Genomic DNA, 57,671 nt, shown 5'->3' on the forward strand with positions numbered 1-57,671 from the left:
TGACAAAATCCATTGACCACGTCAGGTTGGGACCTGCCGGACGCAACAGCGGAAGCCGCTCAGTTGCCAGCCCCTTACGGCGCCGTCTGCGTTTTACGCCCAGGCCATTGAGATGATAAATGCGGTAAACCCGCTTGTGGTTAACGCAAAGGCCTTCACGACGCAGAAGCTGCCAGATACGCCGGTAACCGAAACGTCGGCGTTCCAGTGCCAGTTCGGTGATACGTGCAGACAGATACGCATCAGTAGCCGGGCGGTGCGCATCATAACGGCAGGTCGACAGGGACAAACCCGTCAGCCTGCAGGCACGACGTTGCGACAGACCTGTCGCTTTACACATCACTGTCACGGCTTCCCGCTTCTGGTCTGTCGTCAGTACTTTCGGCCCAGAGCCACCTGTAGTGCCTCTTTATCCAGCATGGCTTCGGCGAGCAGCTTCTTGAGGCGAGTGTTCTCTTCTTCAAGTGACTTAAGCCTTTTTACTTCAGGTACTTCCATGCCACCAAACTTCTTACGCCACGTATAAAACGTGGCGTCGGAGANCGCTCTTCAGAAGAAAACGGCTGACAAAATTAAAACCTGATGATGGCTGCCTTCCAACCCGACGGCTGTCACCTGTCTTTATCTTATCCGTCGAGTCAAAAAGGTTTTTTTTCTTGCTTTATACTAAAAATTATCTTTAGCAAAAAATTTTGCGCTCAGCGATTCACAATGAAATACGGGTAACCTGAACGCGCCACCTAAAAAAAATTTCAACTCATAATAACTCACCCAAAAACATTCACACAAAAAATATCAAGTCACAAATTATTCACATATTAATTTTCGGTTGCCTGTTTATGCCTAACTCTTATAATCCTTTGGCCACGCTTATGCATTCGCGGCATGGAAAAATAGCGGCATTTTTCCCTTGCTATTGAGGAAAAATGATTGAAGGGAAACAGATGCAAAATTGTTGAGGCTTTTCTTGTGAACGCTATCGATCAGTTTATTGATTTTATCGCCACGCTTTATACACCCAAACGCGCGCTTGCAACCCTGTTTATGTTGACCGGTTGCATACTGACGCTGGATCTTTTTTTACCTTACTTCACTCGTTTGCTGGAGCCCGCACTCCATCCGGTAACGCCCGAGTATAAAAGTTATATTGTTGCTACTGTGGTGTGTATCGGTATTTCCTCTGGCATTGTTATATTTAATATTCTTTGCTGGTGCTGGCGTGTTGTCGCAACTTTTTATAGCCAACGACAGGAGCAGTTAAGAAACAGCAGACTGGCCTGTGAAGCAGAGCAGGCTAATAATCTCAAGCTGGTGACAGATTTTAAAACGGCGCATGCGCATCTCAGCGCCGGGAAACTTTCTATTATTCGCAGGCTACTGACCGTTGCGACCGAAAGCTACTTAGTAGCCTGCCCGGACATCACGTTTATGGAACGCGCAGGCTGGATCTTACCTTTAGCCCCCAGCAGTAACGATGAAAGCGTCTATAAAATTAACCCGGTCATTTATACGATTGCTAATAAACTCTGGAATGACGAGGTGGAAAATAATGCTTTACTCTTTATGAGCAACGAACAAAGTATTTATCAATTTATTATCACAGCGTTCAGTGATGCAACATCATCAACGGAAATATCCAGTTCTCACTTTTCTTTATATGAGCGGCATATTAAAACCTGCTTTGATTTACAAACTATCACCACGCATTGCTATAACCTGAAATTTAAGCTGCGCTATAAAGAAAAATTTGAGGAGTTAGTAAACCAAAGACTCTACTCGCAGCGCATGTTTACGCTTGCCGAAAGTACCAGCGCAGAAACGGTGCCTTATTAATAGCCTATTCATGCGTGGTCTGCCGTTTGCATCCCGGCGATACGCCTGACCATTTCACCGATCTGCTCACGAGCGAGCGGCTCGCGGTCGGTAACAAAATGCAGCGTCATTCCTTCAATAAATGCATCAAGCGCGCGCGCCGTTGCAGGCTCGAACCAGGTTTCCAGCGTGGTCTGGCTGCTACGCATCCAGTTTTGCATAATGCTTTTCAGCATCGGCTGGCGACTCATCGCGTACAACTGATACATCAGCTCCATATTTCGCGCCGTCATCACTTGCGCGCTATAAATAAGTTCTGTGACAGCCTCACACGCCTGCGTCGGGCTGTTCACCTCAACAAAAAAACGCTGAAATTGTGCTGACATCTGCTGCGTAAAACGGCTAAACGCTTCGGCAAGAAGCGCATCGATACCTGAAAAATAGTAGGTCATCGAGCCAAGCGGCACCCCCGCACAGCTGGCGATTTTGCGATGCGTTACCGACTGGATGCCATGCTTTGCGATGGTTTCAAGCGTGGCTTCAAGTATTCTTTCCCGCCGTTGCGGGTCATTAGGTCGTCGGGTCATTTTCTTCTCACTGTCAGTTATGTACAAATGTACACTTCCTTGCTAGTGTTGTCTCATCTTTCGTTATTTACCGTAAAACTTATGACCGCGACCTCTTCCCGCACCGCCTTGCGACATCGCCTGTGGGCGCTGTTTACCTTCTTCTTTTTGCCAGGCTTACTGATGGCCTCATGGGCCACGCGTACGCCAGCTATTCGCGACATCCTGTCGGTTTCTATCGCAGAAATGGGCGCGGTACTATTCGGGCTGTCAATTGGTTCAATGAGCGGCATTCTCGCCTCGGGCTGGCTGGTTAAACGCTACGGCGCACGTAAAGTGATCCGCGCCAGCATGTCTTGCTCCGTTGTTGGCATGGTGATTTTAAGTATCGCGCTGTGGGTAGCTTCGCCACTGCTTTTTGCCATCGGCCTGGCCTGTTTCGGCGGCAGTCTTGGCGCGGGTGAAGTGGCGATGAACATTGAAGGCGCAGTGGTTGAACAACAGATGAACAAAACGGTGCTGCCAATGATGCACGGTTTTTACAGCCTTGGAACCCTGGCGGGCGCAGGACTCGGCATGGCGTTAACCGCGCTGGGCATCGCGGCAAATATACATATTTTACTGGTCGCGCTGGCCGTGATTATCCCTATTGTACTGGCGCTTTCTGCCATCCCGGACGGAACTGGTCAGCCCTCTGTTGATGAAAAAGCACAGGGTCAAAAAGGCCTGCCTTTCTGGCGTGACACCAAACTGTTACTGATTGGCGTCGTGGTGCTGGCAATGGCGTTTGCCGAAGGTTCGGCTAACGACTGGCTACCGCTGCTGATGGTCGATGGCCACGGTTTTAGCCCCACGTCCGGCTCGCTAATCTACGCTGGTTTTACGCTTGGGATGACCGTCGGGCGCTTTATTGGCGGCTGGTTTATTGACCGGTTTAGCCGCGTGGCTGTTGTGCGCGCCAGTGCGCTGCTTGGCGCTACCGGCATTGCATTGATAATCTTTGTCGATAGCGCATGGGTCGCCGGTGTTTCGGTCATTCTGTGGGGACTTGGCGCCTCGCTCGGCTTCCCACTGACAATTTCCGCCGCCAGCGACACCGGCCCGGATGCGCCAGCCCGGGTGAGCGTGGTCGCCACCACCGGTTACCTCGCATTCCTGGTCGGCCCGCCACTGCTTGGCTTTCTTGGCGAACACTACGGCCTTCGCAGCGCGATGCTGGTGGTTCTGGGGCTGGTGCTGCTTGCCGCGCTGGTCGCCCGTGCGGTAGCAAAACCTGAGCCGCAGATGCAGGCCGAATCCTGCTAATGACAAAGCGGCATACCCGTTGCGTATGCCGCGCTACCCTTCCAGGGAACTCCCCACACGCTTATCGCGCAGAAATATCACCATCAGCCCCAGCCACAACAAACCGTTAACCAGGTTAAAAACGCTGAACAACCCATTGCCGCCCAGCAGCCAGGCATGCTTGCTGATTTCAATACCCACGGTAAAGATAAACATTTGCAACATGCCCATTGCCGCCGACACGGTACCTTTACTCATCTCGCTGGCAAACAGCGTCAGGCGCACCAGCCCGGCATTTGCCAGGCCAATACCAAAAGCGTAAACGCTCAACCCGGCGGTCATCCACAGCCAGGCATGGGAAGAGACAAGCGTCGCAACCGCCGCCAGCAAGAGTCCGGCAACAATCGGCCAGCCGCCGAGGATAATCAGCGCGCGCACGGTACGGCGGGAGGTCAGCCTTGCCAGCACCAGATTCCCGGCAATCAACGCGCCGAAAATGGGCACCTGCAACAGGCCATACTCATAGCTACTCATCTGCTCGCCGCTAATAATGATAATGGGTGACTGGGCTATCCAGGCGAGCAAAGGCAGGCTGACAAAACCAATCGCCAGCGCACCGGCAACAAAACGCAGGTTTTTCAGAACATCAACATAATCATGCCACAGCCCCTTAAACGAGAGCCGCTCGCCCAGCCGGGTCGCCGTTTCCGGCATTGCGCGAAACAGGCCAAAGAAGGAGACCGCCGCCAGCAGCGCAAACAGCACGAACATCCCCTGCCAGGGCGCGGCATGAACCCAGGCGGCGCCCACCAGCGGGCCAAGTAACGGCGCAATCAGCGCCACGTTCGCCATCAGCGCGGTTATCTTTATGCACACCGCCTCTTCGAAAGACTCCTGAATGGCGGCATAACCCACCGCGCCAATAAAGCACAGGCTGATGCCCTGCAAAAAACGCAGCAGCGTGAATTGCTCAATCGTCTGCGCCAGCAGCGTCGCAAGACAGGTCATCGTAAACCACACCACCCCGGCCAGCATGACCGGGCGACGACCGATACGATCTGAGAGCGGCCCCAGCAGCCACTGTAAGAACATACCGCCCGCCAGATAGGCAGTCATCGATGTGGGTACCCACTCAATGCCCGCATTGAACTGTTCCACCACCGTTAACATGCCGGGCTGGATCATATCGTTGCCGATATAAGTAGAAAATTCGTAAAGCACCAGACAGAGGGGAAATAATAACGCCCGTCGGCCCAGTCGTTGACCTGCAAGGCTGTGGTTTTGCATGCTGACTCTCAACTCAAAAAAAATCGCGCAGAGTGTAATAAAAGGTGCCCGGCGGCGATACACAATTTTCAGTCGCCTAATAAATAAAGCACATTTTCACTCTGTTTAAGTTTTCCTTAAGCTCCCCCGCCTACTCTGTGGCTATCGACGGTTTAAGTCAGAATCGTCTAACTCTAAGACTACTAAGACAAAACCGCTTTACCCCGTAGCGCATCGCTTTTATGGTGAGCGCTTTCGCGGAAATTTGCACCGTTTAATCAAAGGGTAACAAGAGCATGTTAGAGAGCCTGAATTACACTCTGTTTTACTGGATTAACGCGACGCCGGACTCTCCGCGCTGGCTGCTGGCGCTGGCGGAATTCACCGCCCGCGATGTAATAAGTATCGTACCGTTACTGGCTATCGGCCTGTGGCTATGGGGGCCGCGCCACCAGCTCAGTGCACAGCGCCAGCTGGTGATTAAATTATCGCTGGCGATGTTCGTCAGTCTTGCCCTCTCTCTAGCGCTCGGGCATTTTCTGCCGCACGATCGCCCGTTTGCCGGCAGCGTAGGTCACAATTTCCTGCACCATGCGGCGGACAGCTCTTTCCCAAGCGATCACGGTACGGTGATTTTTACCTGCGCCATTGCTTTTCTCGCCTGGCATCGCCTGTGGTCCGGCGCAGTGCTGATGGCCGTCGGCCTGGCGATTGCCTGGTCGCGGGTTTTTCTCGGTGTTCACTGGCCACTGGATATGCTCGGCGCGCTGTTGGTTGGTGTTATCGGTTGCCTGAGCGCACAAATCCTGTGGCAGGCATTTGGCACCACGCTCTATCACGCATTACAACAGTGCTATCGCCTCTGCTTTGCCCTGCCAATCCGCCGCGGCTGGGTGCGTGACTAACTTTTCAGGCACAGGTAAGATGAACGCCATGCTCAATGCATGGCTTTTTTATATTCAGAGGAATTATGGAAACAAGACGCGACGAACGGATAGGCCAGTTGCTGGCCGCGCTGAAGCGAAGTGATAAGCTGCATCTGAAAGAGGCAGCGGCACTCCTCGGCGTCTCCGAAATGACCATTCGTCGCGATCTTAGTAGCAACAGTGCGCCGGTTGTACTGCTGGGCGGCTATATAGTGCTGGAGCCGCGTACCGCCAGCCATTACCTGCTGAGCGATCAAAAAAACCGCCTGGTCGAAGAGAAGCGCCTTGCGGCACAGCGGGCCGCTGGCCTGTTGAAAGCTCACCAGATGGCTTTTTTTGACTGCGGCACCACCACACCGTGGATTATCGAAGCGATTGCGGCCGATCTGCCGTTTACCGGCGTCTGTTACTCTCTCAACACGTTCCTGGCATTGCAGGAGAAACCCCTCTGCCGGGCAATCCTCTGCGGTGGCGAGTTCCACGCCAGCAACGCGATTTTTAAACCGCTGAACTTTAATGAGACGCTGAATAACCTGCGCCCGGATATTGCCTTTTATTCTGCGGCGGGCGTCCATGCAAAGCAGGGTGCGACCTGTTTCAACCTGGAAGAGTTACCGGTGAAACACTGGGCGATGTCCTGCGCCCAGTATCACGTGCTGGTGGTCGATCACAGTAAATTCGGTAAGGTTCGCCCCGCCTGCATGGGGTCGCTTGAGCGCTTCGACGCTATCGCAAGCGACAGCTGCCCGGATGAGGCGGTGACAAGTTTCGCCAAAACGCACGCGCTGACATTGCTGTGCTGACCGTGCCCTTTCGGGCACGGCCTTGTTCAGGAGAACCAGCCGCCAAACCACTGGTGGAACTTCAGCAGCACAAAATCCCACATCCGGCCAAAGAAGCCGGTCTCCTCCACCGCTTCCATCACCACCAGCGGGCGCTGCTCAATGGTTTTGCCCTTGAGCTGAAAGTCGATAGTCCCGACCACCTGCCCTTTTGCCAGCGGCGCTTCCAGCTCCGGCTGCGTTAAGGTATAGCTCGCTTTCAAATCTTTTAACTGACCTTTTGGCAGCGTGATAGCACCCGCATCGCCTGCCCCAAGCTTCACATCACGGGTGGTGCCAAACCATACGCGCTGCGTCACAAACGCCGCATCGGGCTTGATTGGCGAAACGGTTTCGAAGAAACGCAGCCCCCAGGTGAGCAGTTTTTCCGATTCATTAAAGCGAATACGATCGGTTTTCGCACCGAGCACCACGGAGATCAGTCGCATATCCCCCTGCGTGGCGGAGGCCACCAGATTGTAGCCCGCGCCCTCGGTGGTACCGGTTTTCATCCCGTCCACATTCAGGCTGGTGCTCCACAACAGCCGGTTACGATTAGGCTGGCGAATGTTATTGAAGGTAAACGCTTTCTCTTTATGAATCGCGTACTCATCCGGCACATCGTGGATCAGCGCCTTGCCAAGCAGCGCCATGTCGCGCGCAGTGCTGAACTGGCCGGGCGCGTCCAGCCCGTGCACGGTTTTAAAGGTTGTATTCGTCAGTCCCAGCTTCTGTGCGTAACTATTCATCAGACTAACAAATGAATCCTGGCTACCGGCGACATAATCCGCGATGGCAATGCTGGCGTCATTCCCCGACTGAATAATCACGCCTTTGTTGAGATCGGCCACCGAAACCTGGTCGCCCGGTTTCAGGAACATCAACGAGGAGCCGCGCAGCTCAGGATTACCGGTCGCCCAGGCATCTTTGCCAACGGTGACGATATCATCCAGGTGAATCTTTCCGGCTTTCAGCGCCTGGCCGACGACGTAGCTGGTCATCAGCTTCGTCAGGCTGGCGGGATCGAGCTTCTCGTCAGCATTACCTTCTGCCAACACTTTACCGCTGGCGTAATCCATTAAAATCCATGCCCGCGCATCGATGGCAGGCGCGCCCGGCGTTTGCTCGATGGCATACAGCGAAGGAGAGATAAGTAACAGTGCAGCGCCCGCAGCCAGGCCGCGAAGGGATTCAGAGAACATCATAGTGACCACCCGAGTATCCATTCTAAAAACAGTACAACCAAACGGTGAGTAATAGCGCACTCCGCGTGCGAAAAAAACCGTCGGGTTGGTAAAGTTATTAAAGTTTATGCCCCAGCGCCGCGTTACGCGCGCGGCATAACAAAGGAAAACAATTGTCATTGCCAGAACAGTAACTTTGCGCCAGCATAAAATACAACCGGGAACAGTGCAGGAGGTGATGATGATTACGCTTTGGGGACGAAATAACTCAACGAACGTAAAAAAAGTACGCTGGATGCTCGAAGAACTGGAGCTGCCGTACGAGCATATTCTCGCGGGCGGGCAGTATGGCCTGAACCACGATGCAGACTATCTGGCGATGAATCCGAATGGTCTGGTGCCGTTGCTGCGCGACGACGAAACCCACACAATATTGTGGGAATCCAATACGATTTTACGTTACCTTGCCGCGCAATATGGCCAGCGCCGCCTGTGGGTTGATGAACCTGCCGTGCGTGCACAGGGGGAAAAATGGATGGACTGGGCGCTCAGCACGCTAGCTCCCAGACATGGGCCGGTGCTGGTTGGACTGGTGCGTACCGCGCCCGAAAAACGCAATCTCGTCGCCATAGAGGCGCAGAAGCAAGAACTGGATAAGCTGTTTGATATTCTTGACGAAGCTCTGGCGGAAAAACCGTGGCTCTCAGGCGCGGCATTCGGTTGCGCGGATATGGCGGTCGGGCCATTTATTTATAATCTTTATAATATACCAGGCCTCAGCTGGGCACCGCGCGCCAATCTGCAGCGCTGGTACCAAAAACTTTGCGAGCGCCCGGCATTTCGCGAGACGGTGATGATCCCTGTGACCTGATGCGCCGTGTGATTATTGGGCCGGGCTGACTTTCCACAGCTCGCCGTCGGATTCATCCGTCAGCACATAGAGAAATCCGTCCGGCCCGACACGTACGTCCCGAATACGCTGGTTGCGATCGCCAAGTATGCGGCCATCTTCAGACACCTTGTCGCCATCAACGCTCATCACGATGATATCTTTATCTTTTAGCGCGCCGATAAACAGCTTCTGTTTCCACTGGGGGAAGAGGTCGGCGTTATAAAAGGCCATGCCGCTGATTGCCGGGGAATTTTTCCAGTAAAAAATCGGTTGTTCCGTGCCTTCAACGATTTGCCCCTTCGCCTCCGGAATAGCGAGACCGCTGTAGTTAATTCCCCATGTTGCCAGCGGCCAGCCGTAGTTTTTGCCTTTTTGCGGAATGTTAATCTCATCGCCGCCGCGCGGCCCGTGCTCATGCAGCCACAGCGCGTCGCTCCACGGGTTTATCGCCAGCCCTTGCGGGTTACGGATACCGTAAGACCAGATCTCTGGCCTGGCGCCCGCTTTACCAACAAAGGGATTATCCTGCGGCACTTTTCCCTCATCCGTCAGGCGTACCAGTTTGCCCTGTAATTTATCCAGATCCTGTGCCGTGGGCCGTTGGTTGTTCTCGCCAAGCGCAATCCATAAATAGCCTTTGCCGTCAAACACCATGCGGCCACCGAAATGGTTACCGGTGGAGAGTTTCGGCTGTTGGCGAAATACCGTCTGAAAATCCTCAAGATGGCGGAAATCATCGCTTAAGCGCCCGTAACCCACCGCCGTGCCAGCTTTACCGTCCTGGCCCGCTTCGGCGTAGCTCAGCCACACGCGGCGCGACTGGGCAAAATCGGGAGCCAGCACAACATCAAGCAAACCGCCCTGCCCGTGCGCCCAAACGGACGGCATGCCCGTAATAGGATCGGCCAGACCGTTACCCGCCTGCCAGCGGCGCAACTGACCATCGCGCAGCGTAATAAGCATGCCCTGATTATCCGGCAAAAAGGCCAGCGACCAGGGATGATCAAGCTTGGTTTGTAACACCTCGACTTTCACCGGCGCCGGGGCGGCAAGCGCAGTGAAAGAGAGCAACACGAAGGATAGCAACAGGGGAAAGCGGCGCATGACTGGCTCCTTTTTAAGCAGTTCCCGCCTAAATGTTAGCCGGGTCATTGGCACGCGCCGCATTTTTTACAAAAGCTTAAGCTTGGGTGCGGGGTGCGCACGTATTGAGGCTACGAATGCAATAGTTCAGCACATCCAGCGAACGTTCCAGTTTTTCAACATTCACCGCAATATAGGAAGGGCAATCGTAACGCCCGCTCATTAAGCAGAGCGCCGCAGCGGAAAGCGCTTCTTCTGCATGATGAATAGCAATACATGTGTCGTGTTCCGCGAAATCATGGAGTACCTCGCCGTGGCCGCGAATATCCCGGGCGAGTGCGAAAAAACTATCGCGTAGCGCGTCGTTCTCGCTGACCGAAATGCTTCCCTGCGCGCGTCTGCGTTGGATATATGCCGTAAGCGCTATTTTTGCATCCATCAGCTGAGACAACAGGCCATCAGTGAATACAATTTCAGACATATGTTCCCCCCTTTTTAAAGCAAACATCAGGATTATCATATGTTCATTTTTTGAACAAATTCATGCTTTATATCAATAAATACATGCACAAAAGCCGAAAACAAACGCACTCTATTTCCATGAAATATATAATTTTTTTATAAATTTATCGTTTTATTGTATAAAAATCAGACAACAAAATAGATAAAAAGCATACAGCTGCTTTGCTAAAAAAGGAGTTTGCTATGCCAGTCAATATGACCATACACACCACCGACGCTTCCTCTCCTCAAGCGCTATCGCCGACAGAGAAGAGAAACGACTCTCCACTGATAGAACAGATACATTCCGCCAATACGTCATCCATCGCGTTTGCCCGCAACAATACTTCATGGTTGCCGGAGCGCATGCTTGAATGGCTAAAAAACCAGCTGCGTCACACGCCCCGGCAGCGTAGCGCCGAAGATAGCGAAAAAGCGCAGCCTCTGATGCAAAAGTTACCACTGCGACAAGCGATGAACGATCCGGCAAACGCTGGCGATCACTGCGAGGGAGAAAGGCGTAATTGCCTGGCCTGGAAAATGGGCCTGCTGATGCTCGGTATTTCGGCTTCTGCATTTGGGGCATATGCCTGGTTACGCCTTAAAAACGACGGGGAACGCAGTGCCAACAAGACCGATCTTTTGCCGGGCAGTGTCACGCTCCCGGTCGAGGACTATCCGTTATTTCAGGCGTTGATCGCCAGCACCACAATGGCGCAATCCTCAACGGAAAAAAGCGCAGACAATCAGGCCAGCGCGCCAAAGCCGCCTTTTCGGTTAAGAAAAAAAGCGGTTTTGTGCGAGGGAGCGGCAGCGCTGGAGCGATGCGAGAATTTACGCGCACAACATCTCCCGCAGAAGCCGGGAATATTAATGATAAAAAATAATAACCAGACCTGCCGTTGCCCTGTTGCCGGAGTGGCCGTCAAAAGCAATGTCCTGTTTAACGAAATAGAAAAAACGCCCCCAGAACAACAGCTGCCTGCGGGTATAAAAATAAAAGATGCTCCCTCGGAATATTTCCGTGACAAAGCGACACATAATTTATCAACCGAACCGCCAGCCGTAAGACGCGATAAGAAATCCTATATCCATAATACGCAGAATAAAGATGAGGCAGTGACAGAATCCCCAATCGATGATGTTAAAATAGTTAAACTTTTCGACTTCTCGTGTATAGAAGCACGGAATAACATGAGCACTATTGATAAAATAAGAACCGTTGCTAATACCCTTACTAAACCTGTAACCAATTTAGCGAAAGAAATTCAAATTATCTATTCACATAATGTCGCAGGTAAAGGATGCCCGGATTCAGAAACTATTGAAATACTAGAAGACATCACTGGCCCTGTTGATGTTGCAATAAATAACATTATTAGTCTGTTTCCGGGCATGAGGGTGCCGGCTTTACTGCAAAATGTGGTTGGCCCTGCCATGCAAATGTTAGTCGATCAGTATGAAGGCAAACCGGTACAAATATCACGATTTAGTGATTTAAATGATCAAATAACCTCGCTTTTAAGACCCATTATCCCGACACTTTCATCTACCGAACAGGTCTCTTTGTATAATAAACCCACAGTCAAAGAGCCACCGTCAAGTGTACAACCGGCAGGCACTGCGTATGAAGGTATATATAATCACCGCCTTACAGTGCATAACAATATACCTCAGGTCACGCTCGACGGTCATCACTATAAATTACAAACGTTGCCGAACAACACGCCTTTTATTATCGACAACGATCGGCATTTTAATTTCCTTCGCTATGATAATTTAAACCGCCGTTGGGTTTCAGTCGCGGGTGATGAAGCCAATATTTATACAGAAAAGGCGCAGGAACAACTTGATAAATATAGCCTCTTCCTGGCTAACCGTGCTGAAGAGAGCAGTTTTAAAATCGATAAAGAGAGCGAATTCCTGACATTCTCTACGCCCGGCGAACCCGACATCACTGGTGTTTTCGTTGCCGGGAAATTTATCCCGGCAAAATGGGAGCATGTCAATGGTAACCGGGTAGCCGTAACCAATACACCGGGCCAGGCGGAGAAACGCGTGCTCATTTATAACAGTTTTGGCTGGTCATTTGAGCGCCCCTCGGTGAAAAAAGATAAATACCTCAAACTGCTTTTACAGGATCAGAATACTGCCATTCCGTTAGCCATAAAACATACTCGCGCCAATCATATCGCCCCGATAAATAACGCCATCGGTTTTAGCGACAGCGCCTTTTATGGCAAATTAATCAAACACAACAATAAATACTACAGAGTAGTATCAACGCAGAGTGATATAACACACGCTGAACAAAATAAATTAATGGGCTATAACGACGCAGTAATAGAATTTGATAATGGCATGTTTAAATTAAAGTCATCCGACGATATTCCTTTCGTCCTGAGAACTGAAAAAGAAATACCACGACCGAATCTCCCCGTCTCGTTAAGGATGGAGAAAGGCTCACTGGATTACCTGACCCAACATGCCAAAACAACTACGACTGCGCCACTTTATGCAATGCATAATGGTCTTTTCAACGGTGAAAATGGCGAAAAGTTGTTTGTTTTTCAGGGACGGAGTTATCCTGTTAGTAAATATGAAGATAAATTAATCACTATCCCCCGACATGACGCGGGCAATGCACCAAATATTCGATTGTGGCGTGATGGCGATACCTGGATTCGTATTCGTGATGAGAGAAATAAACCCTTTACGGAATATGAAGAGGCTGCATCGTGTCGCAGTGTCAGAGCGCCGGGACCAAGCGGGTCATGCTCACCGGTAATGATTGAAATGGATCTGCATAAGCTGTTGTCAAAATTTATCGATAAAGATATGACTACTAATCATCCCCCGAAGCCCGAAAACTTATCAAAGTCTGATGTGATTGAAATTCCGGTATTATTTTTTGATGTCAAAACCTTGAAAAACTTTCTCCTTTATAATAACAACTATTTTGATGCAGAAGTGATTCAGGCGGATGACAAAAACAACCCAACTGACCTTCCCTGTTTAAGGATTACCGGCAGAGGCAATATATTTAGCAAAAAGAAAGAGATTGCAACCATCGTTATTCATAAAGAACAAGATAAATATTATATAAAAACCCAAAAAACTTTTCTTGCTGAAAAATTGAATATCGATAAAAAAGTCGCAGGCGCTTATTTACAAAACAGACCATATCGTGATGTGTCAGAGATTGACACGATTGAGGATATTGTTAATGAGGTTCAGGAGGCACGGAAAATCGTGGTTACGAAACCCCGGCGGAATTCTGTATCTACAGATCGCAGCCTCGCGGCGTATGCAAAGCAACAGGAGAGCGTAAAAAATATTTTATTTTCTGAACATGTTAATAAAAACACTGATAAATATCATATCAAACTTTTCACTCTGGACGCTGATTCAAATTTGCTCAACCCCTTCGAACAGAAAGCCGTTCAGCAAATTAAAGAAAAACTAAAATATACCAAAGAAAAAATCCTCAATAGCGTAGTTGCAGCGACCTATATTGACGGTCCAGGCTGGCCAGCCATTAGGGATTATTTCAGAGGGATCCTACCAAACAGCAATGCACAAAAACAGCTTGAGGCTGATTTCACAGCATCATTGCAGCTCCGCCTTGAAAGAATGTTCAGAGCGCTTGACGAGAAAAAAATCGTTTTGGTCACTGCCCATGAACAGACAGAGACAACGTTAACTGACCGCATCGATTCTATATTACCGCCTGAGGAAAAACTCGCGGGCGATGCGGGACATATGTCAACCGATGGCGAGGGGCGACTGTTTATTAATATTGACAAACTTGATTTTGACGGCACTTCTGCCAATGCGGCTCTGGCGGACCCTATAACCGTTATTATGCATACCGCATCGCACACAAAAGATATGTCTGCCGACGTGATTCAGCAGGAAAGAAACCGCGGCATTATGCCATCGGTAAATGATTTTATTACTCAGCTTACCACTCAGTTAGAGGAGCAAACCTTGCCGCCACGCCAACTTAATACCTTAATTGAAATCAGCAAAGAGTATATTAATAGCGTTGCGCCCTATCGTCGTAAACCTGCTAGTTTACTGACATCAAAAGGACTGGCCTATCTGTTACAAAACGATCCAGGTTATTGCGCGCATGTGTTGCTTAATTCGAGCGATAGCATAACCGCCCTTGCGCAGGATATGTATTACTGGATAAATATGAGCAATAATAATCTCTCAACGGGCTGGATCGATCCCTGGATAAGACGGTTCGGTATCGCACACGGTGATCTTCGCGATACCGATCTGAAACTTTCAGTCAGTACTTCACAGCTGGAACTGAGTAGCCTGACCTCCTCCCCGCTTAATTATTTAAGCCTTCATGAAGTTCCCGGCAAAAAGAATATATATTATGCACTTCCCGACCTCGATTTATTATTAAAAAATGGGCAACAGTATTATCCTGTTGAATTTGTGGGCACTAGCAACAAAATTATTTTTGTTGGAAAACCCGATGATGTTCGCCAGATTTATTACTACACCCCTGCAACGGGCAATATCAAACCGGTTCAGCCCGTCACCCGTTTTAATAACGCCGTTTATTACAACCGCAACCTTGATGTGTTTGAAACCGTAAATATCGAAACAGGTATTTCCTCCGTTTTAAAATATGATGAAGCAAAAGATGTGCTTGTCGATACAGGGGCACAGCAAGTCGTACCGATGCTTAATAATGTCATGAAGGTGGAGTTTAAAAACTTCGATTTATTTACTACCGGCAAAAATACGCGCGAAGTCTATCTTGCCGCCCATGCTGCACGCCAGCTCACCTTAAAAAGGCAACCCATCCCCGACAACGTAAACCTGAAATTCTATACGCCAAAAGGTAAAGTCCTGCGCGGTCATGTGGATGATGTTCTTGAGTTAGTAAAAAATACGCTGCCAGTAAAAGAGACAAAACCCGGAGGAACTCTCACTGAAACATATGATATCAATTATGATGACGACTCACAGATCAATTATCATCAGCTCACCGAAAGCTCCGCTAAAAACCTGATTCGTATTAAACCTGATGCAACCGTGACATCCACAGAAATAATGAATGCGATGTCGAAATTCTATGCTAATAAAGATATCGATTTGCACCTGTATATTTGCCGCAGCTGCTAATACGCCTGCGGAGCAATAAACCCAAGACAGACGAGCCGTGCGTTATGCGCACGGTCTCCCTGAAACATCACCGGTTGCATGGTATCAATATACAGTTCCGGCCACTGCCGTAAAACCTGGTGAAAAGTGTTGGCAGTACACTTTTGTGAATACTCCCCGATAAGCAGTACCCCTTTGCGTTTTAATTCTTCACGTTGCAAATGAGCGTTGTAAATATTTGGCTGCGTCGCGTTGTCCCAACGAGTAATAATATGCGGGCGAGAAGGCGCATAAAACGTTAACCACTGAGCCAGGTTAGCGCCGCCAACAAAAGCTAATGGCGTACCATAACGCTCGCGCCATGCGTTATCCACTTGCTGGCTAAAAGGGATGATACCGGACCACTTTTCACCGGCATTGGCAATATTTGTCACCATCACTGCGCTGTATCCACCGAGCACCAACAGAGCAAACAGGCCAAGCGAAAAACAGGCGATACGCGGCATTTGCTGTAGTTTTTCCTGCGTACAGCTCACCATTATCGCCGGTGCCAAAATAAAGAATGGCTGTAACCACTCGGTTAGTCTGCCGCCACGATGAAATAAGAACCAGGCGCAAATAATAACCAGCGGCAGCCAATACACGCCGAGTAATATTCGTTGTTGCGTGTCGCCGGGCCAGCCCGGACGGCAACCACTGAGGCGTAATATCCACCAGAGAAAAAATAAAGGATAAAAAATAGTGAGAAGCGCGGTAAAAAGACTCAGATTCAGCCCCGCGTCAATTTGTGAATCCACCCAGCGAAACGCCGCAAAATCATGCTGCCATAGCCAGATAATATTTGGCGTAACCAGTATGAAATAAATCAAAAGCGCGAGATAAAAAACAGGATGGTTATAACAGCGGCGAACGGAAGGCACCAGTAATGTTGATAAAAACACACCGCCCACCAGCGCGAGGGTAGAATATTTCGCCATTGTCGCCAGCCCGGCAGCGACGGCAAACGCCAGCCACCACCTGTGACTACGGCTAATTGCCTGCACGAAAAATAGCATCATCCACGGCCAGAGCATCACCAGCAGATAGTTATCGTTATAGCTGATAATGTCGAAATTAATCAGACCTGACAGGTTAAGCGTCAACAGCGCCAGCCAGGCCAGAGGCTCGCTTGCGCTAAGGCGGCGCGCTAAAAACCAGCAGCCCGCCATACCGACGGCAATCGCGAGAAAATGCGTGGCATACCAGTAAACATTCAGCGAAAGCGCCGGGAACCAGAGCGCTGGCCAGAAAACCATCCCAACCAGCCAGGGATTTTTCGGCGAGCCCCATTCCATATTTTGCCCCCAGTTCAGGGCTTCGATGGCATCATAGGGAACGGTCGGATCGACCAGCACAGTGGTCACCGTCCAGGTAAACGCATAGCCGAGCAGCCAAAGCATAAGCAGGCGATAAGTCATTTCAACTTTCCATATTTGACAAACAGGTAAGCCCGCAAGCTTAGGGCAGCAGAGGTAAATGCCGGGTAAATCGCCCTTTTTTACGGACTTCATCGGGTTACAGAGTCAATATGCTTAACGTCTGTTCTGAGTATAGGAAATAAGTTATCGATGAGCGTGATGTTTACCGGGGGGCGAATTGCTTTTCAGTGCATCCTTTTTTATGGGAGCGAATGCGTTTTGAAATGAAAGAAATCGGTGACGCATTGAAAGAATTCACCTGCATAACAAGCTGGTTTTGCGTTATGCCAACAGCAGCAATAACAGTACAAATTTTCCCTTAACCTCTGTACAATCCCTGCCCTGAACATCCTATAAATGATTATTTTTTGAACTATGAGCAATGTTAACCCGCAGCCGAAAATTGGCTTTGTCTCGCTTGGCTGTCCAAAGAATCTGGTGGATTCTGAACGTATCCTGACGGAGCTACGTACCGAAGGTTACGATGTCGTTCCCCGTTATGACAATGCCGATATGGTTATCGTTAACACCTGCGGCTTTATCGACAGTGCCGTGCAGGAGTCGCTGGAAGCCATTGGCGAAGCGCTGAACGAAAACGGCAAAGTGATCGTCACCGGTTGCCTGGGCGCAAAAGAAGACCAGATCCGTGAAGTCCACCCGAAAGTGCTGGAAATCACCGGGCCGCATAGCTATGAGCAAGTGCTTTCTCATGTTCACCACTATGTGCCAAAACCGAAGCACAACCCTTTTATTAGCTTGGTGCCGGAACAGGGCGTCAAGCTAACACCGCGCCACTACGCCTATTTAAAAATTTCCGAAGGGTGCAACCATCGCTGCACTTTCTGCATTATTCCGTCCATGCGTGGCGATTTGGTTAGCCGCCCGATTGGTGAAGTACTGGCCGAGGCAAAACGGTTGGTCGATGCCGGTGTGAAAGAGCTGCTGGTGATTTCTCAGGACACCTCCGCGTACGGCGTTGACGTGAAACACCGAATGGGTTTTCACAATGGCGAGCCGGTAAAAACCAGCATGGTTGGCCTGTGCGAGCAGCTGGCGAAGCTCGGCGTCTGGACACGTCTGCACTATGTCTACCCCTATCCGCACGTTGATGATGTTATTCCGCTGATGGCGGAAGGGAAAATTCTGCCCTATCTGGATATCCCGCTGCAGCATGCCAGCCCGCGAATTCTTAAGCTGATGAAGCGTCCTGGCGCTGTCGATCGCCAGCTGGCGCGCATCAAGCAGTGGCGTGAAATCTGCCCGGAGCTTACCCTGCGCTCCACCTTTATTGTGGGCTTCCCTGGCGAAACTGAAGAAGATTTCCAGATGCTGCTCGACTTCCTGAAAGAAGCGCGCCTGGATCGCGTAGGCTGCTTTAAATACAGCCCGGTCGAAGGGGCAACGGCCAACGAGCTGGCGGATCAGGTTCCTGAAGAGATCAAAGAAGAGCGCTGGAACCGCTTTATGCAACTGCAACAGCAGATTTCAGCCGAGCGTTTGCAGGAAAAAGTGGGCCGCGAAATCCTTGTCATCATTGATGAAGTCGATGAAGAAGGCGCGATTGGCAGAAGCATGGCGGATGCGCCGGAAATCGATGGCGCGGTCTATCTCAATGGTGAAACCCGCGTAAAACCAGGCGACGTGGTGCGCGTAAAAGTGGAAAACGCCGACGAATACGACCTGTGGGGAACCCGGGTTTAATCGTTTTGCCCTCTCCCTGACCGGAGAGGGTATCTCTTACCCTTTTATCTTCGGATCCAGCGCATCGCGTAGCCCATCGCCCAGCAGGTTAAATGCCAGCACGGTCAGAAATATGGCCATCGAAGGGAAAAGCGCCACGTGCGGCGCAATCACCATGTCTGCCCGCGCTTCGTTAAGCATCGCGCCCCACTCCGGCGTTGGCGGCTGCGCGCCCATACCAAGAAAAGAGAGGCTGGCGGCAGAGATAATCGACGTGCCAATCCGCATGGTGAAATAGACCACAATCGATGAAACCGTGCCTGGCAGAATATGGTGAAACAGAATCGTCGCATCGCTGGCACCGAGGCTGCGCGCCGATTCGATAAAGGTTTGCTGCTTCAGCACCAGCGTATTGCCGCGCACCAAGCGGGCAAACGCCGGAACGGAAAACACCGCCACGGCGATAATGACATTCGCCATACCGCTGCCCATCACCGCCACCACCGCAATCGCCAGCAGAATGCCGGGAAAAGCAAACAGCACATCGCAAACACGCATGATGATGCGATCCCACCAGCCTTCATAGTAGCCCGCGAGAAGCCCCAGCACGGTGCCTGTCAGCGCCCCAATAAGCACCGCAAAGACACCCGCCGCCAGAGAAATTTGCGCCCCCACCAGCACCCGGCTAAAAATATCGCGCCCGAGAGAGTCCACGCCAAACCAGTGCATCAGCGACGGGCCTGCATTGAGCTGGTCATAGTCAAAATAGGTTTCCGCGTTGTAGGGCACTATCCACGGGGCAATCACCGCCAGCACAATCAGCAGCACAACAAATAACCCGGCCGCCATTGCCAGCCGCTGACGGCGAAAACGCCGCCAGAACTCATGCCACGGAGTGCGTACATGCCCGGGTTTTACCGTGGGCATCGCGTTCAGAATCGCCTGTCGACGCCAGTTAAACAATCGCATCCTTATTTATACCTGATAGCAGGGTTAAGGGCGGCGTAGAGCACATCCACCACAAGATTGATAAGAATAAACTCCAGTGAAAAGAGCAGCACTTCGGCCTGAATCACCGGGTAGTCGCGCATTTCGACCGAATCCACCAGCAGGCGCCCCAGCCCCGGCCAGTTAAACACTTTCTCCACCACAATTGAGCCGCCCAGTAAAAAGCCGAATTGCAGCCCCATCATGGTCACCACAGGGATCATGGCGTTGCGCAGGCCATGCTTGAGAATAACCCAATGCTCGCTCACCCCTTTGGCGCGCGCCGTGCGCATATAGTCTTCGTTAAGCACGTCAACGAACGCGGCACGGGTAAACCGCGCCATCACGGCCGCCACCGCCGCGCCCAGCGTCAGGGAGGGCAAAATATAGTGCCAGACCGTATCGGCCCCGACGGTGGGCAACCAGCCCAACTCGACGGAGAAGATTTGCATCAGCAGCATACCGAGTGCGAAGGCCGGGAAAGATAACCCGGTCACCGCCAGCGCCATACCCACATGATCCGGCCAACGATTACGCCACACGGCAGCGACAATCCCCGCCCCCAGGCCAAACAGCATCGCCCAACACATGCTGGTCAGCGTTAACCAGAAGGTCGGCATAAAACGGCTGGCTATCTCATCCACCACCGGGCGCCTTGAGGCCATCGAGGTACCGAAATCCCCCTGCAACACGCTGGTGATATAATCCCAGAACTGCACCCATAGCGGCTGATCCAGCCCCAACTGTTTGCGCACCAACTCAATCACCTGCGCGTCTGCTTCCGGACCGGCAATCAGCCGCGCCGGATCGCCGGGTAAAAGGTGCACAAATAAAAACACCAGCACCGCCACAATAAGCAGCGTCGGGATCAGGCCCAGCAGGCGTTTAATAATATAATTCAGCATGTTTTTTCCCTCACACCGCCCTTCTTTCGGGAGGAATGAGCCGGTTATTGCAGGTCAGCGTCGTCAAAACTAAACCCCGTATCGGGCATGATGTAAAAGCCGGTCAGCTTTTTGTTATGCGCAGAAACCAGCTTCTCGACCACCAGCGGCACCCAGGGCGCATCGTGCCAGATAGTATCCTGCGCCTGTTTATACAGCCGCTCCTTCTCCTCAGGATCGGTCGTTCTCAGCGCATCGGCAAAGTCTTTATCGACCTGCTCGTTACGGTAAAACGCGGTGTTGAACTGGGTCGGCGGCCAGTTCCATGATGCAAACAGCGGCGACAGCGCCCAGTCGGCTTCACCTGTTGACGCCGACCAGCCGGTATAAAACATCCGCACACCGCTCTGCTTCTGGCCTTTTGCCTCCACCTCCGCCGCACGTTGCCCGGCATCCATTGCCGTGACCTGCACTTTTACCCCTACCAGGGCCAGCTGCTGCTGCGTAAATTGCAGCACCTTTTGGGCAGTGCTGTGGTTATGGGAAGACCACAATGTGGTACTGAATCCATGCGGATAGCCCGCCTCTTTTAGCAAGTCACGGGCTTTTTGCGGGTCATAAGGCCAGGGTTGATAAGTCTGAGCATAAGCGATAGTGGGCGGCACAACCCCGGTCACGGGCGTAGCAAAACCGGCAAAAGCCACTTTCACCAGCGCCGGGCGATTGATGGCATAGTTTATCGCTTCACGCACTTTTGGGTTATCGAACGGTTTTTGCGTCACGTTCATGCTGATATAACGCTGCATAATAGATGGGCTGGCAACCAGTTCCAGCTTGTTATTCTTTTCCAGCACGCCCGCCTGTTCATAAGGAATGGGGAAGGCAAACTGCGCCTCGCCGGTTTGCAGCATCGCGGCGCGCGTGTTGTTATCCACCACCGGTCGCCAGGTGATGGAGTCCAGTTTTGGCAGCCCTTTTTGCCAGTAACCGGCAAACTTTTTCACTTTGACATAATCGGTCTGATTCCAGTCCTCCAGCTCGTACGGGCCGGTTCCTACCGGATGAAAACCTATTTCTGCGCCGTATTTTTCCAGCGCCGCCGGAGAAATCATCACCGTCGCCGGATGCGCCAGGATATTAATAAATGCCGAGAAGGGCTGTTTGAGGGTAATTTTTACCGTCTCAGGATCGAGGGCTTCGGTTTTTTGAATATTTTTATACAGGTTATAACGCTTAAGGCTATGGGTCGGATCGCTGGCGCGATCGAGGTTTGCTTTTACCGCCTCAGCGTTAAAATCCGTGCCATCCTGAAACTTCACACCCTTACGTAACGCAATGGTATACACCAGGCCATCAGCGGAAACCGTATACCCCTGCGCCAGCACATTCACCAGTTTCATATCTTTATCAAGACCAAACAGGCCCTGATAGAAGGATTTCGCCACTGCCTGCGACAGGGTATCGTTCGCATCATACGGGTCGAGGGTGGTGAAATTTGACCCGACGGCGACCACCACATCTTTCGTCGCAAAGGCCGGGGCGATGGCCAGCGTAAACAGCACACCTGCGATAGCTCGCCACTGAGGGGAAACGCGTTGTACCATATTGCTCTCCTGGAACCCTGCCTAAAAACGGGACTGTGTACTGCCGGGCGTTGAACGGGCAACATAATGCCCCGGCCCGACAAGCTGTAACTGCACGCGCTGCATCGACTCGCCGCGCTTGCGAATATTGCTCGGCATATCATCTGATAACAGCACACGCTGCGCATGCTGATGCGCCGGATCGGCAACCGGCACCGCCGACATTAATTTACGCGTATAGGGATGCTGCGGGTTCTCAAATACCGCATGCCGTGGGCCTATTTCAACGATTTGGCCAAGATACATCACCGCCACCCGGTGACTGATGCGCTCCACCAGCGCCATATCGTGCGATATAAAAATGAACGCGATGCCAAGCTCGCGCTGGAGATCCAGCAGCAAATTAATGATTTGCGCGCGAATGGAGACATCCAGCGAGGAGACCGGCTCATCGGCCACCACCACGCGCGGGTTCAGGGCCAGCGCACGGGCAATGCAGATGCGCTGGCGCTGACCGCCGGAAAATTCGTGCGGATAACGCCACGCATGTTCAGGTTTCAGGCCGACACGCTCCAGCAGCCACTCGACGCGTTGCTGCCCCTCTTCTTCGCCCAATAAGTTATGCACCCGCAGCGGTTCTATTATCGAATCGCCGACCGTCTGTCGCGGATCGAGCGATGCGTAAGGGTCCTGGAAAATAAACTGGATATCCCGGCGCAGTGGCTTGAGTTTGCTGTCAGGCAGCGTATCCATACGCTCGCCATTAAAAATGATGCTACCGCTATGGTTTTCCACCAGCCGCAAAAGCGCACGCCCGGTCGTCGATTTGCCGCAGCCCGACTCGCCGACCAGAGACAAGGTTTCGCCAGGCCATAAATCAAAGCTGACGCCTTCGACCGCATGCACTTCTTTCGTCACCTGGTTAAGCACGCCGCTGCGCAGCGGGAAGCGCGCAACCAGGTCGCGAACCTTGAGAATTGGCTCGCCCGCCACGACCGTGTTTTGCTCGATCTCGGCTTCCAGAACACCAGGATTTTTCGGCGAAATCAGCGGGAAACGGCGCGGCAAGATGCTGCCTTTCATCGCACCCAGCCTGGGCACCGCCGCCAGCAATGCTTTGGTATAAGGATGGCGAGGCGTGCGGAAAATCTGCTCAACGCTGCCGGTTTCGACCGCTTCGCCCTGGTTCATCACCAGCACGCGGTCGGCGACGTCCGCCACCACCCCCATATCGTGGGTGATAAAGATAACCCCCATCGACATCTCTTTTTGCAGCACAGAGATAAGTTGCAGGATTTGCGCCTGGATAGTGACATCCAGCGCAGTCGTCGGTTCGTCCGCAATCAGCACCGCCGGGCGACACGACAGCGCCATCGCAATCATTACCCGCTGGCGCATCCCGCCCGAAAGCTGGTGCGGAAAGCGGGAAAGAATAGTTTGCGACTCAGGAATACGCACCAGATCCAGCATCCGCCGGGCTTCCAGCATCGCCGCATCGCGCCCCAGTTTCTGGTGCAGGCGAATCGACTCGGCAATCTGTTCCCCTACCGGAAACACCGGATTGAGGGAAGTCATCGGCTCCTGGAAAATCATCGCAATATCCGCGCCGCGCACGCTGCGCATCTGCGAGGAAGAAAGCGCAGACAGCTCCACCTGCATCCGGTTACGCCGCGTCAGGCGCATATAGTCACTTTGTACTTCGCCACCGGTCTGTTCGAGCAAACGCAGCAGCGAGAGCGCCGTCACGGATTTACCGGAACCGGACTCGCCGACAATCGCCAGCGTTTCGCCGCGCCTGAGCGAAAAAGAGAGGTTGCGCACCGCCGGGGTCAGCTGTTTTTCATGACGAAAGCCGATATTCAGGTTGTGGACATCCAGAACGACATCCGCTTGCGCCATGCCCGGCTCGTTATTCACGATAGATGCCGACACTTGGCGCGTCGCCCGCATAACCATACGCTCGATACATCCCTTCACAGTTGAAAGGGAGCGTCACATTACCCTCGCGGTCGACCGCAATCAGCCCACCGCTGCCGCCAAGCGCGGGCAGTTTTTCCATCACCACCGCGTCACAGGCTTCCTGCAAGCTTAAGCCGCCGTAATCCATCAGCGCGGCAATATCATAAGCCGCCAGCGTGCGGATAAACACTTCGCCGGTTCCGGTACAGGAGACCGCGACGCTGGCGTTGTTGGCATAGCATCCGGCACCCGGCAGAGGGCTGTCGCCCACACGGCCCGGTAACTTGTTGGTCATACCGCCGGTCGAAGTCGCGGCGGCCAGGTTACCGTTTTTATCCAGCGCGACCGCGCCGACGGTGCCCATTTTTTTGCCTTCATCGAGCGGGGCGCTGCCGTGGTCGAGCACCGTTTCCCCGTTCTCACGCGCCTGCAACAATTGTTCGAAGCGCTCCGGCGTGGAAAAAATATCCGGTGAAACCGCGTCCATCCCTTGAGAAATGGCAAACTTTTCCGCCCCTTCGCCAATCATCAGCACATGCGGACTTTGCTCCATCACCAGCCGCGCGGCGAGCACCGGGTTACGTAACCGGCTAACCCCTGCGACGGCACCGGCTTTTAACGAGTAACCGTCCATCACACAGGCGTCCAGCTCATGGGTTTCATCACGGGTGAAAACCGCGCCGATCCCGGCATTAAATAGCGGGCACTCTTCAAGCAGTCGCACTGCTTCCGTGACCACGTCCAGCGCGCTTTCCCCCGCTTCCAGCATCCGCTGCCCGGTTTCAATAATCGCAGAGAGCACCTGCGCGTAGCGCTGCTCTTGTTCTGGGCTCATCTGTGCGCGGTTAATTGCCCCCGCGCCGCCGTGTATCGCGATTACCGCTTTGACCATTTTTCCCGCCCGGTTGTCTCTTCGTTTATAACGATGCCTGACTATAGAAAGCCGTTACAGCGATGTAAAGAGAAGTGATAACAAGGAGGTAAGCGCAAGGCATGCCGCAACGCCCCCTTTTCTGCCATAATGGGCCATTCAACGCGTTATGCAGGATATCACTATGGAAGCAATTAACGGCCTGATCTCGCTGGAGACGGCACTGTCACAGATGCTGTCACGCATTACCCCGCTGACTGAAAGTGAAAGATTACCGCTTGTGGCATGTTTTGGCCGCGTGGTGGCCGAAGATATTATTTCTCCACTCAATGTACCGGGTTTTGATAATTCGGCGATGGATGGTTACGCAGTGCGCATGGCCGACGTGCAAAGCGGCAACGCGTTGCCGGTCGCTGGTAAAGCCTTTGCCGGGCAGCCTTTCGACGGCGAATGGCCTGCGGGCACCTGCATTCGTATTATGACCGGCGCGTCTGTTCCCGCCGGGTGTGACGCAGTGGTGATGCAGGAGCACACCGAACAGAGTGTTGCGGGTGTGCTGTTTACCCAACCCGTGCATGCGGGTCAAAACATCCGCCGCGCCGGGGAAGATATAGCCAAAGGCGCAAGCGTATTCTCTGCCGGGACAAAGCTGACCGCAGCCGAGCTGCCGGTCATTGCATCCCTCGGCATTCCCGATGTCAGCGTGGTGCGTAAAGTGCGCGTAGCGCTGTTTTCCACCGGCGATGAGCTGCAACTTCCCGGCCAGCCGCTGGCCGACGGGCAAATCTATGATACCAACCGTTTGTCGGTGCATCTGATGCTCAGCCAGCTTGGTTATGAGGTCATTAACTTAGGGATTGTGCCGGACTCCCCGCAGAAACTGCGCGAGACCTTTATGGCTGCCGACAGCCAGGCTGACGTGGTACTCAGTTCCGGCGGTGTGTCGGTCGGCGAGGCGGATTACACCAAAACCATTCTTGATGAGCTGGGCGAAATCGCTTTCTGGAAGCTGGCTATCAAACCGGGCAAACCTTTTGCTTTTGGTAAACTTCGCCAGAGCTGGTTCTGCGGGCTGCCGGGCAACCCCGTCTCCGCCACGCTGACCTTTTACCAGCTTGTGCAACCGCTGCTGGCGAAACTGAGCGGCGACACCACGCCCTGGCAGCCGCTGCGTTTGCGCGCCCGCGCCGCCAGCGGCCTGAAAAAGTCTCCCGGCCGCCTTGATTTCCAGCGCGGTATTTTGCGCAGAGGTGAAGACGGCACGCTGGAAGTGGTCAGCACAGGTCATCAGGGCTCGCACATTTTCAGCTCATTTAGCCAGGGCAACTGCTTTATTGTGCTGGAGCGCGAGCGCGGGAATGTCTTAGCAGGCGAGTGGGTGGACGTAGAGCTGTTTAACCATCTTTTCGGGGGTTAACTATGGCCGAAGAACTCAGCGACGCTGAAATGATGCGTTATAACCGGCAGATTATTTTGCGCGGGTTTGATTTCGACGGGCAGGAGCGGTTAAAAGCGGCCCGCGTGCTGGTGGTAGGCCTGGGCGGTCTCGGTTGCGCGGCTGCGCAATACCTTGTTGCAGCAGGCGTTGGTACGCTGACGCTGCTGGATTTTGACACTGTAGCGCTCTCAAACCTGCAGCGCCAGACGCTGCACGGGGATGCAGACATTGGCGTGGCAAAAGTGCTGTCTGCCCGTGAATCGCTGCAGCGCATTAATCCGCACGCCCACTACATCACCTTGCATGAACAGCTTGATGAACAGGCGCTGTTTGCGCAGATTGCCGCGCACGATCTGGTGCTGGATTGCACGGATAACGTGGCGACCCGTAACCAGCTCAACGCCGGGTGTTTTCGCCATAAAACGCCGCTGGTGTCCGGGGCGGCGATTCGCATGGAGGGGCAAATCAGCGTCTTTACCTGGGGCGAAAATGCACCCTGCTACCGCTGTTTGAGCCGCCTGTTTGGCGAAAATGCGCTCACCTGCGTTGAAGCGGGCGTGATGGCGCCGCTGGTGGGCGTCATCGGTTCGCTGCAGGCGATGGAAGCAATAAAGGTGCTCGCCCACTATGGCACGCCTGCCGCCGGGAAAATCGTGATGTATGATGCGATGACCTGCCAGTTTCGCGAAATGAAACTCCTGCGTAACCCCGCCTGCGAGGTGTGCGGCTAACACTGAGCAGGAAGCGCCTGTTTCCTGCTTCTTTGCATTTCCCCCCGACCTGATGCGCGTCAATATCTCTTTCATTCGAAGGCTGTATAATTTTTATACACCGCAAGGAGGGGGGAATGATTTTCAACATTCAGCGCTACGCCACTCACGATGGCCCCGGGATCCGCACGCTGGTCTTTTTGAAAGGCTGCCCGCTGCGCTGCCGCTGGTGCCAGAACCCGGAGAGCCACGCCCGTTCGCGGCAGCTTCTGTTTGACGCACGTTTGTGCATGGACGCCTGTAATGCCTGCCAGCAAGTGGCACCACACGCCATTGCGCGCACGCCGAATGGTCTGGAGATCCATCGGGAAAAGCTGATGGATAACCAGCTTGATACGCTGGCCGCGAGCTGCGCTTCGCGGGCGGTAAGCCTCTGCGGTGAGACGCGCTCGATTGATGACATCATGGCAGTCGTCCTGCGCGACCGGCCATTTTATCAGCGCAACAGCGGCGGGCTGACCCTTTCCGGCGGCGAGCCTTTTTTCAACCCGGCCCTGACGCTGGCGCTGCTGCAAGCCTGCCATCGCCAAGCCATTCACACGGCAGTCGAAACCTGCCTGCACGTTCCCTGGCGCGCGATTGCCCCTGCTCTGCCGTTTGTCTCTCTGTTTCTTGTCGATTTAAAACACCTTGATGCCGCCCTTTTTCGCCAGTGGACCGGCGGCGAGCTCTGGCAGGTGATGGAGAATGTGCAACGCCTGGCGCAAACCGGGAAGCCGCTCATTCTTCGCGTCCCGCTGATCCCGGGCTTCAACGCGAACGAAGCCACGCTTGAGGCGATAATCACTTTCGCCGCCAAAACACTGCGCGTGCAGGATATTCATTTTTTGCCCTATCACACGCTGGGCGTACATAAGTATTCCCTGCTCGGCATGCCCTGCTCCGCGCCAGAGAAAGCGCTCAACGCGCCGCAACTGCTGGCATTTGCGCTCAAGATTGCCCGCCAGATGGGGCTGCGGGCGATATTGCGAGGCTAGAGAGATGACCCGATTGCAACTGGACACACTCACCGAGCGGATCAGGCAGCATAAACAGGCGCTGGTTGGCATCGTTCGCCCACCGGTCTGTACCGAGCGCGCGCGCCACTTTACGACTATCTATCAACAGCATCAGGACAAACCTCTGCCGGTACGCCGCGCGCTGGCCTATCACCTGGCGCAGCGCACAGTGTGGATAAAGCACGATGAACTGATTGTCGGTAACCAAGCAAGCGCCGTTCGCGCCGCGCCCCTCTTCCCGGAGTATACCGTTAGTTGGCTTGAGAAAGAGCTGGATAGCCTGGCCGGGCGGCCCGGCGCCGGGTTTACGCTAAGCGATGACAACAAGCGCCTGTTACGCCGCCTTCTCCCCTGGTGGCACGGCCAGACGGTGCAGGATCGTTGCGAGGGTATGTTTACCGGCGAGCAGAAAGCGCTGCTTGCAAGCGGCATCATCAAAGTCGAAGGGAATATGACCTCCGGCGATGGTCATCTGGCGGTGAATTTCCCGCTACTGCTGGAAAAAGGCATCGACGGGATACGTGAAAGCGTTTTTGAACGCCGCCGCCAAATTAATCTGACGCGGTGGGAAGATGTGCGCGGCGAACAGTTTTTACGCGCGGTGGTTATCCTCCTGGACGCCGTCAGCCAGCATATCGAGCGCTACGCGGCGCTGGCGCGCACGATGGCGCGGCAAGAGTCCCGGCAACAGCGGCGCCATGAACTCAGGACGATTGCGCGCAACTGCCGGCGCATTGCCCATCGCCCGCCGCAGAGTTTCTGGCAGGCCCTGCAACTTTGCTACTTTATTCAGTTGCTGCTGCAGATTGAATCCAGCGGGCACTCGGTATCACTCGGACGGATGGATCAGTATCTCTATACGTTTTATCACCGCGAGGTAGAGCGGCAAGGCACATTAGCGCGTGAAGAGGCTATCGAATTGCTGCAAAGCTGCTGGCTGAAGCTGCTGGAGATAAACAAAATCCGCTCCGGTACACATTCGCAAGCTTCGGCGGGCAGCCCGCTGTATCAAAACGTCACTATTGGCGGGCAACGCTGGCACAACGGCAAAGCCACGGACGCGGTGAATTCGCTGTCATATGCCATCCTTGAATCGTGCGGACGCCTGCGCTCGACGCAGCCGAATCTTAGCGTGCGTTACCATGCAGGGATGAGCGAGGATTTCCTGGCTGCCTGTGTGCAGGTGATCCGCTGCGGCTTTGGTATGCCTGCGTTTAATAATGATGAAACCGTGATCCCGGCGTTCATCCGTCTTGGGGTCGAACCGGCAGACGCCTGCGATTATGCGGCGATTGGCTGTATTGAAACCGCTGTACCGGGCAAGTGGGGGTACCGCTGTACCGGGATGAGTTTTATCAACGTTGCCCGCGTGTTGCTGGCCGCGCTCGACGGAGGTCGCGATGCCACCAGCGGCGAGGTCTTCCTCGCACAACCTCAGGCGCTGTCAAAAGGCAATTTTCGCCATTTTGACGACGTGATGCAGTGCTGGGAAGAGCAGGTTCGCTACTACACCCGCAAATCCATTGAGATTGAATGTGTGGTGGACAGCGTGCTGGAGGAAAATGTGCCGGATATCCTCTGTTCGGCGCTGGCCAAAGACGACGGGCAAAGATGGGTAAGGTTTCATTCGAAAGTCAGTTGTGCCCCCACCCCATACTCTCTAGAATGTTCTTAGTCGAAGAAATATTCAGGAGTTAAATGTATGACCGTCAAAGTTATCGTCACAGATATGGACGGAACTTTCCTTGATGACGCCAAGCAGTACGACAGAGCACGCTTTATGGCGCAGTTCAGGCAGCTTCAGCAGCGTGGCATCGAGTTTGTCGTCGCCAGCGGTAATCAGTATTACCAGCTGATCTCCTTTTTCCCGGAGCTGAAAGAGGCGATTTCATTTGTAGCGGAAAACGGTGCGCTGGTGTACGAGCACGGTCAGCAGCTGTTTCATGGGGAATTGACCCGCCATGAGGCGCAGGTGGTGATTGGTGAGTTGTTAAAAGACAGCAGCCTTAATTTCGTGGCCTGTGGTCTGGAAAGTGCGTATGTCAGCGCCAATGCGCCCGCGGATTTTGTGGAGCTAATGTCAAAGCACTACTACCGCCTGAAGCCGGTGTCTGATTTTCAGCATATCGACGATACGCTGTTTAAGTTTTCTCTCAACCTGCCGGACAGCGATATTCCATCGCTTATCGATGCGTTGCACGTTTCGCTTGATGGCATCATGAAGCCGGTGACCAGCGGCTTTGGTTTTGTCGATTTAATTATTCCAGGGTTGCATAAAGCCAATGGTATTACTCGTCTGTTAAAGCGCTGGCATATTTCTCCCCAACAGTGCGTGACGATTGGCGACAGCGGCAACGATGCCGAGATGCTGCGTATGACAGAGTATTCCTTTGCGATGGGCAATGCCGGACAGGCTATCAAGGCTATCGCCCGCCATCAAACGGACGATAACAACCATCAGGGTGCGCTGAACGTTATTCAGGTCGTGCTCGATAAAGCGACGCCGTTTGACAAGTAATCGCCCTTCCCCCGGTCTTTACACACAAAAAGGCCGGGCTACTTTTTCGCCCGGCCTTTGTGCAAATAAAGAATACTGCTTTTATCAGCCTTTCACTATAAAATTAACCACCTGATTTACCTAAGTATTTCGCGTTGCAGGAAGGCGGCAAGTCTGCGTATCCCCGGAAGCATACATCAGTATGTGACCGGGGTACAAAGACGCAGCCAACGCACCTGCGGCGTGAAAGACGACGGTAAATTTATTCGATGCCCTGACTGCGCAAATAATCCTCATAATTCCCGGAGAAATCCACCACCCGCTGCGGGGTAATCTCAATCACGCGGGTTGCCAGCGAGCTGACGAACTCACGGTCGTGGGAAACGAAGAGCAGCGTGCCCGGGTACATTTCCAGCGCCATATTCAGCGATTCAATCGATTCCATATCCAGGTGGTTGGTCGGTTCATCCATCACCAGAATGTTCGGTTTTTCCATCATCAGTTTGCCGAACAGCATGCGCCCTTTTTCGCCGCCGGAAAGGACTTTTGCCGGTTTTTTGATATCGTCCTGGCTGAATAACAAACGCCCAAGGATACTGCGCACCGCTTGCTCGTCGTCACCTTCCTGCTTCCACTGGCTCATCCAGTCAAACACCGTCAGGTCGTTATCAAAATCGGCGGCGTGATCCTGCGCATAATAACCGATGCGCGCATTCTCAGACCATTTTACCGTGCCGCTGTCCGGCGTCAGTTCGCCCACCAGCGTTTTCAGCATCGTGGATTTACCCACGCCGTTGGTCCCAAGAATCGCCACCTTCTCACCGACTTCGAGCAGGAAATTGAAGTTTTTAAACAGCGGGCCGTTATCGAAACCTTTGCTTAATTGCTCCACTTCCAGCGCATTACGGAACAGTTTCTTATCCTGCTCGAAGCGGATAAACGGGTTCTGGCGGCTGGACGCTTTCACTTCATCCAGCTTGATTTTATCTATCTGGCGGGCGCGAGAAGTCGCCTGGCGAGACTTGGACGCGTTGGCGCTAAAGCGGCTGACAAAAGATTGCAGCTCGGCAATTTGCGCTTTTTTCTTGGCGTTATCCGCCAGCAAACGCTCGCGCGCCTGGGTCGCCGCCGTCATGTACTCATCATAGTTGCCCGGATAAACGCGCAGCTCGCCGTAGTCGAGATCCGCCATATGCGTGCAGACCATATTCAGGAAGTGACGGTCGTGCGAAATAATGATCATGGTGCTGTCGCGCTCGTTCAGCACCTGCTCCAGCCAGCGAATGGTATCGATATCCAGGTTGTTGGTCGGTTCATCGAGCAGCAAAATATCGGGATTGGAGAACAGCGCCTGCGCCAATAGCACACGCAGCTTCCAGCCTGGCGCCACTTCGCTCATCGGGCCGTAGTGCTGTTCTACCGGAATGCCTACCCCCAGCAGCAGTTCACCGGCACGCGCTTCGGCGGAGTAGCCGTCCATCTCGCCATACTGCACTTCGAGATCGGCCACTTTGTAACCATCTTCTTCGCTCATTTCAGCCAGCGCGTAAATACGATCGCGCTCCTGCTTCACTTCCCATAGCTCTGCATGGCCCATAATAACCGTGTCGAGCACGCTGAACGCTTCAAAAGCAAACTGATCCTGGCGCAGCTTACCGATGCGTTCGTTAGGATCGAGCGAAACATTGCCCAGCGTCGGTTCTAAGTCGCCGCCGAGGATCTTCATAAAGGTGGATTTACCGCTTCCGTTGGCACCTATCAGGCCGTAACGGTTGCCGCCGCCAAATTTGACGGAAATGTTTTCAAAGAGCGGCTTGCTGCCGAACTGCATGGTGACGTTGCTGGTGACTAACACGAAGATATCCTGAAATATGTGACAAACGCCCTAGTATGCCACAATTCCGAATTAGATTCTTGCCCCCTGTCCGGGCGCTAAACTGTATGCAAAGGGGAAAAAAAGACAACATTTCGTAAACATCCGAATTCCCTGGACGTCGGAATGCACATATAATGCACTTCCTGCATTCTTAACCCAACGGCCAGTGTGGCAACATCTCTGCATAACATGAACATGAAATTAAAAACCCTTTTCGCGGCGGCACTTGCTGTCGTGGGATTTTGCAAAAGCGCGTCTGCTGTTACCTATCCACTGCCGACCGATGGCAGCCGTCTGATTGGCCAGAACCAGGTCATCACCATTCCTGAGGGCAATACCCAACCACTGGAGTATTTCGCAGCCGAATACCAGATGGGTTTGTCCAACATGATGGAAGCAAACCCAGGTATTGATGCTTATCTGCCCAAAGGCGGCACGGTGATGAACATTCCGCAGCAGTTGATTCTGCCGGATACGGTTCATGAAGGGATCGTGATTAATAGCGCGGAAATGCGCCTCTACTATTACCCGAAAGGCACCAATACCGTGATAGTTCTTCCTATCGGTATCGGCCAGCTGGGTAAAGATACGCCGATTGCCTGGACCACCAAAGTCGAGCGTAAGAAAGCCGGCCCGACCTGGACGCCGACGGCCAAAATGCACGCAGAATACGCGGCAATGGGTCAACCGTTGCCAGCCGTCGTACCGGCAGGCCCGGATAACCCGATGGGGCTGTATGCGCTCTATATCGGTCGTCTGTATGCTATTCATGGCACCAATGCCAACTTTGGTATCGGCCTGCGCGTCAGCCACGGCTGCGTGCGTTTGCGTAACGACGACATCAAATTCCTGTTTGAAAATGTGCCGGTCGGTACCCGCGTACAGTTTATCGATGAGCCGGTAAAAGCGACCACCGAACCCGATGGCAGCCGTTATATCGAGGTTCATAACCCGCTTTCCACCACCGAAGCGCAGTTCACAGGCGGCGAAATCGTGCCGATTAACCTGACCAAAGCTGTGCAGGCGGTGACATCTCAAGCGGATGTGGATTCCAACATTGTTGATCAGGCGATTCAGAACCGCTCCGGTATGCCGGTACGTCTGAACTAATACTGACAGTGCAGGAAAGAGCGGAGACCTGGTCTCCGCTTTTTTTTGCCTGTAGAAACAGCGGCGCGCCGCGTTTACAGAGGATAAATCAGGACGGTTTAAGCTGCTGGCGGCGGTACTCGCCCTGGCGCTCCAGCATCCAGCCGGGGTACTCTGGCGGCAGCGCGCTTACCGCATCCAGCTGTTGCAGCTCAGCGTCACTCAGGCGAATGCCGGTGGCGGCGATATTGTCGTCCAGCTGCTCCTGGCGTTTCGCGCCAATAATCACGCTACTGACCACCGGTTGATGCAGCAGCCACGCCAGCGCAATTTGTGCGACCGTCACGCCTTTGCTGTCGGCAATCTCGCGCATCACATCCACGCAATCAAACGCCCTCTCTTTATTCACCGGCGGGAAGTCAAACTCCAGGCGGCGCCCGCCCGATGCTGAATGCCCATCGCGGTCATATTTGCCGCTCAGCAAACCGCCCGCCAGCGGGCTCCAGACCATCAGACCGACCTGCTCACTTTGTAGCATCGGCACCAGCTCACGCTCCAGATCGCGCCCGGCGATGGTGTAGTAAGCCTGTAGCGAGGCAAAGCGGGCAAGACCCCGGTGTGCGGAAATCCCCAGCGCTTTGGTGATTTTCCAGGCTGACCAGTTCGAGACGCCGATATAACGAACATGACCATGCTGCACGAGCGTGTCGAGCGCGTAGAGCATCTCTTCTATCGGCGTTGCCGGGTCAAAACCGTGCAATTGATAGAGGTCGATATGGTCAAGCTGCATGCGGCGCAGGCTCTCTTTGACGCTGTTCATAATGTGGTAACGGGAGCTGCCGCGCGAGTTCACGCCAGCCGTCCCTGTTTCGCCAAAGACTTTGGTCGCCACCACCACGTTTTCGCGCGGCACTTTCAGGTTCTTCAGCGCCTGGCCGGTTATCTCCTCGGAACGACCTTCCGAGTAAACATTCGCCGTGTCGATAAAATTGATGCCCGCATCCAGCGCGCCGCCGACCAGTTGCTCGGCCTGCGACTGCTGAAGCTGGCCGATTTTTCCCCACATCCCTTGCTGGCCGCCGAAGGTCATGGTGCCGAGGCAGAGCTCAGAAACAAACAGTCCGGTATTACCCAGTTTTTGATAGCGCATTGTCACGTCTCCTCATGCTAGTTGGTTGACGCAGACAGTTATACGCAATCCGCCCCTGCTGCGAATGTGGGATTCCTGCCTGTTTCTTGCCCGATCCTCTGATTATCCACGCGGCGCTTCACCAAACACTTGATAATCAGGCAGTTGCACATTTTGATACGGTTCCCAGCCGCCGCCGAGCGCTTTATACAGCGCGACCAGGTCGAGACTGCTTTGCACCCGCGCCTGCTCACGCTGCTGGCTGGCCTGCGCCAGTTGCCGCTGGGCATCCAGTACATCAATAAAGCTGGCAATGCCCTGACGATAACTGTTACTGGCAAGCTCAAAAGCGTTTTCCAGCGCCGCCAGCGTTTTGTCCAGCCCCGCCTCCCGCTGCTGATCGCTGCGATAGCTAACCAGCGCATTTTCAACATCTCCCAGCGCGCTGAGCACCGTCTGGCGATAATTCAGCACCGCCGCACCCTGCTGCGCGCGCGCCAGTTTCACGCTGGAAACCAGCCGCCCGCCCTGAAAAATAGGGATCGAAACCTGCGGCCCAAAACTGTAGAAATGGCTGCTCCAGTCCGTCAGCCAGTCGGTTTCGCTGTTACGCAAACCAAACTGCCCGCTCAGGGTAAGGCCTGGGAAAAGCTGCGCCACCGAGACGCCAATTTGCGCTGTCGCCGCATGCAGGCTGGCTTCCGCTTCCCGCACATCCGGGCGACGGCGCGCCAGAGTCGACGGTATTCCGGTCGGGATGACCTCCGGCAGTTTTGGCAGCGCCTGAGGATTACGCAGCTCGCTGTCCAGCGCGCCCGGCGGTTTACCAAGCAGAATGGCCAGCGCATTCATCGCCTGGCGCTCCTGGGCCTGATATTGCGGCAGCTGAGCTTCCAGGGTACCGACCTGCGCGCGGGCGTTTTCCACATCCATCTGCGGAGAAAGGCCGCTTTTCTGGCGGTTTTCGGTCAGCTCCAGCGTCTGTTCGGCGGTATCGATTTGTGTTTTCAGCGTGGCAATAATGCCCTGCGCACCGCGCAGTTGCAGCCAGGCGCGCGCCACTTCCGCTTCCAGCGAAACCAGCGCATCGTTACGCTGTTCGATGGCTTGCTGTTGTTGCGCATTCGCTGCCTCAACCTGGCGGCGCACCTTGCCCCATAAATCCAGCTCCCACTGCGCATCGAAGCTGCCCTGATACAGGTTAACCGGCTGCGTCAGCGCGCCCAGCGCATTGCGAATTTGCGGATCGGCGTCCTGCAACTGCCCATACACATCGTGGGATTTCAGCTCGCCTTCAATGCCTAACTGCTGGCGGGTCGCTTGCAGTGAACCGTTGACCGCTGGCAGAAACGCGCCGCCTGCCTGGTTGATTTGCTCACGCGCTCCGGCGATGCGCAGCACCGTCTGTTGCAGCGACAAATTCCCTGCAATTGCACGCTCAATCAGGCTGTCGAGCTGTGGCGACTGGAACGTCTTCCACCAGCGCGGGTTTACCGCCTGGGATGATGCCTGCGAGGGCACCGATGTGTCGCCCGGATCATTGAAGCGTGCGGGTGTTTGCGGCTTCGGTGCCTGATAATCCGGCCCCACGGCACAGCCTGCAAGCCAGAGCGACAAAAAAGTTACCGACAGACAACGCCTCGTCATATTAATGTGCTCCTGCGCTGCCTTCGCTCTTAATCGGCGAAAGCAATAAACAAAAAGGAATCAATAACACCGCAACCACGCTCAATATCGTAAAGACATCGACATAGGCCAGAAAACGCGACTGCGCGATCATGGTTTTGTACATCTGCCCGGTGGCATTGCTTAACGGATCGCCCGCAAGGGTGGTGAAATTACGGATCGTCTCAGCCGTTGCGCGGATCGCTTGCTGGAACTGCTCATTAAAGGGCGAGGTATGCTCGGCAAGATGCGCGGTGTGCACCTGCGATCGCTCGGTGATCGCCGCCGTGGAAAGCGAAATCCCTATCGATCCGGCCACGTTACGGAACATGGTAAAGAGCGCGGCGGCGTCCGCGTTAAGCTCGCGGGGAATCGAGACAAACGCAATGGTGGTGAGCGGCACAAACAAAAAACCCAGACCGATTGACTGAGCGCTGCGAAACAGCATCAGGGTTTCGAAGTCGATATCCGGTGTCAGTGTGCGCGACCACCAGAACGACGCGGCCAGGCAGGCGAAGCCAAAGGCGATTATCCAGCGAGTCTGCACCACGGGCATCAGTTTTAACACCAGAGGAATGGTCAGCACGATAAGCACTGCGCCTGGCGAAAGCACCAGCCCGGACCAGGTGGCGGTATAGCCCAAATCCTGCTGCGCCAGCTGCGGGATAACCACCGAGCTGCCGTAGAGAATCATCGCCATGCCGGACATCAACAGGCTGGAGATGGCAAAGTTTTTATCTGCCATGCAGCGTAAATCCACCACCGGTTTTTTCGCATAACGCAGCCAGTAAATGGCCCCGACGATACCCACCGCCGCCAGCACGGCAAAGATGCGCGTGAAGTCTGAGTTAAACCAGTCTTCGTTTTCGCCGCGATCGAGCATCACCTGCAGGCAGCCGAGACCTAAGGTAATCAGCGCTATTCCCGGCCAGTCGATAAACAGTTTCTGTTTAGATTTACGCTCCCAGGGTGGATCTTCGAGCAAGTTGTAGATAGCCAGCACGGTGACAATGCCCACCGGGATATTGATAAAAAAGACCCAGCGCCAGGAGTAGTTATCGGTTATCCAGCCGCCCAGCGTCGGCCCGAGGACCGGCGCAACAATGATGGCGATAGACGAGAGACCAAACGCTTTGCCCCTGTCCTCGGGTTTAAAATAATCCAGCAGCACCGATTGCTGCGTCGGTTGCAGGCCGCCGCCGAAAAAGCCCTGCAAAATACGAAACAGGATAATTTGCCAAAGCTCAGTGGCAATGCCGCAGAGAAACGAGCAGACGGTGAACATCACGATACAGATCAGAAAGAACTGTTTGCGGCCAAAGGTACGGCTGAGGAAAGCGGAGATCGGCAGCACGATACCGTTCGCCACCAGGTAGCTGGTCAGCACCCAAGTGGATTCGTCATAGCTGGCGGAGAGCGAACCGGCGATATGCGGCAGCGCCACGTTCACAATGGTGGTATCAAGAATTTCCATAAACACCGCGAGGGTGACGACCCACGCCACCGCCCACGGGTTACTGGCCGGTCGCCAGTTTTCCTGGCTGTGGTCGGTCATTCCAGCGTAACCTTCGGTTCAACGGAAAGGCCGAGCGGCAGCGGTTGGTTCGGGTCAAGCCCCTTATCGATAACGATTTTAACCGGTACGCGCTGCACGATTTTCACAAAGTTGCCGGTAGCGTTTTCCGTCGGGAACGCGGCAAATTTCGACCCGCTGCCCTGCTGGATGCTGTCAATGTGCCCTTCCAGTTCCATATCCGGCCAGGCGTCGACTTTGACGCTGACTTTGTTGCCAGGACGCATACGCTCAAGCTGCGACTCTTTGAAGTTCGCCACCACCCATACATCAGGGGAAACCAGCGAGAACAGCGCGCTGCCCGCCTGCACCAGCGTACCCAACTGCACGTTGCGTTTGGTCACCACGCCGTCAAACGGCGCGCGTACCTCGGTCCATGAAAGGTTAAGCGAGGCGGTTTCCAGCTGTGCTTTCGCCTGTTCCACCTGCTGCTGGCGCGCTTCCACATTGGTTTCTTGCTGGCGAATTTGTAGCTCGACCTGCTCGGCCACTTCAAGCTGCGCCTGAGCACTGGCAAGCTGCGCCTGCGCGCTGCGTAACTGCGCATTGGCGGAATCGATATTTTGCTGCGTGGTGGCACGTGGATCGACACCCCGCTGGCGACGGTACGCAGCCTCCGCGTTCGCCAGATCGGCCTGCGCTTTTAACACCTGCGCACGGGCTTCGTTACGCTGCGCCGGATACTGAACTTTTGACAACGCCAGCTGCGCCTGCGCCTGATGCAGCTGCGCGGTGGCCAGCCCTAACTGCGCCTGCGCCTGATCGCGCTGGGCTTTGGCATCTCTGGGATCAATGATTACCAGCAGGTCGCCTTTTTTCACCCGCTGGTTATCCTTCACCCGTAATTCGGTCACGTAACCCGCCACTTTTGGCGCAATCGTCACCACATCGCCGTCGGTAAACGCGTCGTCGGTGGTCTCTTCATTACGGGTTAAAAACCACCACACCAGCGCCACAACAACCATCACCACCACGACGATGCCGAGGATGATAAGCGGCTTTTTTCCGGGGCGTTTGCGGGAGGTTTCGTTTTGATTTTGGTTCTCGTCTTCCTGCGCTTCGTCAGGTTTTTTAGTATTTTCAGCCATAGTGTCGCCACGATCCCATCATGTCACGGCGCCAGAATGCGCCGATAACTAAAGTTAGGCGGTTGCTATACATTTGCCAGGAAAAACTGACAAATCAGCACTATCTGAAAAAAAGTAACCCGTAACCGACAAGCGCAGCCCACAGCAGCATGGGCAGAGAATAGAGGTGAAAACGCCACCAGATGCGGCGGTTGTTCGCCATCCGCAGCGCAATCAGATTCGCCAGCGAACCAGGCAATAACCCGAAACCGCCGACGTTCACCGCCCAGGCGAGTAAGGTATCCGGCGGCACGTAGTTAATGAGCAAAATGGTGGCGGGCACGTTACTGATAAATTGCGACAAACCAATTGCCGTAAACCACAGGCCGGAGGGCGAAAGCTCGCTGGCGCTGTTGAGCAGGTTGTGCAGCGCCGGAAGCTGAATAAGTAAATGCACATCAATAAACATCGCCATAAAGACCAGCAGCAGGCTCCAGTCAACGCGCGCGATAACCTGACGCGCCAGCAGCAAAAACCCGGCGGCAACCAGTACCAGGCCCCACAGCTCCTGTTTTAACTCAAGCGAGGTGATAAATATCAGGTAAAAAGCAAGGCTGCACCAGACAAGCCTGGGCTGCCAGGCGGTGGTTTTCATGCCGCCGTGATAGGTAAGCGTTTTCGCCGGAAAGCAAAACCAGCAAAGCCCCCACAGCGTCAGCATCATGACCAGCGCCAGCGGTGCCATCTGACCAATAAACTCAGGAAATGACAGCCCGGAGCGCCCCCACAGCAGGATATTTTGCGGGTTGCCAATCGGCGTCAGAAGCGATCCGGCATTGACCGCCAGCGCTTCAAAAATAATCAACCGGTTCACCGGGATCTCACACAGTTTCTTGAGTGTGATGGTCAGCGGCACCGTAATAAACAGCGCCACATCGTTGGTCAGAAAGGTAGAGAGCAGCGCCGACGCCAGCACCATAAACATCGCCAGCCGCCGCTCGGTATGAAAGCGGCGCACCATGCGCCGACCAATCACCTCGAAATAACCGCTCAGCTCCACGCCTTTGGTTAGCAGCATCAACCCGCTGAGGGTAATAATGGTGTGCCAGTCAATGGCCGCTGGCCATTTCGCGGGCGCAAAAGGCGTGAAAAAGCACAGGGAGAAGCCGATCAGCAGTAAAAGTTGCAAAAAGCGGTCGTGCACCAGCGCACGCAAAAAAGGCAGGTTCATTCAGCAGACTGTTCCCGTTGCTGGGTAAAGAGGCGGAAACACTCAAGGGTTTCTTCGCTGACATGGTGTTCCATACCTTCGGCATCGCGCCGGGCGGTGTCCGGGCTGACGCCCAGCACCAGCAGGAAGCTTTCGACTATCTGGTGACGCTCGCGGCTCTCCTGCGCCAGCTTCTCCCCTTCTGGCGTTAAAAACACGCCGCGCCAGGGGATTTGCTCAATCAAACCAACCGATGCCAGCCGTTTGAGCATTTTTGCAACCGTCGGTTGCGACACGCCAAGCCTTGCCGCCATATCCACCTGCCGGGCTTCGCCCACTTCGCGGATAAGATCTGAAATCAGTTCAACATAGTCATCAATCAACTCGCGACGATGCGCTTCACGCACCTGGCGGAAGCCTTCCACGTGCTCTTCAACATTTACTAGCGTCACTTTTTTTATTGTTTGCTTATCTGCGCGACGGTTCATTGGGCTTCCTCTGGCTGTGTGAGGCCTGTGCAGCATCATATAAAAGATGCGCCATTGTAAACCATCCGTGATGCAGTACAAAAATTTACCTTCTTAGCCGTAGCTATAAAATATAGCCTGTGCTATATCTGTATGTAATGTGTTCTCCTTTCACGGACTGAAGGGGCGTAAATCAGAAGGAGATTACGATGAATGAGTTCAAGAGGTGTATGCGCGTGTTTAGTCACTCTCCCTTTAAAGTCCGTTTAATGCTGCTGAATATGTTGTGCGATATCATCAACGGCAAGCCGCAGCAAAATAACGACAAGCCCACCCATTAATGCGGCGTCGCGGTACGCCGCTTCATTTTTTTCCCTCATGCTGCCTGGTCTTATCCAAAATTCGCCGCTTTTTGCTGAAATTGTAATCACTCTCGCAAAACAACTGCTTAGCAAGTGTTGATCTTCATTGCGCCTCGCTCTATCGTTGCGCTGCCCTGCACCATTGCGGCTCGCTGAAGCGGACCACTCCTCTCTCCATACGCACTGTCCGGCAGGTTTTGGCCCTTCACGCCAGGGTTTCCACATGGCGGTTCGTGATAGTGACTGATGAGTTTACTAATTAAAGAAACCCTTGCCGCACGCGGCCAGGCGCTGAGTCCGTGGCTCGGCTTTTATTTTCTGCAAGCGATCCTGATTCATTGCGCGCTGGGCTACCCGTTTAGCCTGCTTTATACGGTGGCCTTTACCTGCCTGCTGAACCTGCTGTGGCGCCATGCCCCGCGCGCGCATAAGCTCCTGAACGGTGCCTGTTCATTGGTGGCAGCGCTCTATTTTCCCTTTGCCCAGGCCTATGGCGCGCCGAACTTTAATACCCTGCTCGCTCTGCACTCCACCAGCATGGAAGAGTCAGCGGAGATCATCACCATCTTCCCCTGGTATCATTACGTTATCGGTGTGTTTATTTTTGCCCTCGGTGTTGTGGCCGTGCGGCGTAAAGCAGTGGAAAAAAGCGCGTGGGGCAAAGGCGATTCTCTGGCGGCACTGTTTTGTGTGGCGCTTTTTTTCGTCACTCCGCTGCAAAATAAATTTCACGGCGGTACGTTTGCGCTTAAAGACAGCGGCTATCCGGTGTTCCGTTTTGTCAAAGATACGCTGGTGAACAATCAGGAAGTGATGGATGAGCAGGCGCGTATGAGCGCGCTGGCGCAAATGAAAGATAGCTGGAACGTGCTGGCGGTAAAGCCCAGGTATCACACTTATGTTGTGGTTATCGGTGAGAGCGTGCGCCGCGATGCGGTCGGGGCATTTGGCGGTCACTGGAATAACACGCCGTTTGCCAGCCAGGTCAACGGTAATTTATTCGTTGATTACATTGCCGCCAGCGGCTCTACACAGAAATCGCTCGGCCTGACCTTAAACCGCGTGGTGGATGGCCAACCGCAGTTTCAGGATAATTTTGTCACGCTGGCAAACCGCGCCGGGTTTCAGACCTGGTGGTTCTCTAACCAGGGGCAGCTTGGCGAGTACGACACGGCGATTGCCAGTATCGCAAAACGTGCTGATGAAGTTCAGTTTCTGAAAAGCGGTGATTTCGAAGCGGATAAAAATACCCGCGATGAGGAGCTTTTAAAAATGACGGCGCAGGTTTTTGCCACCACCCGCACGCAGCCGCAGCTTATTGTGCTGCACTTGATGGGCTCGCACCCGCAAGCCTGCGATCGCACCGGCGGCAAATACAGCGAGTTTGTACAGTCGAAAGAGACCTCCTGCTACCTCTATTCCATCACCCAGACGGATGAATTGCTCGGCAAACTCTATTCCCAGCTTCTCAATACCGGCGACAGTTTCTCAATGGTCTATTTTGCCGATCATGGCCTGGCGTTCAAAGAACGCGGCAAGGAAGTGCAATATCTGGCGCATGATGACCATTTTCAGCAGAACTTCCAGGTGCCGTTTATGGTGATTTCCAGCGATGATAAGAAACACCGGTTGATTAAGGCGCGCCGTTCAGCGAATGATTTCCTGCACTTTTTCTCTCAGTGGACGGGGATCACGGCCAGTCAAATTAAAAATACCTACCGTTTTATTTCTGACAAAAAGGCCGGGCCGGTTTACGTGACCAACTTTAAATTAAAGAAAGTGGACTATAACCACCTGGCGACCGATCTCTTCGATACCCGCAACCGTCGTTAAACGACAGGCAAAAAAAATCCGCCCGGTGGGCGGATTTTTCCATCGCAGAAGCGATTAGAAGCGGTAACCAACACCGGCAATCCAGGTGCCAACGTCAACGTGACGGATGCGGCTCTGCTCATAAGAGAAGTCCAGAGCAACGTTTTCCATCGGGTTGAACTGCAGGCCAGCACCGTAAGAGAAACCGTAGTCGCTGGTATCGGAACGGTTAACAACGTCCTCAGTCTGCTGGAATTTACCGTAACCCACACCCACTACGCCGTAGATGCTAGCCCAGTCGTTAATGCGGAAAGCAGGACCTGCGGTGATACCGTAGTACTGTCCTTTGTTATAGATACCGTCGTTAGAGGTACGGGATTTTTCAGTGTAAGTAAAGGAACCGATAACACCCAGTGGGTTGTTGTCCTGCTCGTAGCGGTACTTCAGGTTGAAACCACTGTTTTTGTTGGAGATGCCCTGAGCATCGCTCTGTGCGTAACCACCAGAAACGGTGGAAGTCGCTGCTACTGCAGTACCTGCGGAAACCGCCAGAACAGCGGCCAGTGCTGAAAGACATGCAATTTTTTTCATAATCCACCTCAAATGTGCTTCAAGTAAATCCTACGTCCTACGAAATAAATATATCAAAAAACGTTACGAAACTCTTTCGATGAAAAGATGTCTAATGGCCCATTTCATGTAACAGAACATTTCCACCACTGAACAACTCTTTCATTAAAAACGTTTTTTGCGGAATAACACACTATTATGATAGTTCATTTTCGGCATCTTCATCCGGAATATTCCTAAAATAACGGTGAATAAACCAACAGTTGTTATTTATTGTAGCCGCTTTCGTTCAACAAACACTAAACCGTCAAAGGCTATTTCAGATAGACTGAGCGCTTTACTTGCCTTGACATAAATTGACAGGAGAGAGGATGCCAGGCGTATCCCATAAGTTACCGGTATGGCTACCGGTGGTCATTTTGCTCGTTGCCATGGTTTCAATTCAGGGGGGCGCATCGCTGGCGAAATCACTTTTCCCGCTGGTCGGCGCACCCGGCGTTACCGCGCTGCGTCTGGCGCTAGGTACGCTTATCCTGGCTGTCATATTTAAACCCTGGCGCCTGCGTTTCACGCGCGTGCAGCGCCTGCCGCTGCTGTTTTACGGCCTGTCGCTTGGCGGCATGAATTATATGTTCTATCTCTCCATTCAGACGATTCCGCTGGGTGTTGCCGTCGCCCTGGAATTTACCGGCCCGCTGGCCGTCGCCCTTTTTTCTTCTCGCCGCCCGGTGGATTTTATCTGGGTCATTCTGACGGTATTGGGGCTGTGGTACCTGCTGCCGCTGGGCGATAACGTCTCACATGTGGATTTAACCGGGGCCGCGCTGGCGCTGGGCGCGGGGGCGTGCTGGGCGATTTACATTCTGACCGGGCAGCGCGCGGGCGCAGAACATGGCCCGGCAACGGTCGCGTTCGGTTCGCTAATCGCCGCGGTGATTTTTGTCCCCATTGGCGCCCTGCAGGCAGGGGAACTGCTCTGGCACTGGTCTATCCTGCCGCTGGGAGTTGCCATTGCCATCCTCTCTACCGCGCTGCCTTACTCGCTGGAAATGGTTGCTCTGACGCGTTTACCCACCCGGACCTTCGGCACGTTAATGAGTATGGAACCGGCGATGGCGGCACTGTCCGGGATGATATTCCTCGGTGAAACCTTGTCATTGCAGCAGGTGCTGGCATTGATGGCGATTATTATTGCCTCTATGGGATCGACTCTGACGCTGAGCCGTGAAAGTAAAATTAAAGAAGTCGATATCGGTTAATAATTATTATTCAGCATGAGTTGTCTCTTATGCTGAATATTAATGCAATGTCCCTGTCATTATTTCTTACCTTTCCCAACACTCCGTATTAAATATCCACATGAACAGTCACAGCAATCTTCTTTATTAAGAATTATCTTTTTATTCATGCCATTACCTTGCGCTGCCAGAAAGGCCTTCCTATATTTCTATGTATGCTATCGAACTGATAGGCACAGCCAAAAGTGCTGACAGAAATTCTGGTGCTATACTTAGTTCCGGTATTTACCTGGGACACAAAACATCAAGAGGATATGAATTATGAGTACCGCAAAACTGGTTAAATCAAAAGCGTCTAATCTGCTTTATACCCGCAACGATGTATCGGATAGCGATAAAAAAGCGACCGTTGAATTGCTGAATCGCCAGGTGGTCCAGTTCACTGACCTGTCGTTGATTACCAAACAGGCTCACTGGAATATGCGCGGTGCGAACTTTATTGCCGTACATGAAATGCTGGATCAGTTCCGTACCTCGCTGATTGATCATCTGGACACCATGGCAGAACGTGCCGTGCAGCTGGGTGGAGTGGCGCTGGGCACAACGCAGGTCGTTAACAGCAAAACGCCGCTTAAAAGCTACCCGCTGGATATTCACAGCGTTCAGGATCACCTGAAAGAGCTGGCGGATCGTTATGCTGTCGTGGCAAATGATGTGCGTAAAGCCATCAGCGAAGCAAAAGATGAAGACACCGCAGATATCTTTACCGCGGCATCCCGCGACCTGGATCAATTCCTGTGGTTTATCGAATCTAACATTGAATAATGTATAAGTATTCGTTCTGACTCCCTCGCCGCTCGCGGGGGAGCTTGCACTTTTATGGTGCGCCCGTCCGCTATCCCCCGCTACATAAGTTACCACTTCGTAACCATCACATCACAAAACTGTTAATAAGAGATTGTTTTCTGCGCGTCTTTTGCGCTAAATAAGAGCAAAACCAGCCAAAACGCGCCTGCGCACCAAAAGCGATCACCAATATGGTGCAAATGGCGGTTTGCGGTTCGCTTATTGTGCAACTGGTCAAAGCTTCGCCTTTACAAAACAATAGGTTGTAAACCTGGCATGATTTTTTCATACTGCGTTCATTCTCGCAGGGGTTCGTTCCCCGGATACAAAAGGAAAAGCTATGAAGTCTGCATTGAAATTTTCCCTGGCTGCACTCACCCTCGCCTTTGCTGTTTCTTCCCAGGCAGCTGACAAAAAGCTGGTTGTCGCAACCGATACTGCATTCGTTCCCTTCGAGTTCAAACAAGGTGATAAATACGTTGGTTTTGACGTAGACCTGTGGGCGGCCATCGCAAAAGAACTCAAACTGGATTACCAACTGAAGCCGATGGACTTCAGCGGCATCATTCCGGCGCTGCAAACGAAAAATATCGATCTGGCGCTGGCGGGTATTACCATTACGGATGAGCGCAAAAAAGCGATTGATTTCTCTGATGGTTACTACAAAAGCGGCCTGCTGGTGATGGTGAAAGCCAACAACAACGACGTAAAAAGCGTGAAAGATCTCGACGGCAAAGTGGTGGCGGTAAAAGGCGGCACCGGGTCAGTTGATTACGCAAAAGCAAACATCAAAACCAAAGATTTGCGCCAGTTCCCGAACATCGACAACGCCTACATGGAGCTGGGAACCAACCGTGCTGACGCCGTGCTGCACGATACGCCGAATATCCTCTACTTTATCAAAACCGCGGGCAACGGCCAGTTCAAAGCCGTGGGTGACTCGCTGGAAGCGCAGCAGTACGGTATCGCGTTCCCGAAAGGCAGCGACGAGCTGCGTGAAAAAGTGAACGGCGCGCTGAAAACGCTGCGCGACAACGGTACTTACGACGAAATCTATAAAAAATGGTTCGGTACTGAACCTAAATAATTATTTATAACGAAGGCTTTATTATCGGGGGCCTGTTCGTCCCTGATTTCACCGCCATCAAACAGGCGTAAGAGCGCCTGAGAGATGGCGGGTTTTGCCACCACGGTCTACAGAAATACAGGAATACATCATGCAGTTTGACTGGAGCGCCATCTGGCCCGCCATTCCGCTTCTGCTGGAAGGGGCGAAAATGACGCTGTGGATCTCGGTCCTCGGCCTGGTTGGGGGTTTAATTATCGGCCTGATCGCCGGTTTCGCCCGCAGCTTCGGCGGTTGGATCAGTAACCACATCGCGCTGGTATTTATCGAAATTATCCGCGGTACGCCCATCGTTGTGCAGGTGATGTTTATCTACTTTGCCCTGCCGATGGCGTTTAATGATTTACGTATCGATCCCTTCACCGCGGCGGTCGTCACCATTATGATTAACTCCGGCGCTTATATTGCCGAAATCACCCGTGGTGCCGTGCTCTCCATCCATAAAGGCTTTCGTGAAGCGGGCCTCGCGCTGGGGCTGTCGCGCAGCGAAACCATCCGCCATGTGATTTTACCGCTGGCGCTGCGCCGGATGCTGCCGCCGCTGGGCAACCAGTGGATCATCAGTATTAAAGATACGTCGTTGTTTATTGTTATCGGCGTCGCCGAACTCACGCGTCAAGGTCAGGAAATTATCGCGGGCAACTTCCGCGCACTGGAAATCTGGAGCGCCGTTGCGGTTATCTATCTGATCATTACCCTGGTACTGAGCTTTATTCTGCGCCGTCTTGAAAGAAGGATGAAAATCCTGTGATTGAATTTAAAAATGTTTCCAAGCACTTTGGCCCAACCCAGGTGCTGCATAATATCGACCTGAATATTCAGCAGGGCGAAGTAGTGGTCATTATCGGGCCATCTGGTTCCGGCAAATCAACGCTGCTGCGCTGCATTAATAAGCTCGAAGAGATAACCAGCGGCGATCTGATTGTTGACGGTCTGAAGGTCAATGACCCGAAGGTTGACGAGCGCCTGATCCGCCAGGAAGCGGGCATGGTGTTTCAGCAGTTCTATCTGTTCCCGCACCTGACGGCGCTGGAAAACGTGATGTTCGGCCCTATCCGCGTACGCGGTGCGAAGAAGCAGGACGCCGAAAAACTGGCAAAAGAACTGCTGGCAAAAGTGGGTCTTGCGGAGCGTGCGCACCACTATCCTTCCGAGCTTTCCGGTGGTCAGCAACAGCGCGTTGCCATTGCCCGCGCGCTGGCGGTGAAGCCGAAAATGATGCTGTTTGATGAGCCAACCTCAGCGCTCGACCCGGAGCTGCGCCACGAAGTGTTAAAAGTGATGCAGGATCTGGCGGAAGAAGGGATGACGATGGTTATCGTCACCCACGAAATCGGCTTTGCCGAGAAAGTGGCATCCCGTCTGATTTTCATTGATAAAGGCCGCATTGCCGAAGATGGCAATCCGCAGCAGTTAATCGAAAATCCGCCCAGCCAGCGCCTGCAAGAGTTCCTGCAACACGTCTCCTGACGCGCATTCGCCCCTCCGCAGAGGGGCAATTCACCCTCAGATTTCTCCCATTTCCCGCCCGACGCTTCCCGGCATCTATACTTATAATTTTCCTCATCTTTCTCGCCGGAGTCATTTATGCCGTGGATACTGCTGCTCATTAGCCTGCTGTGCGCGCCGCTGCAGGCCGCTACGCTGCCCGGCATTACCCCTGCGGCGAGCGATGCAAATGCAGCTTCGCAAACAGAGCCTGGCGTCGAGCAAAAAAAAGCGGCCTATGCCGCGCTGGCGGATGTGCTGGAAAACGATGACTCGCGCAAAGAACTTATCGACCAGCTACGCAAAGTCGCGACCACGCCGCCGCAGGAGCCGGTCCCGGTTATCACCCCGCCGGAAATAAAAGAAGAGCAAACCGTACTGGAAAAAGTGACCGAGGTAAGTGGTTACTATGGCGAGGAGCTGGCGGCGCGCTTCGCTCAGCTCTATCGCAACATCACCGGTTCGCCGCATAAACCGTTTAATCCACAGACCTTTATGAATGCCGCCGGTCACTTTTTATTGCTGGCGGCGCTGGTGTTTGCCTTCTGGTTATTAATACGTTTAGCGATGTTGCCGCTGTATCGCAAAATGGGGGCCTGGGGACGGCGCAAAAATCGTGACCGCAGTAACTGGCTGCAATTACCGGCGATGATTATTAGCGCCTTATTGATTGACCTGATGCTGCTGGCGCTGACCCTGTTTGTCGGCCAGGTACTCAGCAACCGACTTAACGCAGGCAACCACACGATAGCTTTTCAGCAAAGCCTGTTCCTGAGCGCTTTTGCTGTTATTGAGTTTTTCAAAATCATCCTGCGGCTTATCTTTTGCCCGCACGTTGCGGATCTGCGCCCGTTTCGCATTACCGATAAGACCGCCCGTTACTGGCACTTCCGCCTGAGCGCATTGAGCAGCCTGATTGGTTATGGCCTGCTGGTTGCCGTTCCGATTATCTCAAACCAGGTGAATGTGCAGTTCGGCGCGCTGGCAAACGTGGTGATTATGCTGTGCATCACCGTCTGGGCGCTGTTTCTTATCTTTCATAACAAAAAGGCGATTTCGGAAAATCTTAATCATCTGGCGAATAATTCGCTGGCGTTTTTCAGCCTGTTTATCCATGCATTCAGCCTTATCTGGCACTGGCTCGCCAGCGCGTACTTTATTGTGCTGTTTTTCTTTTCGTTGTTCGATCCGGGCAACAGCCTGAAATTTATGATGGGCGCCTCGGTGAAGAGCCTTGCGATATTAAGCATCGCAGCCTTTATTTCTGGCGTGCTGTCCCGCTGGCTCAATAAAACCATCACCCTATCACCGCAGGTGCAGCGTAACTATCCTGAGTTACAAAAACGCCTGAACGGCTGGCTGTCGGCGGCGCTGAAAACCGCACGCATCCTGACGGTGTGCACCACGGTGCTGCTGCTGCTCAATGCATGGGGGCTGTTTGATTTCTGGAACTGGCTGAATAACGGCGCGGGAGAGAAAACCGTCGATATCTTGATCCGTATCGCACTGATCCTGTTCTTCTCAGCGGTCGGCTGGACACTGCTCGCCAGCATTATCGAAAACCGCCTGGCATCGGACATTCACGGTCGCCCGCTGCCCAGCGCGCGTACCCGCACTTTGCTGACACTGTTTCGTAACGCGCTGGCGGTGATTATCAGCACCATTACGGTGATGATTGTGCTCTCGGAAATTGGCGTCAATATCGCGCCGCTGCTGGCGGGGGCCGGTGCGCTGGGTCTGGCGATTTCCTTTGGCTCGCAAACCCTGGTAAAAGATATTATTACCGGCATATTTATTCAGTTTGAGAATGGGATGAACACCGGCGATCTGGTGACCATCGGCCCGCTGACCGGCACCGTCGAGCGCATGTCGATTCGCTCGGTGGGCGTGCGCCAGGACACCGGCGCGTACCATATTATCCCCTGGTCATCCATCACTACGTTTGCCAACTTTGTCCGCGGTATCGGTTCGGTGGTGGCAAACTATGATGTCGATCGTCACGAAGATACGGACAAAGCGAATCAGGCGCTGAAAGACGCGGTGGCGGAGATGATGGAAAATGAAGAGATCCGTGGGCTGGTTATCGGTGAACCGTCATTTGTCGGCATTGTCGGGCTGACCAATACCGCCTTCACGCTGCGCGTGACATTCACCACCCTGCCGCTGAAACAGTGGACGGTACGCTTTGCACTCGACAGCATGGTGAAAAAACATTTCGATCTCGCCAGCGTGCGCGCCCCGGTGCAAACGTATCAGATGATCCCTGCACCGGGCAGCAACAGCGCAGCACCGTCCACGCCACCGGACGGGCCGCAAGAACCTACTTTGTAAAACGTGTTTGCGCCCAGCGTTTACGTTGAGCGTCATCCAGAAAGGTCCAGGCAATAAAGCGGCTCTGTTTTTGCCCCTGGGCCATCTCTTTTTTGAGTACTTTTACCGCACCCACCTGGGTTAACGCACGATACAGCTCCGGCAGATTGTCGCCACGCGATACCAGCGAGGTGAACCACAGCACCTGGCGGGAAAATCGCTGGCTTTCCGCAATCATCTTGCTAATAAACGCAACCTCGCCACCTTCGCACCACAGCTCCTGCTGCTGGCCACCAAAGTTAAGCGCGCCGTTTGCCGCCAGCCCGAGGTTGCGCCGTTTGCGCTCGCTGCTCGCCTGCGCGCTTTGAACGGAGTCGTGAAACGGCGGATTACACAGGGTCGCGTCGTACAGTTCATTTTTATGAATGATGCCGGAGAAAATCGCCGCAGGATCTTTTTGCCGACGCAGGCGCACCGCGCGGCTCAGACCGGGGTTCGCATTAATAATCGCCTGCGCGCTGGCAAACGCCTCGTTGCTAATTTCGCTACCGGTAAAGCGCCAGCCATATTCATACGCGCCAATCAGCGGGTAGATACAGTTCGCCCCCGTCCCGATATCCAGCACGCTGGCATGCTTTGGGACAGTCTCGCTGTTTTCGGCCAGCACATCGGCCAGGTGGTGAATGTAATCAGCACGCCCCGGCACCGGCGGGCAGAGAAAACCTTGCGGAATATCCCAGTGCTGCACGCCGTAAAAGTGCGCCAGCAGCGCTTTATTGAGCGCTTTTACCGCCTGCGGATTAGCAAAATCAATCGTTGCTTCCCCGTTCGGGTTGCTAATAAGAAAATCCTGCAAAAAGGGATTGACGGTCGTTAACGTGTCGAGATCGTAGCGACTCTGGTGGCGGTTACGTGGGTGCAGACCCGGCTTCTGGGCTTTCATGACATTCTCCTGTTGGCAGCGGCGTAAGATACCCGTTGACGACGCTACGGTAAATAAGTGAGGCTAAAGATTCTTTATCGCAATCAGGATGTGTTATGTATTTTTACGAACCGGCAAAAGGTCACGGCCTGCCTCACGACCCGCTCAATGCAATCATTGGCCCACGGCCTATTGGCTGGATAGCATCGCTTGATGGCGAAGGGCGACGCAACCTTGCGCCGTACAGTTTCTTCAACTGCTTTAATTATCGCCCGCCGATTATCGGTTTTGCCAGCAGCGGCTGGAAAGACAGCGTGCAGAATATTAGCGAAACCAAAGAGTTCGTCTGGAATCTGACCACGCGCGATTTAGCCGAACGCATGAATGAAACCTCCGCATCGCTGCCACACGGAGAGGATGAGTTTGCCCGCGCCGGGCTGACACCGGTCGCCGGGCGCATCGTTAGCGCGCCGCGCGTGGCCGAAAGTCCGGTGAATTTTGAGTGCAGGCTTTCTCAGTGTATCCAGCTGGCCGCCGCAGACGGTGCGCTGATTGACAGCTGGCTGGTGCTCGGCGAGGTCGTTGCGGTGCATATTGATGAATCGCTGCTGGAAGGCGGTGTTTACCAGACGGCGAAAGCGCAGCCCGTGCTGCGCGCCGGTGGCCCGTCGGCTTATTACGGTATCAGCGACGCGCAGCGGTTTGATTTAATTCGCCCCGATAACCGTTAAAGCAAATCGTGCCGGATGGCTGCACTATCCGGCCTGAGCGGCTAAAATAGAGGGAGACACAGAGGAGAAATCGTATGGCTTCCGGCTGGGCAAACGACGACGCGCTAAACGAGCAGATTAACAGTACGATTGAAGATGCGGTGGCGCGTGCGCGCAAAGGTCTGCCGCAGGGTGAGAGCCTGGAAACGTGCGAGGAGTGCGGAGAGCCTATCCCGTTAGCGCGCCGCAAAGCGATCCCCGGCGTGCGTTTGTGCATCAACTGCCAGCAGGAGAAAGATTTGCATAACGCCAGTTTCTCCGGCTATAACCGCCGGGGTTCGAAAGACAGCCAGTTGCGTTAATCCCCAGGCCGCCAGACTCTACGGCAAAGCAGGTATTTTTACCCCGGATGTGGCAATACGTGCCGATTTTTTTCTCGCCGCGACTCTTTTCACCCTGACGCGCTTTTTCTCACGCCATTCCTTTTAATTTCAACGCGTTAAAACTCATTCAAATTTTTTAATCAACGCTTTCAATTCTCTTAGATTTTATCTCCCGCCAAACCGCGCGATAGTAACCACATCGACGGAGTATCGCCAACAATATAGAATAACCTGCGAGATAACTGGTATGAAAACCATCAAATATGCTGTTTGTGCTATCGCTTTAACCACCCTCTCCTTTGGTGCCTTTGCGGCACACTCTGTGACACCGTTACAGGCCGAAAGCATGACGAAGATTGGCGTCGTGTCTGCGGATGGCGCAACCACGCTCGATGGCCTGGAGGCACGCCTGGCAAGTAAAGCAGCCCAGGCTGGCGCGAGCGGCTATCGTATCTCTTCCGCTGTTGGCAACAACAAGATGGAAGGCACTGCTGTTATCTACAAATAACGGCTCACAGCACCGTAGTTTTACCCCGGCAATTTAACCCTCTGCCGGGTCGCACCACCCTCATTGACCCGATTTACCCTTGTTTGCCCGTCCAGCCATGTGACGGGCATTTTTTTATCAAAAACTTTGCTCAACTTTAGCCAGACCGGCCTCCAGCGTTTCCGCAACATCAGTCGCCACCAGGCATGCCGCCAGCTGGATCTTCAGCGATTGCGGCACCGCTTCACGACCGCTAAGGCAATGCTCTGTCCAGCGCGCGGTGCTTTCAGCATCTTTTGCCACACCGTTTGCCACCTGTAACACATCCTCCTGACGCTGATACAGGATGCGCTCGCCCTGGCTATCAATCAGGTTTAACTGCGGGCAGCGCTGCGGGTTCGCGTAAACCTCCCCTTCCGTGCCGTGCATCAACAGCGCCCGCCCGCCGATATCGGCAAAAAACAGTGCCACTTTGCTGAGATACTCCGGATGCGAAACGCTCGACAATCGCAGCGCCGCGCCCTCCTCGAAAGGGGTAATCAGCTTCGCCAGCGTGTGCGCGCTGTTACGCACACCCATTCGCCAGCGCAGCGCCAGCTGGTTTTCCAGCGGCGGACACAGGGCGCGCACCGGCATAAACACCGGCTGATGTCCCTCAAGACGCGCCTGCGCCTGGCCTGCGTGCAGCGTGGGTTCAACGCCCAGCAGGGTAAAAATCGTTTCCGTCAAAACCCGCGTGGGATCTTCGCTCACGCCGTGCACCAGCACCGGAAAGCCAAGCTTGTTAAGTAGAATGGCCAGCAGCGGCGTGAGATTCGCCTGCCTGCGCGCGCCGTTATAGCTGGGGATAACTATCGGCATGGGCCTTGCGACCGGCGGCGTCAGGCGCAAGGTATGACTCTGTATCGCGTCGTAAAAGCCTCGCATTTCGGCTTCGCCTTCACCTTTAATACGCAGCGCTATCAAAATGCCGCCTAACTCCAGCTCAGGAACCTCGCCGTTCAGCATGCGGTTATACAGCTCGCGGGCGGTATCAGCGTCCAGGTCGCGGGCGTGGTTCTTGCCCCGGCCTATCTCTTTAATAATGGTGCGGTAATCCATAGCAACTCCTTGCAAGTTCAGGCGCTGTGATTGAGATCTATTTACTATAAGACACTGGCCGCATTGCCGGGTATTCGCCAGATTCACTTTGCGGCTACTTTTTTGTTTTCCCTCTTCCCCGCACCGGTTTTTTCACTTTTTTGCCCGGAACCACCTCCGGCATCGGTGGTTGGGAAATAGGAAAAACCGGCAGCGCATCGAGCAGACGCTTACCGTAGCTTTTCGTCAGCAGCCGCTTGTCATAAATCACCACTTCCCCACGGCAGCTGTGGCTGCGTATCAGACGCCCGACTTGTTGAATAAGGTTGAACGACGCGCTGGGCAGGCTCTGAACTTCAAAGGGGTAGCGGTGCAGGCTTTTTAACCACTCGCCTTCGGTGATCACCACCGGGCTGTCGATGGGAGGAAACGCAATTTTGTGGATGTGCACCTGCGTCAGGTAGTCTCCTTTTAAATCCAGCCCTTCGGCAAAGGATTGCAGACCCACCAGCACGCTGGGCTCACCGTTATCAATACGCTTGCGGTGCAGCTCCACCAGTTTATAGCGCGGCTGATCGCCCTGCACCAGCAGCAAGAGGCGCAAGTCGGTCACATAGGTTAAAAAGAGCTGCATTGCGCGCTGGCTGGCGAACAGCACCAGCATGCCCGGATGCGCTTTGCTGGCGACCTGCTCGCGAAACCAGGCCGCCATCTCAGCGATATGCAGCTCTTCATGCTCCATCAGCGGCTCGTAGCGCATCTGTGGGATAACGATTTTGCCCTGTCCCACATGATTGAACGGTGAGTCAAGGGCCACAAATCGGTCGCCTGCTTTCTCTTTAAGACCGCTCATCTCCTGCAAGCGCTGAAAACTGTTTAGCGAGCGCAAGGTCGCCGATGTCACCACAGTATGCGGCACGCTGCGCCACACCAGTTTCTCCAGCTGATCGCTGACGCGGATCCCCACACAGTGAAACAGCAAATGCAGCTGCCCTTCGCGCGCCTCGCGCGTGACCCATTTGGAGACCGGCGCGCCGGACGCCTGCGCCATCGATGCCAGCCGCCACAGCTTGCTCTGGCTTTCAAACATGCCCAGCGCGCGGTTCATTTGAAGAATAACGCGATGCAGACGCACAATATCGTGGCTGCCGGTCTTGTCACTCAGATCGTTTAAGAACAGTTCTGCCAGGCCGCGCAACATCTCGGTCAGCTTTGCCAGACGCACGCAGATAGCCATGATCTCTTCCGGCAGCTCACCCATCGTAAAGCGATGCTCAGCCTCCTGCCCGGCGGGCAGATAAAGATTCAGCATCGTATTGAGCGAGGAAATCAGTTCAAACAGCTCTTCGCAGTGGGCGTTCAGCCGCTCTGGCGTGGCGAGCGGCGGGAGGGTTTTGGGGCGGAATTGCTCAAGGCAGGTCGCCACCAGTTTGGTGAACAGATCAAGCTGCAAGCGATACCAGGACGCGGTAATTTCTGCGCTCATCTCCAGCGCATCACGCGCTACATCCGGCAAATGGTGGCCTTCATCCAGCACCAGCAGCAGGTTTTTCGGCTCCGGCAGCACCGCCTCGCTCTCCAGCGCCGCCATCACCAGCGCATGGTTTGCCACCACCACTTCCGCTTCCTGAATCTCGCGGCGCGCAACAAAGAACGGGCATTCACGGTAGTAATGACAGTTGCGGTTCAGGCAGCTGGTTTTATCGGTGCTAAGCCTTCGCCACAGCTCGTCGCTGATGGCTTTATCCGTGTGATCGCGCAGGCCATCCCATCTATAGCTATCAAGATCCGCTTTTAATGTTGCGCACTGCTTTTGCTCTTCCTGGCTACCGGGGGTCAGCTCATCATCGAGGAAGGCGAGTAAATCCTGCTGTGATGGCTCTGAGCTTGCCAGCGCCGCCAGATTGCGCGGGCAGACGTAGCGGCCACGACCAAAGGCGGCGGTGAAGCGCAAATCAGGAATGATTTTACGCAATAGCGGCAGGTCTTTACTGAAAATTTGGTCCTGCAGCGCGACGTTTGCCGTGCTGACGACCAGCGTCTTTTGCTCTTCCCGCGCGATAGCAATACCGGGGATCAGGTACGAGAGCGTCTTGCCAACACCGGTGGGCGCTTCAATCGCCAGATGCCGCCCTTCCTCCCCCGCCAGCGTTTTCGCGACTTCGGCAATCATCTGCCGCTGCGGAGCGCGGGGAATAAAGTCCGGGATCTGTTGTTGTAACGCCTTATACCAGGCGCCGATTTGCGCTTTCAGCGCGGCGGTAAGAGCCATGAAGAAACCTGAAATACTGTATAAACAGCCACTATTGTGGCACTTTTTAACGCCCGAGGGGTAATCTTTTTACGCTTCTGGAAACCTGCTCGTAAAAAGTAAAAGCACAGCCGAAGGACATCAGGAAGCCAACACGTAAGCTGCGTTTTTAACACAAGGTGAGTGGAAGTGGTGCTTCGGCCCACAGCAAACCGCACTGCGGGCGAAGGGAGCGCGCCAGAACCGGCACGCGTTAAGGTTTACTGCGAGGCGGCAGGTTTACGCGGACGACGACGACGGGCAGCATTACCCGCCGGTTTGCCTGCGTTATCGCGCGATGGAGGCGCGCCAGCGTCAGTCCGACGGCCACCGCCTTCATTACGACGCGGTGCTTTAGCGCCGTCGCCCTCATTACGGCGCGGTGCGGACTGGCCACGCCCGCCGCCCTGCCCGCGGCCACCGCGCTGCTGGCGACCGTTCTGAATAGGTTCCGCTTTAATCGACGGGTCAGGCTCGTAACCGTCAATAGCAATGCGCGGGATCTCTTTTTTCAGCAGTCGTTCGATATCGCGCAGCAGTTTGTGCTCATCCACGCAGACCAGCGACAACGCCTCGCCCGTCGCGGCAGCACGCCCGGTGCGCCCGATACGGTGAACGTAATCTTCCGGCACGTTCGGCAGCTCGTAGTTAACCACGTGCGGCAGTTCTTCAATATCCAGACCGCGCGCGGCGATATCGGTCGCCACCAGTACGCGAATATCACCGGATTTAAAATCGGCCAGCGCACGGGTACGCGCGCCCTGGCTCTTGTTGCCGTGAATAGCAGCGCTGGTGATGCCATCTTTATTAAGCTGCTCCGCCAGGTGGTTCGCGCCGTGCTTGGTGCGGGTAAAGACCAGCACCTGCTGCCAGTTACCCTGGCCAATCATTTGCGACAACAGTTCCCGCTTGCGCTTTTTATCGACAAAGTGCACATGCTGCGTGACCTGCTCAGAGGCGGTGTTGCGGCGCGCGACTTCGATTTCCAGCGGGTTACGCAGGAGTTTTTCCGCCAGTTGTTTGATCTCATCAGAGAAGGTGGCCGAAAACAGCAGGTTCTGGCGCTTCGCCGGAAGTTTTGCCAGCACGCGGCGAATATCGTGGATAAAGCCCATGTCCAGCATACGATCAGCTTCATCCAGCACGAGAATTTCGACGCTATCGAGCTTGAGCGCATTTTGATGCTCAAGATCCAGCAAACGGCCAGGGGTTGCAATCAGCACATCCACACCGCCGCGCAGCTTCATCATCTGCGGGTTAATGCTGACGCCGCCAAACACCACCAGCGAGCGAATGTTCAGGTATTTGCTGTACTCGCGCACGTTTTCGCCAACCTGCGCGGCCAGCTCACGGGTCGGCGTCAGGATCAGGGCGCGCACCGG

Annotated in this window: 48 protein-coding genes and 1 pseudogene (1 of these 49 running past the window's edge); 24 read left to right on the top strand and 25 right to left on the bottom strand. The window is 53.9% G+C overall.

Annotated elements, in window-relative coordinates; all coding sequences use genetic code 11:
* A pseudogene (locus ACTU3N_RS05955) lies at positions 1-546 on the bottom strand (IS3 family transposase); the annotation flags it as partial.
* A gap of 384 nt (positions 547-930) precedes the next feature.
* On the opposite strand from ACTU3N_RS05955, the gene ACTU3N_RS05960 reads away from it, so the two are divergent.
* On the top strand, positions 931-1,833 hold the full coding sequence (locus ACTU3N_RS05960) for a hypothetical protein (RefSeq protein WP_443085220.1): 903 nt from the start codon (positions 931-933) through the stop codon (positions 1,831-1,833).
* An 8-nt stretch (positions 1,834-1,841) separates the two neighbouring features.
* Here the strand turns inward: ACTU3N_RS05960 and ACTU3N_RS05965 are convergent, their stop codons facing one another.
* Entirely contained in the window at positions 1,842-2,399 is a 558-nt protein-coding gene (locus ACTU3N_RS05965) for a TetR/AcrR family transcriptional regulator (RefSeq protein ID WP_443085221.1), read from the bottom strand.
* 81 nt (positions 2,400-2,480) lie between these two features.
* On the opposite strand from ACTU3N_RS05965, the gene ACTU3N_RS05970 reads away from it, so the two are divergent.
* Positions 2,481-3,683: an MFS transporter gene (locus ACTU3N_RS05970; protein ID WP_443085222.1), complete on the top strand. Its 1,203-nt coding sequence runs from the start codon at positions 2,481-2,483 to the stop codon at positions 3,681-3,683.
* 33 nt (positions 3,684-3,716) lie between these two features.
* Here ACTU3N_RS05970 and ACTU3N_RS05975 read toward each other — a convergent pair whose 3' ends face one another.
* Positions 3,717-4,949 carry an MFS transporter gene (locus tag ACTU3N_RS05975; RefSeq protein ID WP_443085223.1) on the bottom strand — a complete coding sequence of 411 codons (1,233 nt, stop codon included), beginning with the start codon at positions 4,947-4,949 and terminating at the stop codon, positions 3,717-3,719.
* A 275-nt stretch (positions 4,950-5,224) separates the two neighbouring features.
* On the opposite strand from ACTU3N_RS05975, the gene ybjG reads away from it, so the two are divergent.
* Positions 5,225-5,833, top strand: coding sequence for an undecaprenyl-diphosphate phosphatase (gene ybjG / locus ACTU3N_RS05980; RefSeq protein ID WP_443085224.1), 609 nt, complete (start codon positions 5,225-5,227; stop codon positions 5,831-5,833).
* 65 nt (positions 5,834-5,898) lie between these two features.
* Positions 5,899-6,657: a DNA-binding transcriptional repressor DeoR gene (gene deoR, locus ACTU3N_RS05985; RefSeq protein ID WP_443085225.1), complete on the top strand. Its 759-nt coding sequence runs from the start codon at positions 5,899-5,901 to the stop codon at positions 6,655-6,657.
* Between the two features lie 26 nt (positions 6,658-6,683).
* On the opposite strand, the gene dacC is transcribed toward deoR, so the two are convergent.
* Complete coding sequence (gene dacC, locus ACTU3N_RS05990) at positions 6,684-7,880, bottom strand: serine-type D-Ala-D-Ala carboxypeptidase (protein WP_443085226.1); 1,197 nt, start codon at positions 7,878-7,880, stop codon at positions 6,684-6,686.
* Between the two features lie 217 nt (positions 7,881-8,097).
* On the opposite strand from dacC, the gene ACTU3N_RS05995 reads away from it, so the two are divergent.
* Positions 8,098-8,730, top strand: a complete 633-nt coding sequence (locus ACTU3N_RS05995) for a glutathione S-transferase family protein (protein ID WP_443085227.1) — start codon at positions 8,098-8,100, stop codon at positions 8,728-8,730.
* Positions 8,731-8,742: 12 nt separating this feature from the next.
* Here the strand turns inward: ACTU3N_RS05995 and ACTU3N_RS06000 are convergent, their stop codons facing one another.
* Positions 8,743-9,855 carry a PQQ-dependent sugar dehydrogenase gene (locus ACTU3N_RS06000; RefSeq protein ID WP_443085228.1) on the bottom strand — a complete coding sequence of 371 codons (1,113 nt, stop codon included), beginning with the start codon at positions 9,853-9,855 and terminating at the stop codon, positions 8,743-8,745.
* Positions 9,856-9,931: 76 nt separating this feature from the next.
* On the bottom strand, positions 9,932-10,315 hold the full coding sequence (locus tag ACTU3N_RS06005) for a biofilm formation regulator BssR (RefSeq protein ID WP_443085229.1): 384 nt from the start codon (positions 10,313-10,315) through the stop codon (positions 9,932-9,934).
* A gap of 224 nt (positions 10,316-10,539) precedes the next feature.
* On the opposite strand from ACTU3N_RS06005, the gene ACTU3N_RS06010 reads away from it, so the two are divergent.
* Entirely contained in the window at positions 10,540-15,486 is a 4,947-nt protein-coding gene (locus ACTU3N_RS06010; protein ID WP_443085230.1) for a hypothetical protein, read from the top strand.
* Here ACTU3N_RS06010 and ACTU3N_RS06015 read toward each other — a convergent pair.
* On the bottom strand, positions 15,483-16,922 hold the full coding sequence (locus ACTU3N_RS06015; protein ID WP_443085231.1) for a glycosyltransferase family 39 protein: 1,440 nt from the start codon (positions 16,920-16,922) through the stop codon (positions 15,483-15,485). The two genes, ACTU3N_RS06010 and ACTU3N_RS06015, sit on opposite strands and share 4 nt — an antisense overlap.
* A gap of 375 nt (positions 16,923-17,297) precedes the next feature.
* On the opposite strand from ACTU3N_RS06015, the gene rimO reads away from it, so the two are divergent.
* Positions 17,298-18,623 carry a 30S ribosomal protein S12 methylthiotransferase RimO gene (rimO, locus tag ACTU3N_RS06020; protein WP_443085232.1) on the top strand — a complete coding sequence of 442 codons (1,326 nt, stop codon included), beginning with the start codon at positions 17,298-17,300 and terminating at the stop codon, positions 18,621-18,623.
* A 36-nt stretch (positions 18,624-18,659) separates the two neighbouring features.
* Here the strand turns inward: rimO and gsiD are convergent, their stop codons facing one another.
* The 5 genes from gsiD to iaaA are packed head-to-tail and all read right to left on the bottom strand — an operon-like array spanning position 18,660 to position 24,907.
* Positions 18,660-19,571 carry a glutathione ABC transporter permease GsiD gene (gene gsiD / locus ACTU3N_RS06025; protein ID WP_443085233.1) on the bottom strand — a complete coding sequence of 304 codons (912 nt, stop codon included), beginning with the start codon at positions 19,569-19,571 and terminating at the stop codon, positions 18,660-18,662.
* 2 nt (positions 19,572-19,573) lie between these two features.
* On the bottom strand, positions 19,574-20,494 hold the full coding sequence (gene gsiC / locus ACTU3N_RS06030; RefSeq protein WP_443085234.1) for a glutathione ABC transporter permease GsiC: 921 nt from the start codon (positions 20,492-20,494) through the stop codon (positions 19,574-19,576).
* 44 nt (positions 20,495-20,538) lie between these two features.
* The gene (gene gsiB, locus ACTU3N_RS06035) at positions 20,539-22,077 is read right to left on the bottom strand and encodes a glutathione ABC transporter substrate-binding protein GsiB (protein ID WP_443085235.1); all 1,539 of its coding nucleotides are present in this window, start codon (positions 22,075-22,077) and stop codon (positions 20,539-20,541) included.
* Between the two features lie 21 nt (positions 22,078-22,098).
* Positions 22,099-23,988 carry a glutathione ABC transporter ATP-binding protein GsiA gene (gsiA, locus tag ACTU3N_RS06040; RefSeq protein WP_443085236.1) on the bottom strand — a complete coding sequence of 630 codons (1,890 nt, stop codon included), beginning with the start codon at positions 23,986-23,988 and terminating at the stop codon, positions 22,099-22,101.
* The gene (iaaA, locus tag ACTU3N_RS06045; RefSeq protein WP_443085237.1) at positions 23,966-24,907 is read right to left on the bottom strand and encodes a beta-aspartyl-peptidase; all 942 of its coding nucleotides are present in this window, start codon (positions 24,905-24,907) and stop codon (positions 23,966-23,968) included. Before iaaA ends, gsiA begins: the two co-directional genes overlap by 23 nt.
* Before the next feature lie 163 nt (positions 24,908-25,070).
* Here iaaA and moeA point away from each other — a divergent pair, with 163 nt between their 5' ends.
* From moeA to ACTU3N_RS06070, 5 genes are all read left to right on the top strand, one after another.
* On the top strand, positions 25,071-26,303 hold the full coding sequence (moeA, locus tag ACTU3N_RS06050; RefSeq protein WP_443085238.1) for a molybdopterin molybdotransferase MoeA: 1,233 nt from the start codon (positions 25,071-25,073) through the stop codon (positions 26,301-26,303).
* Between the two features lie 2 nt (positions 26,304-26,305).
* Positions 26,306-27,055, top strand: coding sequence for a molybdopterin-synthase adenylyltransferase MoeB (gene moeB / locus ACTU3N_RS06055; RefSeq protein WP_443085239.1), 750 nt, complete (start codon positions 26,306-26,308; stop codon positions 27,053-27,055).
* A gap of 116 nt (positions 27,056-27,171) precedes the next feature.
* Positions 27,172-28,071: a glycyl-radical enzyme activating protein gene (locus ACTU3N_RS06060; RefSeq protein WP_443085240.1), complete on the top strand. Its 900-nt coding sequence runs from the start codon at positions 27,172-27,174 to the stop codon at positions 28,069-28,071.
* A gap of 4 nt (positions 28,072-28,075) precedes the next feature.
* Complete coding sequence (locus ACTU3N_RS06065; protein WP_443085241.1) at positions 28,076-29,767, top strand: formate C-acetyltransferase/glycerol dehydratase family glycyl radical enzyme; 1,692 nt, start codon at positions 28,076-28,078, stop codon at positions 29,765-29,767.
* 27 nt (positions 29,768-29,794) lie between these two features.
* On the top strand, positions 29,795-30,610 hold the full coding sequence (locus ACTU3N_RS06070) for a Cof-type HAD-IIB family hydrolase (protein WP_443085243.1): 816 nt from the start codon (positions 29,795-29,797) through the stop codon (positions 30,608-30,610).
* A 241-nt stretch (positions 30,611-30,851) separates the two neighbouring features.
* Here ACTU3N_RS06070 and ACTU3N_RS06075 read toward each other — a convergent pair whose 3' ends face one another.
* A complete protein-coding gene (locus ACTU3N_RS06075) occupies positions 30,852-32,444 on the bottom strand; it encodes an ABC-F family ATPase (protein WP_443085244.1) in 1,593 nt (530 codons plus the stop codon).
* 216 nt (positions 32,445-32,660) lie between these two features.
* On the opposite strand from ACTU3N_RS06075, the gene ldtB reads away from it, so the two are divergent.
* Positions 32,661-33,575 carry a L,D-transpeptidase gene (ldtB, locus tag ACTU3N_RS06080; protein ID WP_443085245.1) on the top strand — a complete coding sequence of 305 codons (915 nt, stop codon included), beginning with the start codon at positions 32,661-32,663 and terminating at the stop codon, positions 33,573-33,575.
* A gap of 88 nt (positions 33,576-33,663) precedes the next feature.
* Here the strand turns inward: ldtB and ACTU3N_RS06085 are convergent, their stop codons facing one another.
* The 6 genes from ACTU3N_RS06085 to mntR all read right to left on the bottom strand — a co-directional run bounded on the left by ACTU3N_RS06085 (position 33,664) and on the right by mntR (position 40,686).
* Positions 33,664-34,704 (bottom strand): aldo/keto reductase, encoded by a 1,041-nt coding sequence (locus tag ACTU3N_RS06085; RefSeq protein WP_443085246.1) that lies wholly within the window; start codon positions 34,702-34,704, stop codon positions 33,664-33,666.
* Between the two features lie 102 nt (positions 34,705-34,806).
* Positions 34,807-36,330, bottom strand: coding sequence for an efflux transporter outer membrane subunit (locus tag ACTU3N_RS06090; protein WP_443085247.1), 1,524 nt, complete (start codon positions 36,328-36,330; stop codon positions 34,807-34,809).
* A gap of 1 nt (position 36,331) precedes the next feature.
* The gene (locus ACTU3N_RS06095) at positions 36,332-37,903 is read right to left on the bottom strand and encodes a DHA2 family efflux MFS transporter permease subunit (protein ID WP_443085248.1); all 1,572 of its coding nucleotides are present in this window, start codon (positions 37,901-37,903) and stop codon (positions 36,332-36,334) included.
* Complete coding sequence (locus tag ACTU3N_RS06100; RefSeq protein WP_443085249.1) at positions 37,900-39,009, bottom strand: HlyD family secretion protein; 1,110 nt, start codon at positions 39,007-39,009, stop codon at positions 37,900-37,902. The genes ACTU3N_RS06095 and ACTU3N_RS06100 overlap by 4 nt, the downstream gene beginning before the upstream one ends.
* Before the next feature lie 100 nt (positions 39,010-39,109).
* Positions 39,110-40,219: an anion transporter gene (locus ACTU3N_RS06105; RefSeq protein WP_443085250.1), complete on the bottom strand. Its 1,110-nt coding sequence runs from the start codon at positions 40,217-40,219 to the stop codon at positions 39,110-39,112.
* Positions 40,216-40,686 carry a manganese-binding transcriptional regulator MntR gene (gene mntR, locus ACTU3N_RS06110; protein ID WP_443085251.1) on the bottom strand — a complete coding sequence of 157 codons (471 nt, stop codon included), beginning with the start codon at positions 40,684-40,686 and terminating at the stop codon, positions 40,216-40,218. Before mntR ends, ACTU3N_RS06105 begins: the two co-directional genes overlap by 4 nt.
* A 209-nt stretch (positions 40,687-40,895) precedes the next feature.
* On the opposite strand from mntR, the gene mntS reads away from it, so the two are divergent.
* The gene (mntS, locus tag ACTU3N_RS06115) at positions 40,896-41,006 is read left to right on the top strand and encodes a manganase accumulation protein MntS (RefSeq protein ID WP_443085357.1); all 111 of its coding nucleotides are present in this window, start codon (positions 40,896-40,898) and stop codon (positions 41,004-41,006) included.
* 267 nt (positions 41,007-41,273) lie between these two features.
* Complete coding sequence (locus tag ACTU3N_RS06120) at positions 41,274-42,860, top strand: phosphoethanolamine transferase (RefSeq protein ID WP_443085252.1); 1,587 nt, start codon at positions 41,274-41,276, stop codon at positions 42,858-42,860.
* 54 nt (positions 42,861-42,914) lie between these two features.
* Here the strand turns inward: ACTU3N_RS06120 and ompX are convergent, their stop codons facing one another.
* Positions 42,915-43,430, bottom strand: a complete 516-nt coding sequence (gene ompX, locus ACTU3N_RS06125) for an outer membrane protein OmpX (protein WP_443085253.1) — start codon at positions 43,428-43,430, stop codon at positions 42,915-42,917.
* 350 nt (positions 43,431-43,780) lie between these two features.
* Between ompX and rhtA the strand changes: the two genes are divergently transcribed.
* Complete coding sequence (rhtA, locus tag ACTU3N_RS06130) at positions 43,781-44,668, top strand: threonine/homoserine exporter RhtA (protein WP_443085254.1); 888 nt, start codon at positions 43,781-43,783, stop codon at positions 44,666-44,668.
* 300 nt (positions 44,669-44,968) lie between these two features.
* Complete coding sequence (gene dps / locus ACTU3N_RS06135) at positions 44,969-45,472, top strand: DNA starvation/stationary phase protection protein Dps (RefSeq protein WP_443085255.1); 504 nt, start codon at positions 44,969-44,971, stop codon at positions 45,470-45,472.
* Positions 45,473-45,578: 106 nt separating this feature from the next.
* On the opposite strand, the gene ACTU3N_RS06140 is transcribed toward dps, so the two are convergent.
* Positions 45,579-45,782: a hypothetical protein gene (locus ACTU3N_RS06140; RefSeq protein WP_443085256.1), complete on the bottom strand. Its 204-nt coding sequence runs from the start codon at positions 45,780-45,782 to the stop codon at positions 45,579-45,581.
* A 51-nt stretch (positions 45,783-45,833) separates the two neighbouring features.
* Between ACTU3N_RS06140 and glnH the strand changes: the two genes are divergently transcribed.
* From glnH to ybiO, 4 genes are all read left to right on the top strand, one after another.
* On the top strand, positions 45,834-46,580 hold the full coding sequence (glnH, locus tag ACTU3N_RS06145; RefSeq protein WP_443085257.1) for a glutamine ABC transporter substrate-binding protein GlnH: 747 nt from the start codon (positions 45,834-45,836) through the stop codon (positions 46,578-46,580).
* Positions 46,581-46,710: 130 nt separating this feature from the next.
* Entirely contained in the window at positions 46,711-47,370 is a 660-nt protein-coding gene (gene glnP / locus ACTU3N_RS06150; protein ID WP_443085258.1) for a glutamine ABC transporter permease GlnP, read from the top strand.
* Positions 47,367-48,089 (top strand): glutamine ABC transporter ATP-binding protein GlnQ, encoded by a 723-nt coding sequence (gene glnQ / locus ACTU3N_RS06155; RefSeq protein ID WP_443085259.1) that lies wholly within the window; start codon positions 47,367-47,369, stop codon positions 48,087-48,089. Before glnP ends, glnQ begins: the two co-directional genes overlap by 4 nt.
* A 117-nt stretch (positions 48,090-48,206) precedes the next feature.
* Positions 48,207-50,438 carry a mechanosensitive channel protein gene (ybiO, locus tag ACTU3N_RS06160; RefSeq protein ID WP_443085260.1) on the top strand — a complete coding sequence of 744 codons (2,232 nt, stop codon included), beginning with the start codon at positions 48,207-48,209 and terminating at the stop codon, positions 50,436-50,438.
* Here ybiO and rlmF read toward each other — a convergent pair.
* Positions 50,428-51,360, bottom strand: a complete 933-nt coding sequence (rlmF, locus tag ACTU3N_RS06165) for a 23S rRNA (adenine(1618)-N(6))-methyltransferase RlmF (RefSeq protein WP_443085261.1) — start codon at positions 51,358-51,360, stop codon at positions 50,428-50,430. The genes ybiO and rlmF overlap by 11 nt on opposite strands.
* A 95-nt stretch (positions 51,361-51,455) precedes the next feature.
* Here rlmF and ACTU3N_RS06170 point away from each other — a divergent pair, with 95 nt between their 5' ends.
* From ACTU3N_RS06170 to ybiJ, 3 genes are all read left to right on the top strand, one after another.
* A complete protein-coding gene (locus tag ACTU3N_RS06170) occupies positions 51,456-52,070 on the top strand; it encodes a flavin reductase family protein (protein ID WP_443085262.1) in 615 nt (204 codons plus the stop codon).
* A 74-nt stretch (positions 52,071-52,144) separates the two neighbouring features.
* Positions 52,145-52,411, top strand: coding sequence for a DksA/TraR family C4-type zinc finger protein (locus ACTU3N_RS06175; RefSeq protein ID WP_443085263.1), 267 nt, complete (start codon positions 52,145-52,147; stop codon positions 52,409-52,411).
* Between the two features lie 268 nt (positions 52,412-52,679).
* Complete coding sequence (gene ybiJ / locus ACTU3N_RS06180; RefSeq protein ID WP_443085264.1) at positions 52,680-52,940, top strand: DUF1471 family protein YbiJ; 261 nt, start codon at positions 52,680-52,682, stop codon at positions 52,938-52,940.
* Positions 52,941-53,057: 117 nt separating this feature from the next.
* Here the strand turns inward: ybiJ and ybiB are convergent, their stop codons facing one another.
* From ybiB to rhlE, 3 genes are all read right to left on the bottom strand, one after another.
* Complete coding sequence (gene ybiB, locus ACTU3N_RS06185) at positions 53,058-54,020, bottom strand: DNA-binding protein YbiB (RefSeq protein ID WP_443085265.1); 963 nt, start codon at positions 54,018-54,020, stop codon at positions 53,058-53,060.
* Between the two features lie 94 nt (positions 54,021-54,114).
* Positions 54,115-56,271 carry an ATP-dependent DNA helicase DinG gene (gene dinG / locus ACTU3N_RS06190; protein WP_443085266.1) on the bottom strand — a complete coding sequence of 719 codons (2,157 nt, stop codon included), beginning with the start codon at positions 56,269-56,271 and terminating at the stop codon, positions 54,115-54,117.
* 239 nt (positions 56,272-56,510) lie between these two features.
* On the bottom strand, positions 56,511-57,671 hold the 3' portion of the coding sequence (rhlE, locus tag ACTU3N_RS06195; RefSeq protein ID WP_443085267.1) for an ATP-dependent RNA helicase RhlE. The gene runs 222 nt beyond the window's last position; 1,161 of the gene's 1,383 nt are visible here — the last part of the coding sequence; its start codon lies beyond the right edge, outside the window; its stop codon occupies positions 56,511-56,513.

The sequence above is a fragment of the Vagococcus sp. WN89Y genome, assembly GCF_052220145.1.
Taxonomy (GTDB): domain Bacteria; phylum Pseudomonadota; class Gammaproteobacteria; order Enterobacterales; family Enterobacteriaceae; genus Kosakonia.

Coding starts and splice junctions, on each gene's coding strand:
- ACTU3N_RS05965 (WP_443085221.1), bottom strand. CDS start 2,399: ATGACCCGACGACCTAATGACCCGCAACGGCGGGAAAGAATACTTGAA.
- glnH (WP_443085257.1), top strand. CDS start 45,834: ATGAAGTCTGCATTGAAATTTTCCCTGGCTGCACTCACCCTCGCCTTT.
- gsiB (WP_443085235.1), bottom strand. CDS start 22,077: ATGGTACAACGCGTTTCCCCTCAGTGGCGAGCTATCGCAGGTGTGCTG.
- ACTU3N_RS06065 (WP_443085241.1), top strand. CDS start 28,076: ATGACCCGATTGCAACTGGACACACTCACCGAGCGGATCAGGCAGCAT.
- ACTU3N_RS06085 (WP_443085246.1), bottom strand. CDS start 34,704: ATGCGCTATCAAAAACTGGGTAATACCGGACTGTTTGTTTCTGAGCTC.
- dinG (WP_443085266.1), bottom strand. CDS start 56,271: ATGGCTCTTACCGCCGCGCTGAAAGCGCAAATCGGCGCCTGGTATAAG.
- ybiO (WP_443085260.1), top strand. CDS start 48,207: ATGCCGTGGATACTGCTGCTCATTAGCCTGCTGTGCGCGCCGCTGCAG.
- iaaA (WP_443085237.1), bottom strand. CDS start 24,907: ATGGTCAAAGCGGTAATCGCGATACACGGCGGCGCGGGGGCAATTAAC.
- ACTU3N_RS06000 (WP_443085228.1), bottom strand. CDS start 9,855: ATGCGCCGCTTTCCCCTGTTGCTATCCTTCGTGTTGCTCTCTTTCACT.
- ACTU3N_RS06120 (WP_443085252.1), top strand. CDS start 41,274: ATGAGTTTACTAATTAAAGAAACCCTTGCCGCACGCGGCCAGGCGCTG.
- rimO (WP_443085232.1), top strand. CDS start 17,298: ATGAGCAATGTTAACCCGCAGCCGAAAATTGGCTTTGTCTCGCTTGGC.
- glnP (WP_443085258.1), top strand. CDS start 46,711: ATGCAGTTTGACTGGAGCGCCATCTGGCCCGCCATTCCGCTTCTGCTG.
- ACTU3N_RS06010 (WP_443085230.1), top strand. CDS start 10,540: ATGCCAGTCAATATGACCATACACACCACCGACGCTTCCTCTCCTCAA.
- ACTU3N_RS05995 (WP_443085227.1), top strand. CDS start 8,098: ATGATGATTACGCTTTGGGGACGAAATAACTCAACGAACGTAAAAAAA.
- rlmF (WP_443085261.1), bottom strand. CDS start 51,360: ATGAAAGCCCAGAAGCCGGGTCTGCACCCACGTAACCGCCACCAGAGT.
- dps (WP_443085255.1), top strand. CDS start 44,969: ATGAGTACCGCAAAACTGGTTAAATCAAAAGCGTCTAATCTGCTTTAT.
- gsiC (WP_443085234.1), bottom strand. CDS start 20,494: ATGCTGAATTATATTATTAAACGCCTGCTGGGCCTGATCCCGACGCTG.
- ACTU3N_RS06175 (WP_443085263.1), top strand. CDS start 52,145: ATGGCTTCCGGCTGGGCAAACGACGACGCGCTAAACGAGCAGATTAAC.
- dacC (WP_443085226.1), bottom strand. CDS start 7,880: ATGATGTTCTCTGAATCCCTTCGCGGCCTGGCTGCGGGCGCTGCACTG.
- ACTU3N_RS06105 (WP_443085250.1), bottom strand. CDS start 40,219: ATGAACCTGCCTTTTTTGCGTGCGCTGGTGCACGACCGCTTTTTGCAA.
- deoR (WP_443085225.1), top strand. CDS start 5,899: ATGGAAACAAGACGCGACGAACGGATAGGCCAGTTGCTGGCCGCGCTG.
- mntS (WP_443085357.1), top strand. CDS start 40,896: ATGCGCGTGTTTAGTCACTCTCCCTTTAAAGTCCGTTTAATGCTGCTG.
- rhtA (WP_443085254.1), top strand. CDS start 43,781: ATGCCAGGCGTATCCCATAAGTTACCGGTATGGCTACCGGTGGTCATT.
- ACTU3N_RS06095 (WP_443085248.1), bottom strand. CDS start 37,903: ATGACCGACCACAGCCAGGAAAACTGGCGACCGGCCAGTAACCCGTGG.
- ybjG (WP_443085224.1), top strand. CDS start 5,225: ATGTTAGAGAGCCTGAATTACACTCTGTTTTACTGGATTAACGCGACG.
- ACTU3N_RS06015 (WP_443085231.1), bottom strand. CDS start 16,922: ATGACTTATCGCCTGCTTATGCTTTGGCTGCTCGGCTATGCGTTTACC.
- mntR (WP_443085251.1), bottom strand. CDS start 40,686: ATGAACCGTCGCGCAGATAAGCAAACAATAAAAAAAGTGACGCTAGTA.
- ACTU3N_RS06140 (WP_443085256.1), bottom strand. CDS start 45,782: ATGAAAAAATCATGCCAGGTTTACAACCTATTGTTTTGTAAAGGCGAA.
- ACTU3N_RS06170 (WP_443085262.1), top strand. CDS start 51,456: ATGTATTTTTACGAACCGGCAAAAGGTCACGGCCTGCCTCACGACCCG.
- ldtB (WP_443085245.1), top strand. CDS start 32,661: ATGAAATTAAAAACCCTTTTCGCGGCGGCACTTGCTGTCGTGGGATTT.
- ACTU3N_RS06070 (WP_443085243.1), top strand. CDS start 29,795: ATGACCGTCAAAGTTATCGTCACAGATATGGACGGAACTTTCCTTGAT.
- gsiD (WP_443085233.1), bottom strand. CDS start 19,571: ATGCGATTGTTTAACTGGCGTCGACAGGCGATTCTGAACGCGATGCCC.
- moeB (WP_443085239.1), top strand. CDS start 26,306: ATGGCCGAAGAACTCAGCGACGCTGAAATGATGCGTTATAACCGGCAG.
- ACTU3N_RS06005 (WP_443085229.1), bottom strand. CDS start 10,315: ATGTCTGAAATTGTATTCACTGATGGCCTGTTGTCTCAGCTGATGGAT.
- ACTU3N_RS05975 (WP_443085223.1), bottom strand. CDS start 4,949: ATGCAAAACCACAGCCTTGCAGGTCAACGACTGGGCCGACGGGCGTTA.
- moeA (WP_443085238.1), top strand. CDS start 25,071: ATGGAAGCAATTAACGGCCTGATCTCGCTGGAGACGGCACTGTCACAG.
- ybiJ (WP_443085264.1), top strand. CDS start 52,680: ATGAAAACCATCAAATATGCTGTTTGTGCTATCGCTTTAACCACCCTC.
- ACTU3N_RS06100 (WP_443085249.1), bottom strand. CDS start 39,009: ATGGCTGAAAATACTAAAAAACCTGACGAAGCGCAGGAAGACGAGAAC.
- ybiB (WP_443085265.1), bottom strand. CDS start 54,020: ATGGATTACCGCACCATTATTAAAGAGATAGGCCGGGGCAAGAACCAC.
- ACTU3N_RS06060 (WP_443085240.1), top strand. CDS start 27,172: ATGATTTTCAACATTCAGCGCTACGCCACTCACGATGGCCCCGGGATC.
- ompX (WP_443085253.1), bottom strand. CDS start 43,430: ATGAAAAAAATTGCATGTCTTTCAGCACTGGCCGCTGTTCTGGCGGTT.
- ACTU3N_RS06090 (WP_443085247.1), bottom strand. CDS start 36,330: ATGACGAGGCGTTGTCTGTCGGTAACTTTTTTGTCGCTCTGGCTTGCA.
- ACTU3N_RS05970 (WP_443085222.1), top strand. CDS start 2,481: ATGACCGCGACCTCTTCCCGCACCGCCTTGCGACATCGCCTGTGGGCG.